Source organism: Rhodomicrobium vannielii ATCC 17100 (assembly GCF_000166055.1).
Taxonomy (GTDB): Bacteria; Pseudomonadota; Alphaproteobacteria; order Rhizobiales; family Rhodomicrobiaceae; genus Rhodomicrobium; species Rhodomicrobium vannielii.
Window position 1 is genome coordinate 630240 of record NC_014664.1, and the last position, 56027, is coordinate 686266.

53 protein-coding genes and 1 tRNA gene (2 of these 54 cut by a window edge) are annotated in these 56027 nt (G+C 62.6%); 24 read left to right on the top strand and 30 right to left on the bottom strand.

Features of this window, described 5'->3' with window-relative positions:
• The 3 genes from RVAN_RS02755 to RVAN_RS02765 all read left to right on the top strand — a co-directional run.
• Window positions 1-305: the 3' portion of a MerR family transcriptional regulator gene (locus RVAN_RS02755; protein ID WP_013418241.1), read on the top strand. It extends 190 nt beyond the left edge of the window; only the last 305 of its 495 coding nucleotides appear in the window; its start codon lies off the left edge, out of view; it ends in the stop codon at window positions 303-305.
• Window positions 306-385: 80 nt separating this feature from the next.
• Window positions 386-1597, top strand: coding sequence for an acetyl-CoA C-acetyltransferase (locus RVAN_RS02760; RefSeq protein ID WP_013418242.1), 1212 nt, complete (start codon window positions 386-388; stop codon window positions 1595-1597).
• 33 nt (window positions 1598-1630) lie between these two features.
• The gene (locus tag RVAN_RS02765; protein ID WP_013418243.1) at window positions 1631-3805 is read left to right on the top strand and encodes a 3-hydroxyacyl-CoA dehydrogenase NAD-binding domain-containing protein; all 2175 of its coding nucleotides are present in this window, start codon (window positions 1631-1633) and stop codon (window positions 3803-3805) included.
• Window positions 3806-3997: 192 nt separating this feature from the next.
• Here RVAN_RS02765 and RVAN_RS02770 read toward each other — a convergent pair whose 3' ends face one another.
• A complete protein-coding gene (locus tag RVAN_RS02770) occupies window positions 3998-4996 on the bottom strand; it encodes an amino acid ABC transporter substrate-binding protein (protein WP_041787243.1) in 999 nt (332 codons plus the stop codon).
• A gap of 655 nt (window positions 4997-5651) precedes the next feature.
• Between RVAN_RS02770 and RVAN_RS02775 the strand changes: the two genes are divergently transcribed.
• Window positions 5652-6383 carry an OmpW/AlkL family protein gene (locus RVAN_RS02775; RefSeq protein WP_013418245.1) on the top strand — a complete coding sequence of 244 codons (732 nt, stop codon included), beginning with the start codon at window positions 5652-5654 and terminating at the stop codon, window positions 6381-6383.
• A gap of 97 nt (window positions 6384-6480) precedes the next feature.
• Here the strand turns inward: RVAN_RS02775 and cysE are convergent, their stop codons facing one another.
• On the bottom strand, window positions 6481-7332 hold the full coding sequence (gene cysE, locus RVAN_RS02780; protein WP_049779581.1) for a serine O-acetyltransferase: 852 nt from the start codon (window positions 7330-7332) through the stop codon (window positions 6481-6483).
• Window positions 7333-7846: 514 nt separating this feature from the next.
• Here cysE and RVAN_RS02785 point away from each other — a divergent pair.
• On the top strand, window positions 7847-8203 hold the full coding sequence (locus RVAN_RS02785) for a zinc ribbon domain-containing protein YjdM (protein ID WP_013418247.1): 357 nt from the start codon (window positions 7847-7849) through the stop codon (window positions 8201-8203).
• 50 nt (window positions 8204-8253) lie between these two features.
• Window positions 8254-8964, top strand: a complete 711-nt coding sequence (locus RVAN_RS02790) for a hypothetical protein (protein WP_013418248.1) — start codon at window positions 8254-8256, stop codon at window positions 8962-8964.
• 193 nt (window positions 8965-9157) lie between these two features.
• Here RVAN_RS02790 and RVAN_RS02795 read toward each other — a convergent pair.
• Both RVAN_RS02795 and rpmE read right to left on the bottom strand, forming a co-directional pair.
• Window positions 9158-9234 (bottom strand) — tRNA-Asp (locus tag RVAN_RS02795).
• Between the two features lie 151 nt (window positions 9235-9385).
• On the bottom strand, window positions 9386-9607 hold the full coding sequence (gene rpmE, locus RVAN_RS02800; RefSeq protein WP_013418249.1) for a 50S ribosomal protein L31: 222 nt from the start codon (window positions 9605-9607) through the stop codon (window positions 9386-9388).
• A 158-nt stretch (window positions 9608-9765) separates the two neighbouring features.
• Between rpmE and RVAN_RS02805 the strand changes: the two genes are divergently transcribed.
• Both RVAN_RS02805 and ftsH read left to right on the top strand, forming a co-directional pair.
• The gene (locus RVAN_RS02805) at window positions 9766-11628 is read left to right on the top strand and encodes an ABC transporter transmembrane domain-containing protein (RefSeq protein WP_013418250.1); all 1863 of its coding nucleotides are present in this window, start codon (window positions 9766-9768) and stop codon (window positions 11626-11628) included.
• 343 nt (window positions 11629-11971) lie between these two features.
• A complete protein-coding gene (gene ftsH, locus RVAN_RS02810; RefSeq protein ID WP_013418251.1) occupies window positions 11972-13852 on the top strand; it encodes an ATP-dependent zinc metalloprotease FtsH in 1881 nt (626 codons plus the stop codon).
• 50 nt (window positions 13853-13902) lie between these two features.
• Here ftsH and RVAN_RS02815 read toward each other — a convergent pair whose 3' ends face one another.
• From RVAN_RS02815 to RVAN_RS02835, 5 genes are all read right to left on the bottom strand, one after another.
• The gene (locus RVAN_RS02815; RefSeq protein ID WP_013418252.1) at window positions 13903-17019 is read right to left on the bottom strand and encodes an efflux RND transporter permease subunit; all 3117 of its coding nucleotides are present in this window, start codon (window positions 17017-17019) and stop codon (window positions 13903-13905) included.
• Complete coding sequence (locus RVAN_RS02820) at window positions 17016-20528, bottom strand: efflux RND transporter permease subunit (protein ID WP_013418253.1); 3513 nt, start codon at window positions 20526-20528, stop codon at window positions 17016-17018. Before RVAN_RS02820 ends, RVAN_RS02815 begins: the two co-directional genes overlap by 4 nt.
• Window positions 20525-21784 carry an efflux RND transporter periplasmic adaptor subunit gene (locus tag RVAN_RS02825; protein WP_013418254.1) on the bottom strand — a complete coding sequence of 420 codons (1260 nt, stop codon included), beginning with the start codon at window positions 21782-21784 and terminating at the stop codon, window positions 20525-20527. The genes RVAN_RS02820 and RVAN_RS02825 overlap by 4 nt, the downstream gene beginning before the upstream one ends.
• Complete coding sequence (locus RVAN_RS02830) at window positions 21781-23265, bottom strand: efflux transporter outer membrane subunit (protein WP_155942332.1); 1485 nt, start codon at window positions 23263-23265, stop codon at window positions 21781-21783. The genes RVAN_RS02825 and RVAN_RS02830 overlap by 4 nt, the downstream gene beginning before the upstream one ends.
• 224 nt (window positions 23266-23489) lie before the next feature.
• Window positions 23490-24146, bottom strand: a complete 657-nt coding sequence (locus RVAN_RS02835; RefSeq protein WP_169309507.1) for a peptidoglycan-binding domain-containing protein — start codon at window positions 24144-24146, stop codon at window positions 23490-23492.
• Between the two features lie 229 nt (window positions 24147-24375).
• Between RVAN_RS02835 and RVAN_RS02840 the strand changes: the two genes are divergently transcribed.
• Both RVAN_RS02840 and RVAN_RS02845 read left to right on the top strand, forming a co-directional pair.
• On the top strand, window positions 24376-24792 hold the full coding sequence (locus RVAN_RS02840; protein ID WP_013418256.1) for a DUF5330 domain-containing protein: 417 nt from the start codon (window positions 24376-24378) through the stop codon (window positions 24790-24792).
• Between the two features lie 136 nt (window positions 24793-24928).
• Window positions 24929-25429: a hypothetical protein gene (locus RVAN_RS02845; protein WP_013418257.1), complete on the top strand. Its 501-nt coding sequence runs from the start codon at window positions 24929-24931 to the stop codon at window positions 25427-25429.
• Window positions 25430-25448: 19 nt separating this feature from the next.
• Here RVAN_RS02845 and RVAN_RS02850 read toward each other — a convergent pair whose 3' ends face one another.
• Entirely contained in the window at window positions 25449-26111 is a 663-nt protein-coding gene (locus tag RVAN_RS02850) for a DUF1007 family protein (RefSeq protein WP_041788119.1), read from the bottom strand.
• A 196-nt stretch (window positions 26112-26307) separates the two neighbouring features.
• Here RVAN_RS02850 and RVAN_RS02855 point away from each other — a divergent pair, with 196 nt between their 5' ends.
• From RVAN_RS02855 to RVAN_RS02870, 4 genes are read left to right on the top strand one after another with little or no spacing between them, the layout of a single operon-like run.
• Window positions 26308-26910, top strand: a complete 603-nt coding sequence (locus RVAN_RS02855) for a DUF2796 domain-containing protein (RefSeq protein ID WP_013418259.1) — start codon at window positions 26308-26310, stop codon at window positions 26908-26910.
• Window positions 26907-27665, top strand: coding sequence for an ABC transporter ATP-binding protein (locus tag RVAN_RS02860; protein ID WP_013418260.1), 759 nt, complete (start codon window positions 26907-26909; stop codon window positions 27663-27665). Before RVAN_RS02855 ends, RVAN_RS02860 begins: the two co-directional genes overlap by 4 nt.
• The gene (locus tag RVAN_RS02865; RefSeq protein ID WP_013418261.1) at window positions 27665-28924 is read left to right on the top strand and encodes an ABC transporter permease; all 1260 of its coding nucleotides are present in this window, start codon (window positions 27665-27667) and stop codon (window positions 28922-28924) included. The genes RVAN_RS02860 and RVAN_RS02865 overlap by 1 nt, the downstream gene beginning before the upstream one ends.
• Before the next feature lie 19 nt (window positions 28925-28943).
• Window positions 28944-29519, top strand: a complete 576-nt coding sequence (locus tag RVAN_RS02870) for a DUF3299 domain-containing protein (RefSeq protein WP_013418262.1) — start codon at window positions 28944-28946, stop codon at window positions 29517-29519.
• A 20-nt stretch (window positions 29520-29539) separates the two neighbouring features.
• On the opposite strand, the gene RVAN_RS02875 is transcribed toward RVAN_RS02870, so the two are convergent.
• The 3 genes from RVAN_RS02875 to RVAN_RS02885 all read right to left on the bottom strand — a co-directional run bounded on the left by RVAN_RS02875 (window position 29540) and on the right by RVAN_RS02885 (window position 32110).
• Window positions 29540-30787 (bottom strand): NnrS family protein, encoded by a 1248-nt coding sequence (locus RVAN_RS02875; RefSeq protein WP_013418263.1) that lies wholly within the window; start codon window positions 30785-30787, stop codon window positions 29540-29542.
• Window positions 30788-30930: 143 nt separating this feature from the next.
• Entirely contained in the window at window positions 30931-31578 is a 648-nt protein-coding gene (locus tag RVAN_RS02880; RefSeq protein WP_155942535.1) for a Crp/Fnr family transcriptional regulator, read from the bottom strand.
• 127 nt (window positions 31579-31705) lie between these two features.
• Complete coding sequence (locus tag RVAN_RS02885; RefSeq protein ID WP_013418265.1) at window positions 31706-32110, bottom strand: ArsR/SmtB family transcription factor; 405 nt, start codon at window positions 32108-32110, stop codon at window positions 31706-31708.
• A gap of 431 nt (window positions 32111-32541) precedes the next feature.
• Here RVAN_RS02885 and RVAN_RS02890 point away from each other — a divergent pair, with 431 nt between their 5' ends.
• Window positions 32542-33333: a sulfite exporter TauE/SafE family protein gene (locus RVAN_RS02890; RefSeq protein ID WP_013418266.1), complete on the top strand. Its 792-nt coding sequence runs from the start codon at window positions 32542-32544 to the stop codon at window positions 33331-33333.
• Between the two features lie 21 nt (window positions 33334-33354).
• Here RVAN_RS02890 and RVAN_RS02895 read toward each other — a convergent pair whose 3' ends face one another.
• Window positions 33355-33702, bottom strand: coding sequence for a hypothetical protein (locus RVAN_RS02895; RefSeq protein WP_013418267.1), 348 nt, complete (start codon window positions 33700-33702; stop codon window positions 33355-33357).
• A 273-nt stretch (window positions 33703-33975) separates the two neighbouring features.
• The gene (locus RVAN_RS19465) at window positions 33976-34383 is read right to left on the bottom strand and encodes a NifB/NifX family molybdenum-iron cluster-binding protein (RefSeq protein ID WP_013418268.1); all 408 of its coding nucleotides are present in this window, start codon (window positions 34381-34383) and stop codon (window positions 33976-33978) included.
• Here RVAN_RS19465 and RVAN_RS02905 point away from each other — a divergent pair.
• Window positions 34367-35266 carry a Crp/Fnr family transcriptional regulator gene (locus tag RVAN_RS02905; RefSeq protein ID WP_210160451.1) on the top strand — a complete coding sequence of 300 codons (900 nt, stop codon included), beginning with the start codon at window positions 34367-34369 and terminating at the stop codon, window positions 35264-35266. The genes RVAN_RS19465 and RVAN_RS02905 overlap by 17 nt on opposite strands.
• A 29-nt stretch (window positions 35267-35295) precedes the next feature.
• Here RVAN_RS02905 and RVAN_RS02910 read toward each other — a convergent pair whose 3' ends face one another.
• The 14 genes from RVAN_RS02910 to dsrA form a co-directional block, all read right to left on the bottom strand.
• Window positions 35296-35643, bottom strand: a complete 348-nt coding sequence (locus tag RVAN_RS02910; protein ID WP_013418270.1) for a hypothetical protein — start codon at window positions 35641-35643, stop codon at window positions 35296-35298.
• A gap of 53 nt (window positions 35644-35696) precedes the next feature.
• Window positions 35697-37127, bottom strand: coding sequence for a cobyrinate a,c-diamide synthase (locus RVAN_RS02915; RefSeq protein WP_013418271.1), 1431 nt, complete (start codon window positions 37125-37127; stop codon window positions 35697-35699).
• A complete protein-coding gene (nrfD, locus tag RVAN_RS02920) occupies window positions 37127-38323 on the bottom strand; it encodes an NrfD/PsrC family molybdoenzyme membrane anchor subunit (RefSeq protein ID WP_013418272.1) in 1197 nt (398 codons plus the stop codon). Before nrfD ends, RVAN_RS02915 begins: the two co-directional genes overlap by 1 nt.
• Before the next feature lie 39 nt (window positions 38324-38362).
• The gene (gene dsrO, locus RVAN_RS20755; protein WP_013418273.1) at window positions 38363-39112 is read right to left on the bottom strand and encodes a sulfate reduction electron transfer complex DsrMKJOP subunit DsrO; all 750 of its coding nucleotides are present in this window, start codon (window positions 39110-39112) and stop codon (window positions 38363-38365) included.
• A complete protein-coding gene (locus RVAN_RS02930) occupies window positions 39109-39561 on the bottom strand; it encodes a hypothetical protein (protein ID WP_013418274.1) in 453 nt (150 codons plus the stop codon). The genes dsrO and RVAN_RS02930 overlap by 4 nt, the downstream gene beginning before the upstream one ends.
• A 4-nt stretch (window positions 39562-39565) precedes the next feature.
• Window positions 39566-41521 (bottom strand): NAD(P)-binding protein, encoded by a 1956-nt coding sequence (locus RVAN_RS02935; RefSeq protein WP_013418275.1) that lies wholly within the window; start codon window positions 41519-41521, stop codon window positions 39566-39568.
• Complete coding sequence (gene dsrK / locus RVAN_RS02940) at window positions 41521-43140, bottom strand: sulfate reduction electron transfer complex DsrMKJOP subunit DsrK (RefSeq protein WP_013418276.1); 1620 nt, start codon at window positions 43138-43140, stop codon at window positions 41521-41523. The genes RVAN_RS02935 and dsrK overlap by 1 nt, the downstream gene beginning before the upstream one ends.
• Window positions 43141-43150: 10 nt before the next feature.
• The gene (locus tag RVAN_RS02945; protein ID WP_013418277.1) at window positions 43151-43867 is read right to left on the bottom strand and encodes a respiratory nitrate reductase subunit gamma; all 717 of its coding nucleotides are present in this window, start codon (window positions 43865-43867) and stop codon (window positions 43151-43153) included.
• A 63-nt stretch (window positions 43868-43930) separates the two neighbouring features.
• Window positions 43931-44269 (bottom strand): TusE/DsrC/DsvC family sulfur relay protein, encoded by a 339-nt coding sequence (locus RVAN_RS02950; protein ID WP_013418278.1) that lies wholly within the window; start codon window positions 44267-44269, stop codon window positions 43931-43933.
• A 41-nt stretch (window positions 44270-44310) separates the two neighbouring features.
• Window positions 44311-44619, bottom strand: a complete 309-nt coding sequence (gene tusB, locus RVAN_RS02955) for a sulfurtransferase complex subunit TusB (protein WP_013418279.1) — start codon at window positions 44617-44619, stop codon at window positions 44311-44313.
• Between the two features lie 19 nt (window positions 44620-44638).
• Window positions 44639-45046, bottom strand: coding sequence for a sulfurtransferase complex subunit TusC (tusC, locus tag RVAN_RS02960; RefSeq protein ID WP_013418280.1), 408 nt, complete (start codon window positions 45044-45046; stop codon window positions 44639-44641).
• A 9-nt stretch (window positions 45047-45055) separates the two neighbouring features.
• Entirely contained in the window at window positions 45056-45448 is a 393-nt protein-coding gene (gene tusD, locus RVAN_RS02965) for a sulfurtransferase complex subunit TusD (protein ID WP_013418281.1), read from the bottom strand.
• A gap of 13 nt (window positions 45449-45461) precedes the next feature.
• Window positions 45462-46541, bottom strand: a complete 1080-nt coding sequence (gene dsrB / locus RVAN_RS02970; RefSeq protein ID WP_013418282.1) for a dissimilatory-type sulfite reductase subunit beta — start codon at window positions 46539-46541, stop codon at window positions 45462-45464.
• A 76-nt stretch (window positions 46542-46617) separates the two neighbouring features.
• Window positions 46618-47913, bottom strand: coding sequence for a dissimilatory-type sulfite reductase subunit alpha (gene dsrA / locus RVAN_RS02975; protein ID WP_013418283.1), 1296 nt, complete (start codon window positions 47911-47913; stop codon window positions 46618-46620).
• 225 nt (window positions 47914-48138) lie between these two features.
• Here dsrA and RVAN_RS02980 point away from each other — a divergent pair, with 225 nt between their 5' ends.
• The 7 genes from RVAN_RS02980 to cqsA all read left to right on the top strand — a co-directional run bounded on the left by RVAN_RS02980 (window position 48139) and on the right by cqsA (window position 53977).
• Window positions 48139-48339, top strand: a complete 201-nt coding sequence (locus RVAN_RS02980; protein WP_013418284.1) for a hypothetical protein — start codon at window positions 48139-48141, stop codon at window positions 48337-48339.
• Between the two features lie 2 nt (window positions 48340-48341).
• Window positions 48342-48569: a DUF6967 family protein gene (locus RVAN_RS02985; RefSeq protein ID WP_013418285.1), complete on the top strand. Its 228-nt coding sequence runs from the start codon at window positions 48342-48344 to the stop codon at window positions 48567-48569.
• A 3-nt stretch (window positions 48570-48572) separates the two neighbouring features.
• Window positions 48573-50024 (top strand): siroheme synthase CysG, encoded by a 1452-nt coding sequence (gene cysG, locus RVAN_RS02990; RefSeq protein ID WP_013418286.1) that lies wholly within the window; start codon window positions 48573-48575, stop codon window positions 50022-50024.
• 151 nt (window positions 50025-50175) lie between these two features.
• Window positions 50176-51453, top strand: coding sequence for an NAD(P)/FAD-dependent oxidoreductase (locus RVAN_RS02995; protein ID WP_013418287.1), 1278 nt, complete (start codon window positions 50176-50178; stop codon window positions 51451-51453).
• Window positions 51454-51559: 106 nt separating this feature from the next.
• Window positions 51560-52078: a sulfur carrier protein DsrE2 gene (gene dsrE2, locus RVAN_RS03000; RefSeq protein ID WP_013418288.1), complete on the top strand. Its 519-nt coding sequence runs from the start codon at window positions 51560-51562 to the stop codon at window positions 52076-52078.
• Between the two features lie 46 nt (window positions 52079-52124).
• Window positions 52125-52352 carry a sulfurtransferase TusA family protein gene (locus RVAN_RS03005; RefSeq protein WP_013418289.1) on the top strand — a complete coding sequence of 76 codons (228 nt, stop codon included), beginning with the start codon at window positions 52125-52127 and terminating at the stop codon, window positions 52350-52352.
• Between the two features lie 356 nt (window positions 52353-52708).
• Window positions 52709-53977 (top strand): alpha-hydroxyketone-type quorum-sensing autoinducer synthase, encoded by a 1269-nt coding sequence (gene cqsA / locus RVAN_RS03010; RefSeq protein WP_013418290.1) that lies wholly within the window; start codon window positions 52709-52711, stop codon window positions 53975-53977.
• Here the strand turns inward: cqsA and RVAN_RS03015 are convergent.
• Window positions 53949-55004, bottom strand: coding sequence for a sensor histidine kinase (locus tag RVAN_RS03015; protein ID WP_041787249.1), 1056 nt, complete (start codon window positions 55002-55004; stop codon window positions 53949-53951). The two genes, cqsA and RVAN_RS03015, sit on opposite strands and share 29 nt — an antisense overlap.
• A gap of 476 nt (window positions 55005-55480) precedes the next feature.
• Here RVAN_RS03015 and RVAN_RS03020 point away from each other — a divergent pair, with 476 nt between their 5' ends.
• Window positions 55481-56027, top strand: the 5' portion of a protein-coding gene (locus tag RVAN_RS03020) for a response regulator (RefSeq protein WP_169309508.1). The gene runs 467 nt beyond the window's last position; the window shows 547 of its 1014 coding nt (coding positions 1-547); the start codon lies at window positions 55481-55483; its stop codon lies off the right edge, out of view.

A 56027-nucleotide genomic window follows, 5' to 3' on the forward strand; every position in this document is an offset into this window, starting at 1 on the left:
AGCTCATCCTGCGCGCGAAGTCCATCGGCTTCTCGCTCGCGGAGGTGCAGCAGTTTCTCGAACTCTACGGAAGCCGGGGCGAGGGGCGTCCGCTGCAGGTGTCGTTCCTCGCCGACCGCTCGGCCGCGATGATCGCGGAACTGGAGCAAAAGCAGGCGGATATCGTCAAGACGCTCGAAGAGCTTCGCGATATTCACGCGCAGTGTCTGCGCTTTCTCGCCGAAGATGGCACGCCCTGCAAGACTGCGGGCGATGGCGAGGCCGCCGACGCGCCGCATAAAAAGAGCCGCCGCACCGCCGGGTGACGGGGCAACAATGAAATCATAACGGACGTCGCCGGGCTGCGCGAATGCGCCCGCGCGCGCATAGTCAGGGAGGACGAACCATGGTCGATGCCTATGTTTTCGACGCCGTGCGCACCCCGCGCGGCAAGGGCAAGAAAGACGGCGCACTGCATGAGGTGACGCCCGTCAAGCTTGCCGCGCAGATGCTCGACGCCGTGCAGGAGCGCAATCCCGGCCTCGACACGAGGGATGTGGAAGACGTGATCCTCGGCTGCGTCTCGCCGGTCGGCGAGCAGGGCGCGGACATCGCGCGCTCCGCCTCGCTGATCTCGGGCTTCGACGAAAGCGTGCCCGGCGTGCAGGTGAACCGCTTCTGTGCATCCGGCCTCGAAGCGATCAACATGGCGGCGGCGAAGGTCATGTCGGGCCAGTCGCCCTTCATCGTCGGCGGGGGCGTGGAAAGCATGAGCCGCGTGCCCATGGCGTCCGACGGCGGCGCGTGGCCCATCGATCCGGCGGTTGCGTTCTCCACCTACTTCGTGCCGCAGGGCATCAGCGCCGACCTCATCGCGACGAAGTGGGGCTACAGCCGCGACGATTTGGACGCCTACTCGGTCGAGAGCCACAAGCGCGCGACGCAATCCTGGGCGGAAGGCCGGTTCGCGAAGTCCATCGTGCCGGTGAAGGACATCCTTGGCATCACGCTCCTCGACAAGGATGAGATGATCCGCCCCGACGCGTCCATGCAGTCGCTGGGCGCGCTGAAGCCGTCCTTCGCGGACATGGGCAAAAACTACGGCTTTGACGGCGTGGCGCTCCAGAAATACCCCGAAATCGAGCGCATCGACCACGTGCATACGCCCGGCAACTCGTCCGGCATCGTGGACGGCGCGGCCGTAGCGCTCATCGGATCGAAAGAGGCGGGCGAAAAGGCGGGCATCAAGCCCCGCGCGCGCATCCGCAGCTTCGCGTCCATCGGCTCGGAACCGACCATCATGCTCACGGGGCCGAGCTTCGCCGCCGAGCGCGCGCTGGCGAAGGCTGGCATGACGAAGGCCGACATCGACCTTTGGGAACTCAATGAGGCGTTCGCGTCGGTGGTGCTTCGCTTTCGCGACTTGCTCGACATCGCCGACGACAAGCTCAACGTGAACGGCGGCGCCATCGCGATGGGCCATCCGCTCGGCGCGACCGGTGCCATGGTGCTCGGCACGCTCCTCGACGAGATGGAGCGGCGCGGCGCGGCCACGGGCCTTGTCACGCTGTGCATCGGCGCGGGCATGGGCACCGCCACCATCCTCGAACTCGTTTAATTCGGCCGCGCAAGAGCAAAACAGGAAACGACCATGAGCAGCATCTCCTATCAAGTCGACGCGGACGGCATCGCCACGCTCACCATCGACCAGCCGGGCAAGTCGATGAACGTCATCAGCCCTGAATTCACCGAGGAACTCAGCGAGGCCATCGAGCGCGCCGCCGCCGATTCGAGCGTGAAGGGCATCGTCATCACCTCCGGCAAGTCGAGCTTCGTCGCAGGCGCGGACCTTATCGGCATGTCGGGCATGATCGAGCACGCGCGCAATGCTCCGGCCGCGGAGGCGCTGAAGGTCTCGTCGCGTCTCACCGAAGTGCTGCGCCGCCTCGAAACCATCGGCAAGCCGGTCGCGACCGCGATCAACGGCACGGCGCTCGGCGGCGGCTTCGAGATCGCGCTAGCCACGCATTACCGCGTCGCGGCGGATGACGAGTCCATCAAGATCGGCCAGCCCGAGGTGCAGGTCGGCCTGCTGCCGGGCGCGGGCGGCACGCAGCGCATTCCTCGCCTCATCGGCATCATGGCGTCCGCGCCGCTGCTGCTCGAAGGCAAGCACCTGTCTCCTCAGCAAGCGAAGTCGTCCGGTCTCATCCACGATGTCGTGCCCGCGGCTGAGCTTCTCGCAAAGGCGAAGGCGTGGCTTCTGTCCCCGCAGGCGAAATCAGTCCAGCCGTGGGACGAGCGCGGCTTCAAGGTGCCGGGCGGCGCGGGCGGCATGCATCCCGCTGCGGCGCAGCTTTTCATGGCCGCCAACGCCATGACGCGCGACAAGACGCTCGGCAATTATCCGGCCGCGCAGGCGATCCTCTCGGCGGTTTATGAAGGCACGCAGGTGCCGATCGACCTCGGCCTCAAGATCGAGGCGAAATATTTCCTCTCGCTGCTGCGCGGCCCCGTCGCGCCCGCGATGATCCGCACGCTGTTCGTCAACAAGGGCCGGGCGGACAAGCTCGTGCGCCGTCCGCAGGGCGTGCCGAAGGCGAAGTTCAAGAAGATCGGCATGCTGGGCGCAGGCATGATGGGCGCGGCCATCGCCTATGTCGCGGCGTCGAACGGTATCGAGGTGGTGCTTCTCGATCGCGACGTGGAAGCGGCCGAGCGGGGCAAGGGCTACGCGCGGAAGCTCGTGGAGAAGGCCGTTTCGCGCCGCAAGACGACGGAGGCGGACGGGCAGGGGTTGCTGGCTCGCATCCACGCCACGGCCGATTACGCCGACCTCGCTGATGTCGATTACATCATCGAGGCCGTTTTCGAGGATCGCGCCATCAAGGCCGACGTGACGAAAAAGGTCGAAGCCGTGATCCGGCCCGACGTGATCTTCGGCTCGAACACGTCCACCATCCCGATCACCAGCCTCGCGGAAGCGAGCGAGCGGCCTGAGAAGTTCATCGGCATCCACTTCTTTTCGCCCGCCGAGAAGATGCCGCTTGTCGAGATCATCCGCGGCAAGAAAACAAGCGACGAGGCGCTGGCGGTCACGCTGGACTTTGTGCAGGCGATCAGGAAGACGCCCATCGTCGTCAATGACGGGCGCGGCTTCTTCACCTCGCGCTTCTGCATGAACTACATCGGCGAGGGCGAGATCATGCTGACGGAAGGCATTCCGGCGGCGCTGGTCGAGAATGCGGGCAAGCTTGCGGGCATGCCGGTCGGGCCGCTCGCGCTCGCGGACGAGACGGCCATCGACCTCGGCTGGAAGATCCACAAGGCGGCCGAAACCGACCTCGGCGACGCCTATACGCCGAGCGCCGCCATCGGCGTGATGGAAGCCATGTACGTCAAGAACGGGCGCGCGGGCCGCAAGAATGGCAAGGGCTTCTACGAGTATCCCGAGGGCGGGCCGAAGACGCTTTGGGCGGGTCTCGCGGACCTTTTCCCGGTGAAGCCCGAAAGCGAGTGGCCGAGCATCGACGACCTCAAGAAGCGGCTCCTCTTCGCGCAGGCGCTCGACGCGGTGCGGACCATGGAAGACGGCGTGCTCACCGACCCGGAAGACGGCGATGTGGGCGGCATCTTCGGCCTCGGCTTCGCGCCCTACACCGGCGGGCCGCTGTCGATGCTCGACGGTATCGGCATCGCGAATGCCGTCGCGGAGTGCGAGCGGCTCGCCGCGAGATATGGCGAGCGGTTCTCGCCGCCGAAGCTGTTGCGCGACATGGCGGCGGAAGGGCGGACGTTCTACCCGGCGGCGAAGGCTGCTGCTTAGAGCAGCCTGCGTTAAATCGGACCCGCTTGGACGCAGACAAGCGGATCGACAACAGACACTTACAGCGTCGTGCCGAGTCTGATTTACGGCACGACGCTTTAGCGCACGATCCGCAAAAGTGGGCGCCGGTTTCGCGACCGCGCTCAAGGACTGGGGCGTGACCTGAGCCTCGTGGGAGGCCCGTCCCGCCGCCTATTCCGTCGCTGCCGCCGGGTCTTTCACGAACTGCCTCAGCCGCTCGGTCATGGGATAGGCGAGGGTGACGTTCTTCGGCGGAATCGGGTTCTCGAACCACTTCGCGTAAAGCTTCTCATATTCGCCGGACTTCACCGCGTCGCGGATGGCTGCGTCGGCGAGATCCTTCAGCGGCTCATCCTTCGGCAGGACAAGCGCGTAATCGGCGCCCGGCTTCCCGGTGCCGAGAAGCAGGAAGGCATCCGGCGACTTAGCTCCCGCCTTCAGGCCGATGAGTACCGCGTCATCATCGAGATAGGCGGCCGCCGCGCCCGTCTCGACCAGCTTGAACGCCTCGGCGGGGGTCTTCGCGTACGCGACGGAGATGCCGAGATAGCGCTCGACGCTCTGGCCCAGCACATAGGGCAGGCCGGGCGAACCTTGCAGCAGCACGACGGTTTTGCCTTTCAGGTCATCGATGGCGGCGGGCGTCTTGAAGTCGGCGCGGCGGCGGCGGAAGCCCTCCGCCTCGGGGCGCAGCTTCGAGGGCACGACAAAGCGGAGTTCGGACGCGTACACGGGTGCCGAAAACTCCGCCGCGTCGTCAAGGGTGGCTTTGTCGGGCGTGGCCGCGCAGTCGATGTCGATGTCGCGTTTCGAGGCGAGCGCGGCGCGATCCGCGTCGGTTGTCGCGCGCCATACGACTTTCAGTTCGGGAAGCGCGAGCTTTTCCTTCACCTTGTCGGCGACAAGGCCGCACAAATCGACGGCGAAGCCGGCGGCGTTCTGGTCCGCCGCGTATGAAAAAGGCGCGGCCGCCTCGCGGTAGCCGAGCGTGATCGCGCCAGCCGCCTTGATCTTTCCGAGAACGCCCCCTTCGGCGGTGGCGACGGCGAGCGATCCGGGGTTTTCGGCCTTGGCGGGAGGCGTTTCGGGAGCTTGGGCCTGGGCCGCGACGGAACCAGGTTCTTTGGCGGCATCAGGGGCGGCTCCGGCGTCCTGGGCCCTTACGCTCATTCCCGCGGCGCCCGCCAGACACAGGGCAGCTAAGATGAGGTGAGGTTTCGTCATTGTTTGCCCTCCCGAAGACCCGGACATTCTTTTTTGAACTGGGCTGGACTTTGGCAGGAAAGGGCAAATTTTTTGTTTCCCGCACGCGAAGATTGAGAACAACCGACGCATCGCGCTGCCGGTGCTGGTACCGGGCGCGGACGGCAGACTGCGGCAAAGCGGCTCGTTCGGTACGTCACCAGCGCATCGCCGCTTCGGAACAGGCGCGAGTTGCAAAGCTTCCCGTTTGCGACATACCAGATTTTGCGAATTATCAAGCCCGCCCTTGAACATTTGAGATTTGTCAAGGAAGCCATGGGGCGGAACGGGCAAGTTTAAAAACTGCGATTAATGGGAACAAAACGTGCGCGGTTCGATAAAAATCAGAATTACATCTTAGCGGTGCGGCCATAGACGCCAATTCTATGCGAAACGGGGAGTCCATAACATGGATATGCGCGCTCTAAACATAGTTTAGACCGCTGTTGTATGGATGCCACTTCTGTTCGGATATTGCGGAATACTGGAATGCATATAATTGACTTGTCGTCCCCGAAGGCCTTTTGCTGTGAGTGTGTCGGCGGGGTGCCGACTCTCAAGAAACTGGGTACGGGGGTTAATAATGAAACGTTTTGCTTACGCCGCTATTGCGGGCGTAATGGCGATGGGTGGCGCCAATGCCGCCGATCTGTACGGCGCGGGCGGCGGCTACAAGGATGCGCCGGTCGTTGTCGAGTCCTGGACAAACCCGGGCGACATCTTCGTGCGTGCGCGCGGCCTTGCCGTGATCCCGAACGAGAAGACGAAGGACTGGACGGTAAACGGAAGTTCCAGCGGCACGGCCGGTTTCGGAGCCACTATCTCGACGTCCGGCATTCCGGAGTTGGACGTCACCTACTTCTTGACGAAGAACATCGCCGTGGAAGCGATCGCGGGCGTTACCCCGCATACTGTCGATTCCAACTCCGTAATCGGCGCGGGCAAGATCGCCGATGTGTGGCTGCTGCCTCCCACGGTAACGTTGCAGTATCACCTCGATACCGGCACGGCATTCAAGCCGTACATCGGCGCGGGCGTGAACTATACCGTGTTCTTTGGCGTCGACGAAGGTTCTGCCTTCAAAAAGGTTAAATTCGACAACAACTGGGGCTTCGCGCTTCAGGCCGGCTTCGATTACAAGCTTGCTGGTAACTGGTTCCTTAACTTTGACTTCAAGTATCTCTTCCTCGATACCGATGTGACGGCAACGCTGCAAAATAATGCCGTAGTTCGCACGAAGGCCGACATCGATCCGATCATCGTCGGCGCGGGTATCGGCTACAAGTTCGGCAGCTCCTACGTTCCGCTGAAGTAGTTTCGCCCATCTTGGGAGCCTGGAGAAAAAGCGCGAGCATTGCTTGCGCTTTTTCTTTTTTCGCGCGCGGCGTCTGCATCGGAAGGGCGCGCCCGTGTCAGATCACGTAGGTGAACGACTCGTAGGTGCCGAGCGCAAGGTGCTGGTCCATGCTCTGAGCCGGGTTGGTTGACCCGGCGCCTTCGATGATCCGCGCGGGGACGCCCACCGCCGTGCAGCGCGGGGGCACGCTCTGCGTCACGAACGAGCCCGACGCGATCTTCGAGAAGGCGCCGATTTCGATGTCGCCGAGGATGATCGCGCCCGCGCCGACCAGCACGCCCGTGCGCACCGTCGGGTGGCGATCCGTCTTCTGGTTGCCGGTTCCGCCGAGCGTAACGCCATGAAGGATGGACACATCGTCTTCGATCACCACCGTTTCACCCGCCACGAAGCCGGTCGCATGGTCGAGAAAAAGGCCGCGCCCGAATTCCGCTCCGGGGTGGATGTCGGTTTGAAAAACCTCCGAGGATCGGCTTTGCAGATAGCGGGCTAAATCGGGCCTGCCGTTGGCCCACATCCAATGCGCGAAGCGGTGCGTCTGGATCGCGGCGAAGCCCTTGAAGAACAGAAATGGCTCCAGAAGCCTCCCCGAAGCGGGGTCGCGCTCGACCACGGCTTTGAGGTCCGCGCGTCCCGCCGCGCCGATGGCCGGATCGGCTTCGGCCGCTGTGCGGAATTTCGCGCGAAGCGTCGGGGCGGCAATCGAGTTATGGCCAAGCCGCGCGACGAGCGTATCGATGAGGGCGCTTTCGAACGTGGGCGCGCCGAGAATGCTGTCGTAAAGGGGTGCAAGCGCTGCTTCCCCGCTGCGAGCCTGTTCGGCCTCGGCCTGAAGTACGGTCCACACGGCGTCCTCCGCCGGAAGCGGAGCGCCCGTGCGAAGAAGGACCGAAGCTTTTTCGTCTATTGGAGCGTTCACGAAGCACCTGCGCCTAATTGCGGGTTCATTATAGCCCGCCGTCTCCCTCGCGAAAATATATTTTATAACAACGGCGCTTTTGGCGAAGTATATAGTGAAAATTTGCTGGGATTGGCCAAGTAAGAGTAAAATATACTGGCGGGCGATTTTGATCGAAAAAATTAAGATCGCGTTGGGGCGCCTGATTGGAAAATGGCGCTGCGCAGTCGTCCAACATGGCGGCAGCAATTTCAGCTGGCCTTGCCGCCAGCGAACACACCAGCCTGTTTTTTGTCCCATGATCCTACCTCCGCCCCGTGGTCAATGAGCGCCGAACGATTTTCATTTCGCCAGGAGGCATGCTAGGAAAACGTCGTTCGTGCGCTGCTGCTCGTCGGTGAAATGCATGTGCGGACACCGTTGCGGCGTGCCATATGCGCCTTTTTTTGTAGTTGGAGAGCGGGACGCGGGCAGATCGCCGAAGGCTATGCCCGGAGGCCGCTCAAATCAGGACATTGCTTTTATGACCGCCACCCCTCGTTGCCCGAAGTGCCAGTCCGAAAACGCCTATTTTGACGGAAATCTCTGGGTCTGCCCGGAGTGCTTCCACGAATGGAGCGGGGATGCGGCGGCTGATTCCGCGCCGGCCGAGGAGAACGCAGGCGTGCGCGATTCGAACGGAACCGCGCTCGCGGATGGCGATTCGGTGACGGTCATCAAGGAATTGAAGGTGAAGGGGGCATCTGGCGCGATCAAGGTCGGCACGAAGGTGAAGAACATTCGCCTCATTCCCGACGCGACGGACGGCCACAATATCGCCTGCAAGATCGACGGCATCGGCGCGCTGAACCTGAAGTCGGAATTCGTCCGCAAGGCTTGACCGCCGCAGCTTGAGACGCAGGGGGCGTCTTTCACGAGGAAATCCAGAAGATGTGGTTTCGTCGGATTTTCAGGAAGCCAACGCCGGAAATGGGCGGGGCCGAAGCGCTCCCGAATGTGCTGCCCGCCGCGGCCACAGCGCGTCGCGAGGTCGTGCCGGAAGACGGCCGATATATAGAGGCAGCGATGACCGAACTCGTGAAGGTCGGTTTGCGTCTCGCGCCCGCCGCCAGGGACGATCCCGCTCGCGTGGCGGCAAGCATCGCCTATGATTGTCGCGGAAGTTCCTTCGCAGGCGAGCCCGGACTGGGGCATTGGGCACTTTTTGCGCTGGCTGGCCACGCGGATGGTCCGAGGCCGTTTGAAAACGCGATCCGCGTCGACGACCATTGCTACGATGTCGCTGAAGCGTCCGATTACGCGGCGATGATTTCGAATATTGCCGCGATGGCGGGCGACAAGTGGCCCGTCAAAAGCGTCGAGGCAAGGAACGCCTCCGATCCTCATAAACGGATCGAGTTCGGAAAACCCGTCGCGATTACGATTCATGCGGACCCCGAAATTCCTCCCTTCGAACTTGCTCACGGCAAGGATTTCGATTGGTCCGTCATTTTTCGACTGAACGAGCGGCTTCCGGGAGATGTCGAAGAGCGCTTTGCGATTTTTCTCGACGGCGACGCGACCATCGTTTTCCTCTCGCCGGAGGACATCGGCCGCCTTGATGCTATGACCGGATGGGAATTTTTCTATCTCGATTCGTAGATCGGGGCAGGACACGCTTCTCGTCTCCTCGCCGCATTCGAGCGCGAAGCTACGACGGAGGCGCGAGGCTCCCGGAACGAATTAAATCTTCGCGCTGTTCGGCTATGCGCATGTGCCGTGGATGGCGAAGAACCAGCGCATGATGAAAAACATCAGCAAGCTGTTGATAAAACAACGGCGCTGTTCGGAGAAATGGCGGGAGTGACGGGGCTCGAACCCGCGACCTCCGGCGTGACAGGCCGGCACTCTAACCGACTGAGCTACACCCCCGCATGGGACTGGCGAAGCGCTTCAGCGCGTCGCCGATGACCCCTACATAACAAGCGTTGCCGCGCATCTCAAGCGCTAGTTTTCGCTTTTTGCGATTTATGTGACAGGCTGGCGAGTGCTTCGCCGCGTCACCAACCGCTGGCTGAATGGCCTACTTCAGGAAGCCTTCGAACTTCTTCTTGAACTTCGACACGCGGCCGCCGCGATCCAGAAGCTGCTGGTTGCCGCCGGTCCATGCGGGGTGCGAATTCGGGTCGATGTCCAGGTTGAGCTTCCCGCCTTCCTGGCCGTAGGTGGAAAAAGTTTCGAACGTCTCGCCGTTCGTCATGACGACCGTTATCTTGTGGTAGTCAGGATGAATATCCTTTTTCATGGTCTTTCCTCTTGCGCTTCGATGTGCGCCTTGTATTTGTGCGGTTTGGGTTGCTATACAGGACGAAGTGAGATGGTGACAAGTTTAAGCGTCATCGTGCTGGTTTCATTGAGAAAAATCGGTGACACAGGCGCGCGCTACGCAGAAGAGTGTGCAAAGTGACCCTACATACCCTTGCCGACCGCCGCTCGAACCTACCCGCCCCAGCCGGCGAAAACCGCAAGCCGGGAGAAATTGCCGCACGTGAGGCCCGCTCCCGCGCGAACCTGAAGCCGCTTCAACTGCTGCGCCCTTACGTCCTGAAATATAAAGCCGTCGCGATTGCAGCGCTCATCGCGCTGATCGTCTCCTCCTCCGCAACGCTGATGCTGCCGTTTGCCGTGAGGGAGATGATCGACCGAGGTTTCTCACCAGAAAAGCAGAGCCTGATCAACATTTATTTCGCAGGGTTGTTCGCCGTGGGGGCGCTGCTCGGCATATCGAGCGCGATACGCTTCTATTGCGTGTCCTGGCTCGGCGAGCGCGTCATCGCGGACGTGCGCGCGGACGTGTTCCGCCACCTGTCGAGGCTGAGCGCCGCGTTCTACGAAAAGACGCACTCCGGCGAGATCATGTCTCGCCTCAACGCCGATACGACGCAGATCAAGGCCGCCGTTTCAACGTCGGTCAGCCAGGTGCTGCGCAACGCCGTCATGTTCATCGGCGCGCTCGTGCTGATGGTGTTCACCAGCCTCAAGCTGAGTCTTCTCGTGCTCGTGGTGATTCCCGTCATCATCGTGCCGCTGGTGCTTTATGGCCGCACGGTGCGCCGTTACAGCCGCATCGCGCAGGATGAAGTCGCCGCGTCGTCGTCGTTTGCGAGCGAGAACCTCTCCGCGATTCGCACGATGCAGGCGTTCACGTCCGAGACACTCGTCGCGAACCGATATGCTGCCGCAGTCAGCCGCTCATTCGATGCGGCGGTGTCGCGCACGAAGCGCCGCGCGATCATGACGGCGTCGGCGATCTTCCTCATCTTCGGCGCCATCGTCGGCGTGCTCTGGTATGGCGCGCACGACGTCATGGAAGGCGTCATCACGGGCGGCATTCTCGCTCAGTTCGTGCTTTATGCGGTCATTGCCGCAGCTTGCCTCAGCGAGTTTTCGGAAATCTTCGGCGAGATGCAGCAGGCGGCGGGTGCGGCCGAGCGGCTTTCCGAACTGATGGCGATTCCCGCCGAGATTCGCTCGCCCGCCGATCCGCGCCCCTTCCCCGACCACGCAAAGGGCGAGGTCACATTCGAGGCCGTATCCTTCACCTATCCGCTTCGGCCGGACCATCCCGCGCTTCATAATGTTTCCTTCATCGCGCGACCGGGCGAGCGTGTGGCTATCGTCGGGCCGTCGGGGTCTGGCAAGACCACGATCTTCAATCTCATTCTCCGCTTCTATGACGCGCATCAGGGCCGCATTCTTGTGGACCGCGTGCCGGTCGAGAAGGCGGATCTCACCGAGCTGCGAAAGCGGATTTCGCTCGTGTCGCAGGATACGATCATCTTCGCCGAGACGGTGATCGATAACATCCGCTACGGCTCGCCCGACGCGTCCGACGAGGATGTGCGCGCGGCGGCGAAAGCGGCGCTGGCGAACACCTTCATCGAGCAACTGCCCGAGGGTTACAACACGCTGCTCGGCGAGCGCGGCGTCGTGCTTTCCGGCGGCCAGCGCCAGCGTATCGCCATCGCGCGCGCCATCCTCAAGAATGCGCCGATCCTGCTTCTCGACGAGGCGACGAGCGCGCTCGATCAGGAAAGCGAGAAGCTGGTGCAAACCGCGCTCGAACGCGTGATGCGCGGACGCACGACGCTCGTCATCGCGCATCGGCTGGCGACCGTCATCAACGCCGACCGCATCCTCGTCATCGACGGCGGCGAACTCGTCGAGGAAGGCACGCACGCGCAGCTTCTCGGGGCGGGCGGCGTCTACGCACGGCTGGCCGGGCTTCAGCTTGAGGGCCATCAGGAGGGCGCGCTGGCGTCCTGAGTTGTGTTCGGCGAAAGTGGATGGCGGCCCGGCAAAAGAATCGCCATTGAAATGGCATGACCGAATGCCCGGCCGGTCCGCGTGGCAGCAAGCGGCGGCGTTTGCTTTCATCCTTCCGCGCAAATTTCCGCGAAGGCGTGATCTTGGCGCGTCTATTTAGCTTTTCCGCCTTCCCGGAACGCCATCCAGCACTTACTTGCCTTTAAAGCGAAATGGGGCAGCAACCCGCCTTCCCGGTGAGAATCCATTCACATCGGGGTGGTTTATTGCCGGATGCACAGGGCGACGTGTGAAGCCGCGCGAACCGGCATTTTGCGGCGTGGCGCAATTTTGGGACGGGACGATGGACAAGAAAAACAAACTCAATCTCACCTATATGGCCGTCGCGCTGGGGCTCCTGCTGCTGTTTCAGGTGTACTGGGCGAATTACAATGAAATCGAGCCGGTGCCTTACAGCCGCTACCAGCAGCTTCTGAGAGAGAATCAGCTGACGAACGTCGTCGTCGGGCCGTCTCAGATCCGCGGCGAGTTCAAGACGCCGCAGGACGGCAAGAAATACTTCGCGACCACGCGCGTCGACCCGGCGGTGGCGACCGAACTCGAAAAGCAGGGCATCGAATTTTCGGGCAGCTCGGGGCAGAACATCTTCCGGGACATCGCTTCGTGGGTTCTGCCTATCTTCATCTTCTTCGCGATCTGGGCCTTTTTCATTCGCCGGATGGGTGACAAACAGGGCATCGGCGGGCTGATGAGCGTCGGCAAGTCGCGCGCTAAAATCTACGTCGAGAAGGTGACCGGTGTCGGCTTCGAAGACGTGGCGGGCGCGGACGAGGCGAAGGGCGAGTTGATGGAAATCGTCAACTTCCTGAAGGATCCCGACCATTACGGCCGCCTTGGCGCACGCGTGCCAAAGGGCATCCTGCTCGTCGGCCCTCCCGGCATCGGCAAGACGCTGCTGGCGCGCGCGGTCGCGGGCGAGGCGGGCGTGCCGTTTTTCTCGATCTCCGGCTCCGAATTCGTGGAGATGTTCGTGGGCGTCGGCGCGGCGCGTGTCCGCGACCTGTTCGAGCAGGCGCGCAAGATGAAGCCGTGCATCATCTTCATCGACGAACTCGACAGCCTCGGCCGCAGCCGCGCGGCTGGCATGGCGGGCGGCGGCGGTAACGACGAAAAAGAGCAGACGCTGAACCAGCTTCTCGCCGAACTCGACGGCTTCGACCCGCGTGAGGGAATCGTGCTGCTCGCCGCCACGAACCGGCCGGAAATCCTCGATCCGGCGCTGACGCGCGCGGGCCGCTTCGACCGCCAGATCGCGCTCGACCGCCCGGACAAGAACGCGCGCATCGCGATCCTCGGCGTGCATATCAAGCGCATCAAGGCCGCGAAGGACGTCGACCTTGAACAGGTGGCGGGCATCACGCCGGGCTTTTCGGGCGCGGACCTCGCGAATCTCGTCAACGAGGCGGCGCTCGGTGCAACGCGTCGCGGCGCGGAGCACGTCACCATGGACGACTTCACACGCGCTGTGGAACGGCTGGTCGCGGGCATCGAAAAGCGCTCGCGCGTGCTGTCGAAGAAGGAGCGCGAGGTCGTCGCGCATCATGAGATGGGCCACGCGCTCGTTGCCTCGGCGCTGCCGGGCGTCGATCCGGTGCACAAGGTCTCGATCATCCCTCGCGGTATCGGCGCGCTCGGCTACACCATGCAGCGGCCGACGGAAGACCGCTTCGTGATCCAGCGCGGCGAACTCATAAACCGCATGACCGTGCTCATGGGCGGCCGCGCGGCGGAGGAAATCATCTTCGGTGAGATTTCGACCGGCGCCGCCGACGATATCGACCGCGCGACCGACATCGCCCGCCAGATGGTGACGCGCTTCGGCATGATCGAGGGGCTCGGCCAGCGGGTTTATGAGCCGCAGCGTCAGGCGTTTCTTGGCGAGGGCCTGATCGGCAAGCCGAAGGATTATTCGGACCAGACGAACCGCGAGATCGACCTCGCTGTGAAAAAGCTCGTGGACGATGCTTATGCGAATGCGAAAAAGACGCTCAACGGGCGCCGCAAGGATCTCGACGAGGGCACGGCGTTGCTTCTCGCAAAGGAGACGATCACGCCCGACGACTTTCCGCCGCTCGTGAACATCGCGCCCGGCCAAAAGCTCGACGGCTCGTCGCCCGACGAGGTGCTCGCACCGGAAGCGGAGCATGCGCCGACGCTGTCCTGATCAGCCGTCATATGCCCGGAATTAAAAGCCCGCTGCGAAGCGGGCTTTTTTCATGTCGCCTGAGGTTGTGCAGCGGCTTTTGCTTCCCGCGCCGCGCGCCGCTTCCGCCAACGCAACTTGTCGAGCCAGAGGTAGATCACGGGCGTTGTGTAGATCGTGAGGAGCTGCGAGACGGCGAGGCCGCCCACGATGGTCAGCCCCAGCGGCGTGCGAAGCTCCGAGCCCGGCCCCGAAGCGAAGACGAGCGGCAGCGCGCCGAACATCGCCGCGAGCGTCGTCATTAGGATGGGACGGAAGCGCTCGATGCAGGCGCGGCGGATCGCTTCCTCGCTCGACAGGCCCAGCCTGCGCTCCGCGTCGAGCGCAAAGTCCACCAGCATGATGCCGTTTTTCTTCACGAGGCCGATCAGCAGGATGATGCCGATCAGCGAGATGATCGACAACGTTTCGCCCGCCGCATGCATCACGAGCAGCGCGCCAAAGCCGGCAGACGGCAGCGTTGAAAGGATCGTGAGCGGATGCACGAGGTCTTCGTAGAGGACACCGAGCACGATGTAGACTGTGACGAGCGCCGCCACGATCAGAAGCAGCGTCGACGAACTCTGCTCCTGCTGGGCGAGCGTTTCGCCCGAAAGCTCGAAATGAAGCTGCTCCGGCAAGCCGAGATCGCGCCCTGCCTCAAGGATTTTCGGGATCACGGGACCGAGCGCCACGCCAGGCGAGAGATTGAAGCTGACGGTCGCCGAAGGAAACTGACCGGTGTGGCGCACCGAAAGCGGCGTCTGGGTCATGGCGATGGTTGCGACGGAGGAAAGCGGCACCTGCTGGCTCGCGCTCCCCTTGACATAGATGCTGTCGAGGCCCTGAAGGCTTCGCTGGATGGCGGGGTCCGCTTCGAGAATGACGTTATACTGGGTGCGCAGAGTGTAGACGGTGGAGACGGCGCGCTGCGAGAACGCGTTGTTCAGGGCCGAATTCACGTCCGCGACCGAGACGCCGAACTTCGCCGCCTTCACCCGGTCGATAGTCACCGTGGCCTGCGGGCCGCCCGCCTCCCGATCCGAATTGACGTCGATCACGCCGGGGATGCGTTTCATCGCGGCCTGCGCCTTCGGCAGCCATTCGGCGATTTCCTTGAGGTCGGGGCCCCAGAGCGTCACCTGATATTGCGAGCGCGATTGACGGCCGCCGAACATGATCTCCTGTCCGGGGAACATGAAGATATCGACGCCCTTGATGGCGGCGAATTTTTGCCGCAGGCGCGCGATGACGGCCGCCGCGGAGTCCTTGCGCTCGCCGATTGGTTTCAGCGACACGAAGAAACGCGCCTCGTTGCTCTGGCTCGACCCTGGGCCGCCGCCCGCCGCGATGGACGTCGCCACGCCTTCGACGGCGGGGTCCGCTGTAAGGATTTCGGTCACTCGATTCTGGGTTTCCAGGATCGCCTCGAACGACGTCTCGGCCGACGCCCGCGCGAAGCCCATGATGAGCCCTGTGTCGCCGCTTGGGATGAGGCCCTTCGGGATCACGATGAAAAGCTGGATCGTAAACGCGAGCGAGGCGAACGTCACCACGAGCATCAGCCAGCGATGGCGCAGCCCGTATGTCAGCGAACGGTCGTAACGCGCCAGCAGCCACTCGAAGAACGGCTCAACGCGGCGGTCGAGCCACGTCTCGCGCGGGCGCGGGAGGCGGCGGATGAAGCGCGCGCACACCATCGGCGTCAGCGTGAGCGAGACGATGGCGGATATGAGGATCGCGTAGGTGAGCGTCCAGGCGAATTCGCCGAACAGTCGCCCGATCATGCCGCCCATGAACAGGAGCGGAATGAAGGCCGCGATCAGCGACAGCGAGATCGACACGATGGTGAAGCCGATCTGCCGCGAGCCGACAAGAGCGGCCTGCATCGGCTTCATGCCCGCTTCCATGTTCCGGTAGCAGTTCTCGATCACGACGATGGCGTCGTCGACCACGAAGCCGACCGAGATCGTCAGCGCGAGAAGCGAGATGTTGTCGAGGCTGTAGCCCGAGGCCCACATGAGCGCGAGCGTGCCGGACAGCGAGAGCGGCACCGCCGCGCCAGCCGCGAGCGTCGGCACGATGCGGCGCAGGAACAGCAGCACCACCAGCATCACGAGCACCACGCACACGATCAGCGTATGCTGAATGTCGGCGATGCTCGCGCGGATGGTCTGGGTGCGGTCGTTAAGAACGGTCAGCTTCACGTCGGCGGGCAGCAGCCGCTGCAACTCCGGCAGGAGCGCATAGACGTTGTCGATGGTCTCGATGACATTCGCATCGGACGTCTTGAAGATGATGAGGATCACCGCGTTCTCGCGGTTGAAGAACCCGGCCGAGAGGCGATTGCTTGTGCTGTTCGAAACTTGCGCGACATCCGCGATGCGCACCACATCGCCGTTTCGCACCTTGACGACGAGGGTCTCGTAATCGGCGGCCTTGGTGATCTGCCCGTTCACCGTGACGATGGTGGATTTCTCCGCGCCGTCGAGCACGCCGATGGGCACGAGCGAGTTCGCCTGCGTGATGGCGGTGCGGACATCCTCGGCGGAAAGCCCTCGCGATTTCAGCGCGCCGGGATCGGTCACGACGCGCACGGCGGGCGTCTGCGCGCCGCCGATCATCACCTCAGCGATGCCGTTCACCTGACTGATGCGGGTGGACGCGATGAGGTCGCCGAGGTCGTAGAGGTCTGTCGGCCGCCGGATCGGCGAGGTCATCGCCAGGATCATGACGGGCGCGGCGGCGGCGTTGGCCTTGCGGATCGTCGGACGGCGAGTCAGCGTGGAGGGCAGGTCGGATTGCGCGGCGTTGATGGCGGCCTGCACGTCGCGCGCGGCGTCGTCGGCGTTGCGGGACAGGTCGAACTGGACCTGGATGCTGGTCGAGCCGAGCGAACTCGTCGAGGTGAGTTCCTTTACGCCGGCAATTTCGCCGATGCGGCGTTCCAGCGGCGCGGCGATGGTGGCGGCGACGGTTTCCGGGTCCGCGCCGGGCAGATTGGCACCGACGCGCACGGCGGGCATATCGACATTCGGCAGACTTGCCACCGGCAGCGCCGAATAGGACACGATGCCCGCAAGGAACAGCCCGATCGAAAGAAGGATCGTGCCGATGGGCCGCCGGATGAAAAGCGCGGAAATATTCATGACGCGGGCTTGTCCGGCGGCGGCAGAGCGAGCGGTTCGTTCGGCGACGGGAGGGCCGCGTTGCCTTCGGGCGAAGGCAGGAGAAGCCAATCCGCACGCGGCGGGAGCATCGGAAGCGACGGCGTGCCGAAGATGGGCAACAGGCCAGCCGCTCCGCCGCCGCCCGTTCCGCGCGGCGACCCGCCCCGTGGTCCGGGATCGGGCAAGCCCGGCTCCGGCCGAAGCGCTGGCGGCGGATAATTCGGCTCGTCGATGCCGAAGCGGCGTTCGATCCGACGCTTCAGCCCGTCCATGGCGAGGTAGATAACGGGCGTTGTGTAGAGCGTGAGAAGCTGCGACAGGAGCAGCCCGCCGATGATGGTGACGCCGAGCGGCATGCGAAGCTCCGAGCCGGGGCCGCTTCCGATCACGAGCGGCAACGCGCCGAGCAGCGCCGCGACCGTCGTCATCATGATCGGCCGGAAGCGGAGCAGGCACGCCTCGCGGATCGCGTCGAACGGCGCAAGCCCCCGCGTGCGCTCCGCATCGAGCGCGAAGTCGATCATGATGATCGCGTTCTTCTTCACGATGCCCATCAGCAGGATGATGCCGATGAGCGCGATGAACGAAAATTCCATGCCGAGGATTTCGAGAGCGAGCAGCGCGCCGATACCTGCGGAGGGAAGCGTCGTCAGGATCGTGAACGGGTGGATGAAGCTTTCATAGAGCACGCCGAGGATGATGTAGATCGTGACCACGGCGGCGAGGATGAGCAGCGGCTGGTTCGCGAGCGAGGCGTTGAACTCGGCCGCGGCGCCTGTATAGCTGCCGACGATGGAGGAGGGCAGCGCGATGCGACTCTGCGCGTCCGTAACGGCCTGCACGGCGGCGTCGAGCGAGAAGCCCGGTGCGACGTCGAAGCTGATGGTCGCCGCCGGATATTGCTGCACGTGGTTGACCGACAGCGGCGCCGTGGCGCGCTCGATCACGGAGAACGACGACAGCGGCACCTGCGAGCCGACGCCGGTACCGCTTGCGGAGGTGGCGGTGATGGAAGAGTTCGTCGCGCCGCTCGCGGTTGCGTTGCCGGTCGAGGCGTTGCCCGAGGTCGAGTTCGAAATCGCCGTGCCCGGCACATAGATCGAACCGAGTGCGGCGGTGTCGGTCTGGAACGCCGGGGCGACTTCGAGCACGACGCGATACTGGTTCGACTGCCCGTAGATCGTCGAAATCTGCCGCTGACCGAAGGCGTCGTAGAGCGTGTCGTTCAGCGCCTGCATGGTGACGCCGAGGCGGCCTGCGATGACGCGGTCGGTCTTGATGAGCACCGCGTTGCCGTCTTCCTGAAGGTCGGAGGCGACATGGATCAGGCGGCGGTCGCGGCTCAGCTCTGCTTCGAGCTTCTGCGCCCAACCGGAGAAGCCCTCGCGGTCGAGCCCCACGATCACATATTGATATTGCGTGCGGCTGCGCGCGGTGCCGATCTGGATGTCCTGCACGATCTGGAACGTGGTGCGAAGGCCGGGAAAATCGGCGGTCGCCTCCGTCAGTCGCTGGAGAATTTCCGTCGCGGTCGCCTTGCGCTCGGTCTTGGGCTTCAGCGTCAGCGCGAGATGTGCGGCGTTCGGCGTGGCGTTCGTGGTGCCGACGCCGATCACCGAAACCACGCCCAGCACGTCGGGATCGCGGCGGATGATCCGTTCCACCTCGGCCTGAAGCGCGTTGATGCGCTCGAACGAGACGCCCGGCGCGGCCTCCGTCTCGGCGGTGAGGAAGCCCGTGTCCTGATCCGGCAGGAAGCCTTTCGGGATCGCGATATAGAGAACGACGGTCAGCACGAAGGTTGCGGCCGCCACGAGCAGCATGAAGCGCCGCGCGTTCAACGCCCAGTCGAGCGTCACGCGGTAGACCGACAACAGCGCGTTGAACGGTGCCTCGAAAGCGCGGGAATACCACGGCGCGGTCTCGCCGTGGCGCGGCGCGCGCAGGAGCCGGGCCGCCATCATCGGCGTGAGCGTCAGCGCCACGATCATGGATGTGACGACAGCGGCGGTGAGCGTCAGCGCGAACTCGCGAAACAGGCGGCCGACGATGCCTTCCATGAACAGCAGCGGAATGAACACCGCGATGAGCGACAGCGTCAGCGAAACGATGGTGAAGCCGATCTCGCCAGCGCCCTTGTAGGCCGCCACGAGCGGTTTCTCGCCCTTCTCGATGTAGCGCATGACGTTCTCGATCATGACGATGGCGTCGTCCACCACGAAGCCGGTCGCGATGGTCAGCGCCATGAGCGAGAGGTTGTTCAGCGAGAAGCCCGCGTAATACATCACGCCGAACGCCGCCATCAGCGACAGCGGCAGCGTGATGCCTGCGACGATGGTGGCGGACAGGGTGCGCAGGAACAGCAGCACCACCATGATGACGAGCGCGACGGAGAGCACGAGCGTGAACTGCACTTCCTCGACGGACGCGCGGATCGTGCCCGTGCGGTCGGCGACGATGTCGAGTTTCACGCCCGCCGGGAGCGCATCGACGAGCTTCGGCAGGATCTTCTTCAACTCATCGACGGTGCCGACGATGTTGGCGCTCGGCTGGCGCTGCACGTCGATGACGACGGCCGGCGTGCCGTTGTAGCGCGCGGCGACGCGTTCGTTTTCGAGGCCGGCGACGACGGTCGCCACGTCGCGCAGCAGAACGGGAGCCTTGTTGCGATACGCAACGACTACGTCCTCATAGGCGCCCGCGGTCTCAAGCTGATCGTTCGCGCCGACGATGTAGGATTTTTCGGGGCCGCTGATGAGGCCCTTGGAGCCTGTCACGTTGGCGTTCGCGATGGCGGAGCGGACGGTTTCGAGCGCGATGCCGAGGGACGCGAGTTGCAGCGGGTTCGCCTGAATGCGGATCGCTGGCCGGATGTTGCCCTGCACCGTAACGCGGCCGACCCCCGCCACCTGCGACAGCCTTGGCGCGAGCAGTGTGTCGGCGAAGTCGGACAGGCGTTCGAGCGAGACGCTTTGCGAGGTGAGCGCGATCGTCACGATGGGCGGGTCGGACGGGTTCACCTTGGCGTAGACGGGTGGGTAGGGGAGGTTCTGTGGCAGCGATCCGCCCGCCGCGCTGATGGCGGACTGCACGTCCTGCCCGGCCGCGTTGATATCGCGGCTCAACATGAAGCGCAGCGTGATCTGCGACAGCCCCTCGGAACTCGTCGAACTCATGTTTTCGAGCGAGGGAATTTGTCCGAGCTGGCGTTCGAGCGGAGCGGTTACGAGCCGCGCCATGGTGTCGGCATTCGCGCCCGGAAGACGCGTCGTCACCTGGACGACGGGGAAATCCACCTGCGGTAGCGACGAGATCGGCAGCAGCGAATAGGCGAGAAGGCTCGCGAGCAGGATCGCAACCGCGAGCAGAGATGTCGCGATGGGCCGCGCGATAAACGGCGCGGAGATGCCGGAATACGTGTCCTCGCCCGCCGCGTCCGCGCCTTGCGCCCCGACCCCGCCAGGCTCTTCCGCCGTTGGCCCGCTCATGGCCGTGCGGCGCCTTCGGGCTTCGCGGCGTCGGCTCCCTTGCCGCGACGCTCGCCATTCTTCCGCTCGCCGCTATTCTGTGCAGGAGCCGTGCCTGACGCTTCGTTGCCTTCGAGCTTGAGCTTCGAGCCGTCCTGAAGGTTCGAGAAGCCGCTCGTCACCACGACGTCGCCCGCCGCGATGCCTTCGCCGATCACCGCATCCTTCTCGCCTTCCTGCACCACCTTCACAGAGACGATGCTCGCGGTTTTCTCTGGCGTGACGCGGTAGACGAAGGCTCCGTTCGCGCCCTGCTGGACGGCAGCAGAGGGAACGACCACGGCATTTTCGAGTGTCTTCAGCCGAAGCTTGACGTTCACGAACTGGCCCGGCCAAAGCCGGTTTTCGTCATTCGGGAAGGTGCCCTTGATTTTCACTGTGCCGGTCGTCTGATCGATCTGGTTATCGATCACGGCCACGCTGCCCTCGCCGAGCACGCGCCCGCCCGCCTGCGCCTGAAGCGGTAGGGCCGCTTTCGCCTGCGCGTCGAGAATGTCGGAGACGGCGCTTTCCGGCAGCGTGAACACAACCGAAATCGGCCGAAGCTGGGTGATGACGACGATGCCGGTGGAATCGCCCGACGTGACGAGGTTGCCCGTGTCGAGCTGGCGGATGCCGGTGCGGCCGTCGATGGGCGCGCGGATGGTGGCGTAATCGAGGTTCGCGCGCGCGGTATCGATGGCGGCCTGATCCTGCTTCACCTGCGCTTCGTATTGCTGAACCTTCGACTTCGCGGCGTCGGTCTCCAGCTGCGACGAGTAGTTCTGGCCGACGAGGCTCGAATAACGGGCCGCATCGCGCCTGGCGTTCGCGAGCAGCGCTTCATCCTGCGCCTTCTTCGCGACCGCCTCGTCATAGGCGGCCTGATAGAGAACGGGGTCGATACGGGCGAGCACGTCGCCTGCCTTCACGTCCTGCCCCTCGTGGTAATTCACCTCAATGAGACGCCCGGACACCTGCGCGCGAACCGTCGCCGTGTTGAAGGCCTGCACCGTGCCGACGCCGGAGAGCCACACGGGCACGTTTTCGAGGCGCGCGGGCTTTGTCTCCGCCGAGACGGCCTGATCGCCGCGACGGAAGCCGCCGGGAGGGCCGCCGCCCATGCCAGCCGCATCGCCGCCTCGCCCGGACGTGCCGAAGATGCGGTCGCTATAGACGAAGATCGCAAGAAACGCGGTGATCAAAATAAAGATCAACCAGGGCAGGAGCCTCTTCATGGCGTGGCCCTTTTTACATCGATGAGGGATGGAACTTCAGCAAGCGTGACGCCCTCGGGCTTGATCCAGCCGCCGCCGAGAGCGCGATAGAGGGAGACGGCGGCTTCGAGACGCGCCTGCCGCACGAGGGCGAGGCTGTTTTCCGCCGAGAACAGTGTCTGCTGAATGGAAAGCAGCGTCGTGATGTCGATGATGCCGCCCTGAAGCTGCGCCTGCGAAATCTCGTAGGCGCGGCGCGCGGCCTGCAACGCTTCGCGCTGGAGACGCTCCTGTTCGGCGGTCTTGCGATAGGCGACGAGCGCGTCTTCCACATCCTGGAATGCGGCGATGATGGTCTTCTTGTACGTCGCGAGCAGTTCGGTATAGACGGCGCGGTTCTGATCGAGCGTCGCCTGCAACTCGACCAGGTTCGTGATCGGCTGGGTCAGGCCCGCCGCCGCATTGTAGAAGGTGCTTTGCGGCTGAAACAGCGAGGCCAGCGCCACGCTCTGGAAGCCGCCCGCGCCGGTAAGCTGGATCGACGGGAACATCGCCGCCCGCGCCTTCGACACGAGGAAGCGCTGCGAGGCAAGCTGCGCCTCGGCGTCGGCGATATCGGGACGGCGGCACAGAAGCTCGGACGGAAGCCCCGCCGGGATCTGCGGCACCGCGATGGCATAGAGGTCGTCGGCGCGCCACGAGAAGAACTCCGGCGCGCGACCTACCAGCACGGCAAGTGCGTGCTTGTATTGCTCAAGCTGGCGCTGAAGCGGCGGGATCGTCACCTTGACATTGGCGACGAGCGTTTCCTGCTGTGCCACGTCGAGGCCGGATGTGGTGCCCGCCTTGTTGCGCGCGACGATGGCGTCGAGCGTCTTTTGCGCGATGGCAAGGTTCGCCTTCGCGATGTCGATCTGCTTCTGCGTCGCGACCGCGTCGAAATAGGTTGTGGCGATGGTCGCGTCGGTCGTGATGGCGACGGTTGCGGCGGCGTAATCGGCGGCCGCTTGCGAGGCCATGGCCGAAGCGACGCCGGAACGGTTCTTGCCCCAGAAGTCGAGTTCGTAGCTCGCGCCGAGTTGACCGACGACCGTGTCGCCGCGCACCGCGCGTCCTGTCGCGTGGCTGAAGGAGCGCGTGCCGCTGCCATCGGCCTGAATGGTCGGGATGAGCGCCTGACTTGCGACGCGAACCTGCGCCTCGGCCTGTTCGACGCGGGCGATGGCGGCGGCGATGTCGAGGTTGAAGCCGCGCCCGGCCACGATCAGATCGGTGAGCTTTTTCGAGCGGAACGCCGCGAAATCGTAGGGGCTGCCCGCAGGGTGCTGCGAAGGCCGCGCGCTCTTTCCCTTGTAGGCGTCCGGTACGGCAATTTGCGGCGACGCCACGTTAGGATCAAGGCCGGCGCAGCCTGCCGCCGATAGCGCAGCGACAAGCACGGCTGCCGCCCCGCCTCGCAGTAAGCGTGTTTTTCCGCCTGTCGGCGCGTGGTCGCGTCGCATGGTGCCCAACAAGTTGCCCGGTTCCAGACTTTCTCTGCCCCCAGAGATTCGCCAGCCTGGAACAATTTCAATTTTGACTGTTACGAGGTCACGCGAGAAAGGCTACATTAATTATGTATCGAAACGCTTCATATGCAACTTACTGAAATACCGTGACTTTTTCGCATCTCACGCCGTGGTCGGAGAAAAAGGCACGAACGCAACCGTAAGGCGAACGGATGATGTCAGCCCGCTGCCGGAAGCATCGGCTGGCCCGAAAATGCGATAAGTTCGAGAAGCGTCTGGTCGGTCAGGCGCCCCGTAACCGGGAGGCCGCGATGACGCTCGAAATCCTTGATGGCGTTCGACGTCCAGACATCGAGGCGGCCCGAGAACGTACCCCTGAAGAAGCCGAGGCCGAGCAGCGCCTTCTGCGTCTCGATGACGAGCTTGGCGTTCAACTCGGCGCGGTCGGCGAACGCACCGTGCGGCCCCTGATTCGGGTCGAACAGCACGCGCTTCAAAAGCTCATTGGTCGGTTCGCCGGTCAGTGGCATGGCGTTGTCGAACTGGTAAGCCAGCACCGCGAGCCGAAGCCCGTTATCGCCCTGCCGCAACTGCTCTGAATACCCCCGTTGCCCAAGCTCGCGATAAAGAGCGACGTGCATGCGCGGCCCCTTCGCGGCGGGGAGCGAAACCTGCTGGATGCCTCCGCCGGAGACGGCTGGAGCGATCGGCGACGTCTTGTCATGCGGGAATTGCGTCACCGAAACGGACGTGCTGGGCAACCCGTTCGGATCGAACAGGCGCGCGCGTTCCTGCATGAACAGCGCGTTGCTCGCTGTCGCAAGGAAGATCGCCATCATGGCGAAAAGGGCCAGACGTGCTCGAAACCTGATCATGGCCGTGATAATTGCACAAAACCCAATTTGAAGAAAGATTGTTTGTGAGCGGAAGGCCATCCGAAACTAAGAAGTGACCGTCACCGAGACGTTAACGCCGCGTCCGCAATTGCAGTTGAATATATCTTCGCTAAAAATTTATTAAATTACAGGATCGGCGCTTTCGCGTTCTTTCGCTGGAGAGACTTACGATGGGTCTCACCTGGAAGAGCGATGCGGGTGGCGGGTCATGTTTTTTATGTTGCGTCTCGTTTTCTGGCTGGCGCTTGTTTGCCTGCTGCTGCCCGGCGTCGGAGGCGATGCCGGACGGCATATTTCTTCGGTCGAGCAGACGGCGACCGACGTCAAGGGCTTCTGCCAGCGGAACGCGGCCGTGTGCGAGGACGCGCGCGCGACGATGACGCTGGTTCTCGCCAAGCTCAAGAGCGGCGCGCAGGCGGCGCAAGCCTGGCTTGACGAGCAGAAGCGGCAGAACCCCGGGCTTCAGGGGCCGGTGCGCGAGGCGAAGATCCCGTCGATGGACCAGTCTCTCCCGGCGGATGCTCCGAGACCCGTCGTGAAATGGCATGACAATCTTCGCGCGGCGGACCGGGACATTCCCTGGCAGGAGCCGCAAAGCGCCTCGCCCGGCCCGCGCAGGCTTTGAGACACAACACCTGTTGGAAGTGCGACAATCTGGCGGAAAGCCTTCCACTCATGTCTGGCGAAAGGCGCGCAAAGCCGGGTGTTTCGCTCATGGCACGCGCCTTGCTCAACCGGAAGGACAAGCCGGAGCGAGTAGCATGTCCGACGCCAAGATAATATCCATTGCGCGCGAAGACCTTATAAGCTTCGGCGATGTCCCCGACGCAACAAACGCATTATTGCAGCGCGGAGTGCTCGCTTACCGGAAAGACCCGGAGGCGGCCGAAGTGCTTTTTCAGGAAGCGCTGGCGCTCGATCCCGCGCAGTTGCCGGTCTACTACTGCCTTTACAAGATTTACGCCTATCGGGGCCTTCTCGACAACGCGCTGGCGGTCGCAACGGTTGGCCTGAACGAAGCCGCGCGGCAGGCAGGCTGGAGCGACGACTTCCGCGCGTGGGAGCGAGCGGCCGTTTCATCCGGCGGGCCGGATCACTTCGCGCTTTATACGCTGAAGGCGCTGGCGTTTATTCACCTACGGCGCGGCGAAACATCCGCCGCGCAAGCCTGCCTCGACAAGCTCGCTGAACTTGCGCCGAATCGCGAGGTTGATTTCACGGTCGTTGCGGCGCTTGCCGAGAAGGTGGCCGGGGGCGCGTGAACCCTCCGCCCGGTATTCGTCATGGTGTGCAGCGGAACGTGACGCGCTCCGCGAACTGCGAGCCGAGGTTGCTCGCCGGATCGATGTTTTCGCCAAGCTGCGAGAGCTTCTTCTCCTGTCCCACGGCGCGGTCGCCAACATGCGGCGTGCAGGGCGACGGTGTGGCACCGGCGGGGGCGGCAAGCTTCACCGGATCGTCCTTCGAGAAGGTAAGCGAGACATACATGCCCGGATCGTAGATCGAGAAATTGAAGTCTTTCAGCTCATCGCGCGGCACAGGCTTTTCCAGCGGCAGCGTAAAATAAAGCGTCAGCAGGTCGTCCTTGTATTCGAGCCGGTAATCGGTCGTCGGCTCCTTCAGCGCGGCCTTTGTCTTGCCGACAAACGCGTAAGTGAAATATTCGAACTCCTTCAACGCCTCGACATTCGTCTGCGCGAGCGGCTTCAACTCCTCCTCGCTGTAGACGCCGTCGCCGTTCGTATCCATGCCCTCGACCGCGAAGGACGTGTAGAACTGGTCGAACGTCCATTTGTGCCGCAAGGCGACGACCTCGCCGTTCTGGCCGAGCTGAACTTCCGTGTGCATCGTGACCCACACATGCGGATGCGCGCGGCCAAGCGCTGTCTGGGCGGCAAGTGCGCACAGGATGAGGCCGAGGCAGGAAAACCAGCGCTGTATCATGGTCTTGCTTTCAAATGCGAGTGCCTGTGGAACAGCACGGAATTCCGGCTTTTTGAGGTATTCCAACTCCCGATATGCGTCGTCGATCCACAATGGCGTCACAAATGTAATACTATAACGTTACGTCAAAGGTCGGCCGCGCGGCTTCACCCGCGCGTCGGCATGCTATCCGGCAAAACTCTCGCGAGACCTTCCCATGAAAATTCTGACAACGATCCCTCTGGCCGCGCTCATCTCGGCCTGCGCCCTCACGGCATCCCAGGCCGAAGAGCACCGCCAGCTCGGCGCGCATGTGCACGGGCACGGCAAGCTCAACATCGCACTCGAAAAGAATATCCTTTCGATCGAACTCGAAGCGCCCGGCGCGGATATTGCGGGCTTCGAGCATGAAGCCGCGACGAAGGAAGACAAGGCAAAGCTCGAAAAGGCGAAGGCAACGCTCGCAAAAGGGCTTGAGCTGTTCACGCCCGCTTCGGCGGCCGGGTGCAAGCAGACGAGCGCGAAGGTTGCCCTCGAAGCCGAGCATGAGCATGAAGGCGAAGGCAAGGAAGAGCATGAGCACGCCGCCGAGGCGAAAGATCACGACCACGAGAAGGGCGAGCATCATCACTCGGAATTCCATGTCGAGTATGCGTTCGAGTGCGCTGCGCCGGAAAAGATCGCGAGCCTGAGCTTCGGCTACTTCAAGGCGTTCCCGAATGCGCAGGAGCTTGACGTGACTGTCATCACGCCGAAGGGTCAATCGAGCTATGAGGTGACGAAGGACAAGCCGAAGCTCGAACTCAAGGGCGTGATGTGATCGCTTCACCGTTACCTTCCACCGAGGACAAGCCGCGCCGCCACGAAGGTGGCGCGGACATCGTTCGCATCGGTGGCGTGCAGTTCACATGGCCCGGCCGCAATCCTTTCACGCTCGCCATCGACGGCTTTTCGCTGGCGAAAGGTGAGCGGCTGTTGCTGATCGGCCCGTCCGGCAGCGGCAAGTCGACGTTCCTGAGCCTGCTCGCCGGGATCGCGAAGCCCGACGCGGGCAAGATCGACGTGCTGGGTTGCGATATCGCGCGGCTCGACGGCGCGGCCCGCGACCGCTTCCGCGCCGAGCATTACGGGATCATCTTCCAGATGTTCAACCTCCTGCCTTACGCTTCGGTGATCGACAATGTGTTGCTGCCGTTGAGCTTCTCGCCGTCGCGGAAAAAGCGGGCCGAGGCGCGCGGGGGAGGGCGCACCGAAGCCGCGCGGCTCCTCGGCAACCTCGGCATCGAGCCGTCGCTGATCGAAAGCGGTAGCGCGGCGAGCCTCAGCGTCGGCCAGCAGCAGCGCGTAGCGGCGGCCCGCGCGCTGATCGGCTCGCCCGAAATCGTCATCGCCGACGAGCCGACATCGTCGCTCGACCGCAACCGACAGCAGGCTTTTCTCGATCTCCTGTTCGCTGAGGTTGAAGCGGCGGGCGCGACGCTCATCATGGTGAGCCACGACGAAAGCCTGGCCGGGCGCTTCTCCCGCGTCGCCGACCTCGCCGAAATCGCGCAAGCCTCGCGCGGAGGCCGCTGATGATTATCGTCCGCCTCGCGCTGCAATCGCTTGCCAACCGATGGCTGACCGCGTGCCTCACGATCCTGTCCATCGCGCTCAGCGTGATGCTTCTGCTCGGCGTCGAGAAGGTGCGTACCGGCGCGCGCCAGAGCTTCGCCGACACCATTTCCGGCACGGATCTCATCGTCGGCGCGCGCTCAGGCAATTTGAACCTGCTGCTCTATTCCGTCTTCCGCATCGGCAACGCGACCAACAACATCACCTGGAAAACCTATCAGGACATCCGGCAAAGCCCGGACATCGCGTGGATCGTGCCGATCTCGCTCGGCGACAGCCATCGCGGCTTCCGCGTCATGGGCACGGTGCCGGAGTATTTCACGCATTATCATTATCGGCGCGGGCAGCCGCTCACCTTCGCAGCGGGTGCGCCCTTCAGCGACCTGTTCGACGCGGTGATCGGTGCCGACGTCGCCGCGCAACTCGGCTACAGGGTGGGCGACAAGATCGTCGTCGCGCATGGCGCGGGCGCGGTTTCGTTCCTTGAGCACGACGACAAGCCGTTCCGCGTGTCGGGCATCCTCGCGAAGACCGGCACGCCCGTCGACCGCACAGTGCATGTGAGCCTCGGGGCAATCGAGGCGATCCATGTCGACTGGCAGAGCGGCGCGCGCGATCCGACAAAGGCCGTCTCTGCCGACGACGTGCGCCAGATGGACCTGACGCCCAAGGCGATCACGGCGGCCTTCGTGGGGCTGAAGTCGCGGCTCGCCGCCTTCCGCGTCCAGCGCGAGATCAACAATTACCGGCAGGAGCCGTTGTCCGCGATCCTGCCCGGCGCGACGCTGCAAGAGCTTTGGGGCCTCGTCGGCACGGCGGAAACCGCGCTTTCGGCCGTCTCGGGGATGGTGGTCATCACGGCGCTGCTCGGCATGGTGACGATGATCCTCACGACACTCAATGAGCGTCGCCGCGAAATGGCGATCCTGCGTTCGGTCGGCGCGCGGCCGTCCACGATCCTCTCGCTGCTCGTCGTCGAAGCGGGCGTGCTGACTTTTCTGGGGGTTCTCGCCGGAACGCTGTTGCTCTATGGCGCATTGATGGGGCTTCAGCCCTATATTGACCGCACTTACGGGCTTCATGTCGCGGTCGATCCACCAAGCGCGGATCAATTGAAGATCCTCGGCGGCATCGTGGCGGCGGGCTTTCTTGCGGGTTTGTTGCCGGCGCTTCGCGCCTATCGCCTCTCGCTCGCCGACGGCATGACGGTCCGCACCTGACGGAGACGGAGAAGGACAGATGAAGAGACTGGCGGCGGCGTGCGTGGCCCTTCTGTTGACGACCGGTTTCGCGCCGATCGAGAACGAGCCGCCGATGGAAATCGGGTGGGGCAGGCTGGTCCCGCCCGCGCCGGTCACTCCGCCGAACGTGAAGTCGAAAAGCTTCCTGTCGGGCGCGACGCCGTCGCCAGCGCTCGGCGGTAGCGAGCCGCCACCGCCGCTGCTACCGCCGGGCGAAGACCGTCCGTGGCTTTCCGAGCGGCGCAATCAGCCGGGCGCAGGCGCGCCGGTCCCGGTGGTGCAGGAGTTGGACGGCAAGCGCGTGAAGATCGGCGGCTATGTCGTGCCGCTCGATTTCGACGCGACGAATGTGAAGGAATTCCTGCTGGTGCCGTTCATCGGCGCGTGCATCCACGTGCCGCCGCCGCCGCCGAACCAGATCATCTATGTGAAGGTTGAGAACGGGTTCGACGTGGCGGGCTCGTTCGATCCGGTGTGGGTGACGGGGCGGATTGCGGTCGCCTCGCAATTCACGGGGCTTGCCGAGACGGGCTACACCATCGACGCGGATACGGTCGATACGCGGAAGGAGTAGCGCGCCTCGACCTTTCGGCGTTAACGGCGTGCCCCGACGAGGATCGGCGCATATTGGATCAGGAACAGGCCGAACGCCGCGAGCCACAGCACGCCCGACGCCGAATAGAAAAACATCGCATGTTCGGGGAAGAACCCGGCGAGCGGACGCGACAACGCGGCCAGCAGAAGCGCGGCATAGCTCGCCTGCGTGATGCGCGACGCCGACAGCGCTCGGCCCGTATGCGCGAGGCTCGCCCGCGTCATCACGGCGACGATCATGGTTGAGATGACGCCGACCGTCAGGATGTGCAGCACCGACCACGTCGGGACGAGGTCGAGGGCTGCGGCGGCGATGGCGGCGAACGCCAGCGGCACGAACGCGTAGGCCAGATGCAAGATGAGGAGTAGCGGATCGCTCGCCGTTTTCCAGCCGCGCCAGCGATAGAGGCGATAGCTCTGCATCGCGAAGGCGAGCGTCGCCGGGATCGCGGTCAACGGGTTCGATGGCGCGGCGGTGTAGAAGCCGAGCGCGACCGCGCCAACCACGATAGCGGCGATGTCGTAGCGGCCGAAAGGCATCGGCAACGGCTTTTTTCCAAAGCGGTTGAGCCAATTATGCGTGAAGCTCGGAATGATCCGCCCGCCGACGAGCATAACCATCACGGTGAAAGCCGAGACGCCAAGCCGCGCCGGGATGGTCTCGTCGCCGCCGGTCAGCACCGCCGCATGGAACCAGACATTCGCACCCGTGAGGAACAGCACGGCGGCGAGGATTTTCATATCGCCCCATTTCTTCCCCGCGATGAGTTCGCGCGCCACGATGAACGCGAGCGCGGGCAGGAACAGTGCGTCGATGGCGGCGGATGCGGTAAGGCCGAGCACGTCCGGCGCGAGCATGGCGGCGCGCCCCGCGCACCAGATCGCGAAAAGCCCAGCGAGCGGCCAGCCGGAGACGGGTAGCCGCCCGGTCCAGTTGGGCACGGCCGTGAGCAGGAAGCCCGCGAGCGCGGCGGTGGAGAAGCCGAACAGCAATTCATGCGCATGCCAGTAGGTTGCGCCGTAGCTGCCGCCGATGGGCAGGTGTCCGGCGAGCGCGGCGATCCAGAGCGCCATCGAGGCGAAGGCCCATAGCCCTGCGCCGAGGAAAAACGGCCGGAAGCCGTAGGAGAAGAGGATGGGGCCGGTGCGCGCGAGGCCGCGCGGTATGCCGCCGCGCGGGGAGGCGGTTTCCGGCTGGCGGGGGGAGGTCGCGGTGTTGGGGTCGGTTCCGGTCATTGCGGCTGTCATGGGCGAAATCCTTTGTTCGCCACATCTTAGCGAACGGCGACGCGCGCCTGTTTGTTGCGGCGCAACTTCAAACGCGGTTCGCGCGGGCCGGTGCGTGCTGTCAGTCGGCAAATGCATTGCGTTTATAGTCAGAGGCTGCGCGCTCAGTCGCGCGGCGCTTCGGCCAGTTTCGCGAGCTTCGCGGCGTCGCGCACGACGAGCTTCCGGCGGCCGCCTTCGACAAGGCCCTGCGCCTCCCACGCGCTCAGGATGCGCGACACGGTGTGAAGCGTCGTGCCGGTCATCTCGGCGATGTCGCGCCGACTGATCGGGAAGTCCACACGCGTGCCGCCAGCGTCCGCCTTGCCCGCCTGATCGACGAGCCGCAGCACGGTATGCGCCACGCGCCGCTCGACCTCCTGCGTCGACATTTCACGAATGCGCGTGTGAGCCTCGTCGAGCCGCTGCCCGATGGTGCGGATCGCGTTCATTGCGAGATGTGGGTTGGCCTCGACGAAAGCATTCCAGTTGGTGGAGGGCCATGCCGCGACGACGCTGTCGACGGCGGCCGTCGCGGTGCCGGGATAGTCCGGGCGGGAGAGCGCGCAGGCGAAGCCCAGAAGGTCGCCCGGATTGACGATGCGGACGATGATCTGCTGGCCGTCAGCCGTGATCTGGCGAACCTTGAGGCGACCGTCGAGCAGCAGATAAAACGATGTGGCTGGCTCACCCTGTTCGAAGACCGCCGAGCCCTCGGCGACGCGTCTTGCCGTGGCGCGCGACGCGAGCAAATCGACTTGCGCATCCGTCATCGACGCGAACAGCGCAAATCCCTTCAACACGCCCTTGTCCAACGCCACGATGTCAGCCTTTCTCTTCCGCTACGATATGCGTCTCGTCGCGGAAAAGGCAACGGCAGCGATCGACTTGGTTCGCCCCCTATTCGCGCCAGTCTCGCGGGCTTTTGCGCTCCTGTCCGGGGCCTTTGCAAAAGATCTCATAAAGAAGGGCGATCACGCGTTTTATGTCCTCGTCCGCGATGCGGTAATAAACGGTCTTGCCGTCCCGCCTCGTACTCACCAGACCGTCCAGCCTGAGACGCGCAAGCTGCTGCGAGATGGTGGGTTGTCGGAGCGAGAGCGTATTCTCGAGGTCTGTCACCGAGCGCTCCCCTTCCGAGAGGAGGCAAAGAAGAAGCAGCCTCGTTTCGTGGGAGAGAGCCTTCAGAAAATCGGTCGCGAGACGCGCGTTTCGCATCATGTCGTCGAGCTTCGGCGGACAGTCGGCGGCCTCCTGCAATGTGTCCCCCACATCGACCGGGAGTGTAGCATCTTCGCTTGTCATGGAATGTCGTCCGCGCTCAATTTCATCTGTCATATCTAGCCTGACATAGTTATATATGAATATGATGTGCGGGTAAGCAAGGCTGCCGTCCTTTTTTGGACGCGACCTGTGACCGAAAAAGCAAAGGCGCCATCCAATGGAGCGATTTCAGGGTCCGCGCCGCCCATGGGCTTGCGCTTCACGCACCTGCTTTTCTTGAGAGCATACAGCAAGGTGGATCAAACCTATGCGCGAGGCAGGTATAGGCCCGACCCGAAGGCAGATGGCAAGAGCTTCCTGAAAATACCAGAGAAATTTGAATAAGGCGGCGGCGCAAAAGGCGACAAGAACAAGTTCAGGGATGAGACAGCCATGAAGACGCAAATGCCCGAGGCCGGGAGATCTCCGCCGGTGACGATGCTCGCAGCCAGCTGTCCGCCGAAGTCTGCATCATGATTTCTGACATTCTGGCCTTCGGGTCGGGCGCGCTGGTCGGCTTCGTCCTCGGGCTGATCGGCGGCGGCGGCTCCGTGCTGGCTGTGCCGCTGCTCGTCTATGTCGTCGGCGTGAAATCGCCCCATATCGCCATCGGAACGAGTGCAATTGCGGTTGCGTTAAGCGCCCTCTTCAACCTCGTCCAGCATGCCCGCGCGCGGAACGTGAAATGGCAATGCGCGAGCGTTTTCGCCATCGCCGGGGTCGCCGGTGCATTTCTCGGCTCAAGCATCGGCAAAGCCTTCGACGGTCAGAAGCTGCTTCTGCTTTTCGGCATCGTGATGATTGTGATCGCCGTTTTCATGGCCACCAAGAAAGGGACCATGGGAAGCCCCAACGTGAAACTCACGAGCGCTTCGGCACAAAGACTGCTCCCCCGGCTCTCATCTTATGGTTTCGGCGTTGGAACTCTCTCTGGCTTTTTCGGCATAGGCGGCGGCTTTCTGGTTGTGCCGGGCATCATGGCGGCCACCGATATGCCGATGCTGGCGGCCGTTGGCTCTTCGCTCGTGTCGGTGACGGCATTCGGCCTCACGACGGCGGCCAACTACGCGGTCTCGGGCCTGATCGATTGGGCGCTCGCAGCGGTGTTCATCGGCGGCGGGGTTGCCGGGGGCTTCTTCGGACGTCGTGCGGCCGAACGCCTTTCGGGGGAAAAGCAAAAATTGAGGCTCGTCTTCGCGGCCATCGTTGCCAGCGTCGGCGTTTACGTCGCCGTGCGTGGAGCCATGACCATCGCCGGGACATGAGGCCATCGGCGGGCGACCCGATTAGTACGTCGGCCGCATCGATCCGATAATTCGCATCGCGAAGCCGGGCAAAAGGAAGGCGAGCCCCACCATCCAGAACGGCCTGCTTTTGAATTCGAGCAGCGAGGCCTCCTCGGTAATGCGGGGCTCCAGACCTACAACCATCCACAGCACCTGACAAATGAGGAAAAACGCGCCGAGGACGAGAAGAAGGCGGCCGGAAAAGCGCAACAGGCGCGTCCCCCAGCCTTTGAAAATCCAGATTACCAGACCCAGACCGCCAATGAGAAGCAAAACGCCTCCCACATAGCCGAGCGGCAACAGGAATGGCGTCACATATGACACCGCATCAAGCATGGCTTGCTTCAAAGGCGTTTCCTCCGCATTTTTTTGCTATGGTGCCCAGTGTAATTGCGGGGTGGCAACTCTTCTTTCGTTCCACGCGGTGTCGGTGGCGAAGGCTTCGGCAGACGCGTTGAGCTGGTGCGCCGATCTTTCGGATCGCCACCGCGCGGGCCAACCGAGGCTTGAGCGCGCATGCGGGCCCATATACGCCTCACAGCCACGCCCAACGGCGCTCAAACCGCGCGTGGGGCGTGGGGGCAGGTCACTGGAAATTCCGATTTTGCGCGCCGGGAAGACTTAACCCGCTGCCGGGTTCGTGCCCGAACAATGACATCCGCAAGCTTCGTGATCGTTATCGTGATCGTGGTCATCGGCGGCGGGAGCCGGAAGGGCCGCACCCGACAGCAGAGCTGTGACGGCGGTCATCGGATCTGTTTCGCTGGTCAAAATAACCCTGACGCCGCGCTCGGCGAGTCTCTTGGCGAAGCCGCCGCCACAACTGGCGGTTATCAGAGCGTCGATGCCGTCCAGGGGGTGCGCGGCCTCAGCGGGATGCTCGTGAATGCTCATTTCCATCGGCAGATCGAGTGTTCCCGTCAGCACGATCCAGTTGTCCGAGGCAGCCTCGAAGACCATGAAGCGCCGCGCTTTTCCAGCATGTCCTGTGATGGTTCGGAAATTCTGGCTCGTGACGCCAATCTTCATGTCGATCTCCTGGCGCAGGCCGTTTCAGCCCTGGCGCGCGTTTCGTTTGTTGACTGCAAAACCGGTAGTGCGATTATCGTCCGCCAGCATTGCGAATGCGCAATCCGGCGGCGGCAAGCGGCATCGGAGCCGCTGCAAAGGATCGACTTGTGACGCTCGTGGGTTTGACTTGAACCGAATTACATCCGCGGAGGCGTGGACAGGCGTTGCCGATTGCCTGAACTGCAACATCCGGCAGTCCGTGCTCTTTGCGGGCCTTGAGGAAGCCGATTTCCGCGACCTTCACCGACCAATCGACCAACTCCAATTTGCGGCAGGAGAAACCGTCTACCGCGCAGGCGATGATGGTGTGTCGCTTTTTACCATCCGAACGGGGCTTGTTAAGCTGACGCACTACCTGCCGGACGGCAGCCAGCGCATCGTTCGCCTCCTGAGCAAAACCGATGTCATCGGGTTGGAATGCATGCTCGGCAATGTCTACCAGCATTCCGCCATCGCCTTGCAGGCCACCGAAGTTTGCAGGTTGCCGGTCAGTAGCGTGAAACGGCTTTCGCTCGGCAACTCACGGCTTTTTCATACCGTCATGGCGCAGTGGTATCGCGCCCTCAGCGACGCCGACCGCTGGATTACAGAGCTTTCAACCGGAACGGCGCGCGACCGCGTGATACGGCTTCTGCTTTGGCTGTCGGAACGTGAAACCGGCAATTCGTGCAGTTTGTTCAGCAGGGAAGACCTCGGCGCAGTGCTGGGGCTTACCACCGAAACGGCGAGCCGATCGATGGCGGAACTGAAGCGCCAGGGTCTGATCCGCGAACATAGCCTCAACCAGTTTTCATTCGATATCGTCGCGCTGCGCCGTATCGTTGAAACGCGAGTGGGGTAGCTCTATCAACCGCTCACGCGCGGCCTCCGTCAGTGGGTCGGCCGAAGCGCTCCGACGATCCGCATCACGAAGCCAAGAAAGAACAAGACAAGGCCGATCAACCAGAACGGCTTGCTGTTGATCTCGAACCAGGCTTCCCGGAAATCGACGCTGGGGTCCAGTCCAAGAGCCATTGCCGCAATTTGAGATACCAGGAAGAACACACCAAGCAGGATCAGCAAACGCCCCGTGAGGCGTAACAACCCCGTTCCCCTGTGGGTGACAACCCAGATCAGGAAGGCGAGGAATCCGACGAAAAGCAGGACGCCGCCCACATAGGCAACCGGCGTCATGTATTGAGTTACCTGTTCCGCCACATCGATCATCGTTTGTTTCATTGCATTTCCTCCCGCGTTTTTTTTGTAAGCTAGGTTTTTATCTAGGTTTGAAGTCAGGGATGAATTGGCATCGTTTCCAGCGCATAGTCTGGTTCCGAGCGAAGCGCTGGTTCGAGCCGGGATCTTGCGAACGCCACGAACCTCTTGACCCACGGGTTGCTCGGGCTCGATCGCAGATGACTGAAGCTCGCGAGAAGGTTTCCGATCACGATCCCGTCGCGGCCGCCGCCGATGCCCTCGCCCCTGGAGACTCGATAGGCGAACCGTTGTCCGCTGCTCATGTTTTCGAGGGCGGCGTAATGGAACTCATGGCCCGGAATGTTCGCGCACGGTGAGGCTCCCGGCGGTGTCCAGGGCGCCTCGCGGGTTTCATGCAGGATTACAAGGCCGCGCCCTTGAGGACGGTCATACATGACGGCGTCGGCCGGGATGAGGCCCACCATCTCATGCGAGACGCCCTTCCATCGGATGGATCGCGCCAGATACATCAGGCCGCCGCATTCGGCGTAGGTTGGAAGGCCCGCACGAATGCGGCGCGCGATGTCGGCGCGAAGCTCGACATTGGCTTCGAGCGCGGCCGCCTGTGTCTCGGGAAAGCCGCCGCCGATGAAAAGGGCGTCCGCCTCCGGGAGACGACTGTCCGAAAGCGTGTCGAAGAAGCAGAGCCTTGCGCCTTCGCGCTCAAATGCTTCGAGATCGTCGGCATAGTAGAAGCCAAAAGCGCTGTCCCTCGCGATGGCGATGCGCAGAGGGCGCCCGGCGCTCCTGCTCCGCGACGCAGGAAAGCACCCGGACAGGGGCGGCGCTGCCCTTCCGATGGCAAGGAGCCGGCTCACATCCACGCCGCCCCCAACGGCGGTTCTCAGCCTCACGATGACGCCGCGAAGTTCCGGCGTTTCGGACGGCGTCATCAACCCGAGATGGCGCTCGGTGATGGAGAAGTCCTTGTCCCGCGGCACAGCGCCCAACACAGGAATGTCGGTGTAGCGCTCAAGCGCCTGGCATATCTTGTCCTGCTGCCGTGCGGTCCCGACCTTGTTGATGATGATGCCCGCGATGTTCGTTTCCCGGTCGAACGCTTGATAACCCAGGACGAGAGGAGCGATGCCCCGCGTCATGCCGAGCGCATCGATCACGAGGATGACGGGAGCCGCGAGCAGCTTCGCGAGCGCCGCACCTGAATCCCGCCCATCAAGGTCGACACCGTCATGGAGCCCCTTGTTGGTCTCGATCAGCGCGATATCGGAGGCGGACTCGCGGGCTGCGGCGGAGCTGACGATCTCGGCGGTCGAATGCGTATTGAAGTCGAGATTGTAGCAGGGTCTGCCGCTGGCGTGCGAAAGCCACATGGGATCGATATAGTCGGGGCCTTTCTTGAAAGTCTGGACCTTGAGGCCGCGCGCGGCCAACGCGGCGGCAAGCCCGACCGAAAGGGTCGTCTTGCCCGACGACTTATGCGCCGCCGCTATGAGAACCCGCGCCATCAGACGCTCGCCTGGCGCGGGAGAAACGGCAGAAGCTTCAGCGCAACGCCGGTCAGAAGCATGGCGAGCGAGACCCCGCTCACCCCGAGCAGCACTTCCGGCAGAGACGGCCAATATTGGGCGATAGCGCCATCGTGGAAGGAACTCGAAACCTGCATGCCGGGAAAAAGCCGCAGCGGATAAGCCTGCCCGCCGATGATGGTGAAGTACATCTGAGCCACGCCGCCGATGAGAAAGAGCGGCGCGGCAATTGCGACGGCGTGCCAGGCATGTCGCCCGCTCCCTCGCAAGACGAGAATGGCGAGGGGCAGCAGGAGGCCGATCCCGATCTGTCCGCCCCAGAACGCAAGCGTGTAGATACCGCCGTCGCGGAGCAGGAAGGTTTCCACCTCGCGATAATCGGGCGCGTAGAGTTTCGTCAGGTGGAAGACAGCCGTGATGTAGAGAACCGCAAGCGCAAAAAGAATGAACAAGCCGCGAAACTTGCCGAGCATGTCCTCGCTGATGAGCTCGTGCCGCGTTTCCCGGCTCATGGTCAGCAAGACAAGCACGGTGAAGGCGAGCCCGTAGAGAAACGACGCGGCAATGAACAACACTGCCATGATCGCCGAAGAATAGGCATCGCGCGCGATGAGAAAGCCGAAGATGGAGCCGGTGCCGGTTGTCAGTGCGAAGCGCCAGAAGAATGCGAAACCGCCCACGATCCTTGTTGGCGTCTCCGAGCGGGACACCCGCCTGTCCATCATCACATAAAGGTAGAGGCCGACCACGGCGATGAAACCGACATACAGGTAGATATTCCAGGCGAAGATGGACCGGAAATTATAGGTGGTCATCGCCACGATCAGGCGATCCGGCCGCCCAAGGTCCAGCACCAGGATCGCAAGCCCGCCCATCAGCAAGGCGATGGCGAGGACTCCCGACAACCGCGCATAGGGTTTGTAGGCGAGCTTGTTGAAGACCGACGAGAAGGAAGCCACGTTCAGCGCCCCGGAGGCGGCGACGATCAGAAAGACCGCGAAGACATGCGGCGCGCCCCAGACGATCTGGTTCGACATGCCAGTGACGACGTGGCCGTGATGTTCCATGTAAAGCGCCGCGCCAAGCCCGGCAGCGATGACGAGCACATGGAAGCCGAGCAATCCCCAGAAGAAGCTGCTGTGATCGGTAAGCTTCTGATATGCGATCTTTGCCATGGCCAACCTTGCATCGCCTGAACCGGCAGCGGTTCCTCGCTAGATATTCGTGTAGTAGACCGCCGCATCGCAGCCGAGGTCAGCGCGGATGCGCGTCGAGCGATAAGTTGCGATGCGTTTCGCGATGTCGCTCGATGGGTCGTTCAGATCGCCGAAAACAATTGCCCCGTGGCCCTTGGTCTTGCAGGCCTCGACGCAATGCGGCACGCCGCCCGCATCGATGCGACTGGCGCAGAGCGTGCAACTCTCCACCGTGCCCTTGCCTCGCGGCGCGTCCGGCTTCTGATCCGCCACCGGCTCATGCACGAAGGACCGCGCCTTGTAAGGGCACGCCATCATGCAATAGCGGCAACCGATGCAGATGTGCCGGTCGACGAGAACGATGCCATCGGCGCGCTTGAACGACGCTCCCGTGGGGCAAACGTCGACGCAGGGTGCATTCGCGCAATGCTGGCACATGACGGGGGCCGAAAATCCCGCGCCGGTCTTCGGGTCAGTTGCCGTGATCTTGCGGACCCACTGCGGGTCTGTCTCGGGGTGGCCCGTGCTTTGCCAGCCGTGAGCCCTGGAGCAGGCGTCGATGCAGGCGGAGCAGCCATCCCCGCATTTGGCGGCGTCGATCAGGAGGCCCCAGCGGACTTTCGCAGAGGCGGGCGCGGTTTCAGCGGCGGCTGCGTCGCCGCCCAGCGCGTATAGCGTGACGCCCGGCGCGAGAAAGGTTGTGGCGACGGCCACGCTGCTTATGAGAAAACCGCGCCGACCTTCATCGACGGACTTATCTTCGGTCATTGGCTGCCCCCTTGAAAGTAAGCGGCCACAGCAGCCAGTGCAGTCGAGCCGATCCCTTGCGCGGCGTGCGGCTTTTCGGAGCCCGGCCGCGATGCGTGACACTGGAAGCAGTCGATGGAGACCGCTGCATAGTCGTGGCAGCTTCGGCAGAAATGCCGGGAATCGGCGTAGCTCACGGGCTGGCCGTCCGAGCCCTTGACGGCATGACAGTCGACACATCCCGTCAGGCTGAACGCCTTGCCGCGAACGCCCTCACGGACGGTCTCATCGCGCTGGTGCTTCATCAGCTTCATGTGATTGCGCCGCATGATATCGGTGGCCGCCACGCAATGCTCGCCCCGACCCTTCGGCGGATGGGGTACGAGCTTGCTCTCCTCGCCAACCGCAAGCGTGATCTGGCTTGCGATCAGGAGGGCAATGAGCAAAGCGTTGCGTGCGCCCCGGATCATCGCGTTACTCCCCGAGGCCCATCTGGATGTAGCCCGTGGGGCAAACGTCCTGGCAAATGTGGCAGCCGACGCATTTCTTGTAGTCGGTAGTGACGTAGCGCCCGATCGCCCGCTCTTTTTTCGGCACGCGGTCGATTGCTTTCTGCGGGCAGAAGATCAGGCAGGCGTCGCATTCGAAGCAAAGCCCGCAACTCATGCAGCGCTCGCCCTCGGCCTTCGCCTGCGCCTCGGTAAAGGCAACGATGCGCTCCTCGAAATCCCCCATGACCGCGTCGGCGTCGACGTGGCGTTCGCTGCGCTTGTTGCGTGGCGAATAAGGAAAGTGCCCTTTGAAAAGGGCGGTGTGCGGAATGACCTGTGTCGCCGAGCGGTCTTCGTAATTGTGGAGCGCGAATTCGCCATCGCACGTCCCACGGACCGGCCCGTGATCGTAAGGCTGCGGATCGAGGCCGCGCGCGTGCAGCTCCTCCGGAAGGTCGAAGCGATGCACGTCGACCTTGGGCCGCTTGTCCTGAGGACAGCCCGCAAGGAAGTACGTGATCGTTTCCGACGCAATTCGCGCATGCCCGATGGCTGTCGTGAGGAGGTTAGGACGCACGACGTCGCCGCCAGCGAAGTGCTTATCCGTTCCCTTCACCTTGTAAACGGCGTCGATGGCGATGGCGTTTTTTCCGCCGTCCAGCCTCTCCAGACCCTCGGCCAGATCCGCCATCTGACCGATGGCCGAGATCACCATATCGCAAGCGACCTCGAGCTCCGTACCCGCGACCGGGATGGGCGTCGTGCCTTTCATCGTGCATTGGCACATCTTGATGGCCGTCGCGCGTCCCGCCGCGTCCACCACGATTTCGAGCGGCATGACGCCGCCGCGAATGTCGATGCCTTCGCGCAATGCGTCCTCGCGCTCCCGAATGGCGGCAGTCATCTGGTCGAGCGGGAATAGCGACGTGAGCACGGCTTGCACACCCTCGCGCCGGATCGTACCAGCGACGTCGTGGGCCGTATGTCCGAGGGTCGGCGCCCCGGAAATATCATGCCAGGCGTGTTGGGTAATGTGCCCCAGTCGCCGCGCGACAGACGCCACGTCGATGGACGTGTCGCCGCCGCCGATGACGACGATGCGCTTTGCCGTTGAGAAAACCCAGCCACGGTTGAATGCGTCGAGGAACTCCACGCCGGAGAGGCAATTCTCCGCCCCCCAACCCGGCACCGGAAGCCCGCGCCCCTTCTGCGCGCCGATGGCCCAGAAGATAGCGTCGAAGCCGGCTTCAAGGTCTTCGATGCTCACGTCGAGACCGACTTTCGTCTTGAGCCTGACTTCGATGCCCAGATCGACAATGCGGCCGATCTCCGCTGCGAGCTTGTCGCGGGGCGTACGGTAGCCGGGGATGCCATAGCGCATCATGCCGCCAAGCTGATCGTTGGCCTCGAACAGCGTGACCGCATGGCCGCTGCGCCGTAGAAAATAAGCCGCCGAAAGACCTCCGGGCCCGCCGCCGATCACGGCCACTTTCTTGCCGGTGTCGGGGCCCGGTGCCGGTGCTTTAAGACCATGCTCGATAGCCCAGTCGCCGACATATTGCTCGACGCCGTTGATGCCGACGTAGTCATCCACCTCGTTGCGATTGCAACCGTCCTCGCACGGTGCAGGGCAAACGCGGCCCATGACGGACGGAAACGGGTTGGCCTCCATCATCCGCTGGAACGCGTATTCCTGCCACGGCATACCCGCGACCGGCGGCTTGTCCTGGCCTCGCGCGATGGCGAGCCAGCCGCGGATGTCGTGGCCGGACGGGCAACTGCCTTGGCATGGCGGCGTTCGATGCACATAGGTCGGGCACTTGTAGGAGCGGTCGGCCTGAAAGATTTTCTGCGACAGATCCGGCCAGTCCCACATGCTTTCGCCGGTCTTGAAACGGCGGAACGTCTGCTGTTCCGGGGCTCCATTTCCTCGATCCATCACGCTTCCTCCTGCGCATTTGCTGCTTGTGCCGGTTCGGCGGTTTCCGCTTGAGCAGCGACCGCCGGGACCGGCCCGGCTTGTTCATCCGCCTCGTTGGCTTCTTCGTCCTGCTTCGAGCCGGTCAGCACGATGGCGTTCGAAACCATCTGGTGCACGCTGACGATCGCCTCCATGTCGAAGCCGAACTTCGGGAGCACCTTGGAAAACTGCGCTTTGCAGATCGCGCAAATGGCGGCCATGTGCGTAACGCCGTGCTCGTCGGCGACCTCGCGCAGCGCCTTCATGCGAGGCGACGCGCCTTTTGTGCGCAGGTCCATAAGCTCGTCGGTCAACAGCCCGCCACCACCGCCGCAGCAGAGCGTCGCCTCGCGTATCGTGTCGGGGTCCATGTCGTAATAGTGATTGCAGCACGCCCTCAGGATGGCGCGTGGAATCTCGAACTGCCCGCCCGGCATGTCGCCCATGCGCGAGGCGCGCGCGACGTTGCAGCTATCGTGAAAAGTCAGCCTGATATGGTCGTTCTTCGACTTGTCGAGGCGCAGCTTGCCCTGCTGAATCAGATCGTAGGTGAACTCGCAGATGTGCTGAGGAACCGGATAGCGCCGGTCGAGGAAATCGAACGGGCCCGCGAGCGTATCGAGAAAGTTGTAGCCGACGCGCCAGGCGTGCCCGCATTCGCCGAAAACGATCCGCTTCACCTTGAGGTCGCGGGCGGCGTCGGCGATGCGCTGCGCAACCTTCTGCATGTTCTCGCGGGAGCCAATGAACATGCCGAAATTGGCGGCCTCCGATGCGTGCGAACTGAACGTCCACGAGACGCCGGACTCGTGCAGCACCTTTGCGTAGCCGATCAGCCCTTCCATGTGCGGCGAGGCGAAAAAGTCCGCACTCGGCGTCACGAGAAGGATGTCGGCGCCCTCCTCATCGAGCGGCAGCCGCACGGGGACGCCGGTCTCTTCTTCAATCTCCTCCTCAAGGCCCGCGAGCGTCGCTTTCAGCGCCTTGGGCGGCAAGCCCAGATTGTTGCCGATCTTGAAGACCTTGCCGATGATCTCGTTGCAGTATTTCTGTCCCATCCCGATGTGGTCCATGATCTCGCGGGCGGCCATCGAGATTTCCGCGGTGTCGATCCCGAACGGGCAATAGACCGAGCAGCGGCGGCATTGGGAACACTGGTGGAAGTAGGTGTACCACTCGTCGAGGACTTCTCGCGTGAGATCTTCCGCGCCGACGAGCGATGGGGCGATCCGGCCCGAAAGCGTGAAGTAACGACGGTAGACCTTGCGCATCAGGTTCTGGCGCGCGACGGGCATGTTGTTCGGATCGCCGGTGCCGAGAAAATAGTGGCACTTGTCGGTGCACGCGCCGCAGCGGACGCAGCCATCGAGATAGAAACGCAGCGCGCGGTTGTTCGCGACGAGTTCGCCGAGCTTCGCGACCGCCTTTTCCTGCCAGTTGTCGACCAGTTCACCCGGAAAGCCGAGCGCTGCCTGATGCGCCGCCGACGCCGGATAAGGCTTGCTCTTTGCCATCGCGCCATATGCCAGCGCCGGGATCTCCAGCGGGTCTGGATATAGTGGGCTCTCGTCCCGGTCTTGGGTTTCGATCCGTTCCATTCGCGCCTCCCTATGCCTTCGCCAGAGGACGGGGCGCGTAACGCCGTTCGCGGGCATCGTCCGCCTGATTGCGCGATGGGCTGAAGAAGACGCCGGGCGCGTGCAACAGCTTCGTGAACGGGAAGACGACCATCAGCAGCGCCACCAGCGCGAGATGCGAAAGCAGAAGCGGATCGGCTGGGAGCGGCTGCCAGTTGAACGCCATCAGCCCGAGGAAGAAGCCTTTCAGCGCAACGATGTCGGTCGGAGCGATGAAGGTCATGCCGAGCCCGGTCGCGCCGATGGCAAGCAGCAGGAGCAGGATCAAATGATCGAAAGCGTCGCTGATATAGCGCATGCGCGAGATTGCGACGCGCCGGACCCAAAGCACGAACAGCGCGCCGACCATGGCGAACCCGGCATAGATGCCGAGAGGTTGCGCCAGCGCGACGGGCGTCCAGACGGGCTGCGTGAAGTAGCGCAGATGGCGAACGAGAACGAGAGCGAGCGCGATATGGAAGATCCAGCCGAACAGCCAGATCCACTTGTTGGATTTGAACAGGCTCTCGAAAACGGTCACCTCACGCAGGACGCGGAAGGTTGCCCCCGCCCGCGTGATGGGCGCGGGCGTCGTCGGGATCTTGAGAGGAACGGGCGTTCTGGCGTATTGCCACACGCGCAGACCGAGGCCTCCTGCGAAGATCGCCGCCGCGACGTAAAACATGACCGCGTAGAGTGTGGTTTGCACGCCATTCCGTCCCTAGTTCCCAGGTCTTGGTGCCTGGTGATGCTCAGGTGATGCTGTGGGCTGTTACACGCAGCCGGTCGGCTTCGGCAGGCCGCCGATCTTGCATGCCTGCTTCGCCGGGCCGTAGGGGAAGAGCTGATACAGATATTTCTGATCGCCCTTTTCGGGGCCGAACTTCTTCTTCATCTCCTTGACGAGGATGCGGATGGCGGGCGCGATCTGGTATTCCTCATAGTATTCGCGCAGAAAATCGACGACCTCCCAGTGCTCAGGCGTCATCTCGATATTTTCGCTCTTGGCGATGAGCAGCGCGAGATCCTTGTTCCAGACGGTAATATCCGTGAGGTAGCCCTCTTCATCGTGCTCAGCGACGATGTCGCCAATTTTATATTGCATGGTCATGATGCTCTACTCCGTCATGTTGGTTGCTTGATCTGCTATTCTCAAAGCCAGGCGACCGTGCGCCGATGCTGCGTGACGAGGTCGACAAAGCCCGCATAATCGACGAGTTGAACGCCTTCGATCAGATCGTCGGGCTTGATACCGCGCGCGGCGCAGTCCGGCGCGAGCGCATAAACGCTGCCGCTTTCCAGCGCAGCCTGTACCGCGGCCAGCGCGGTCGATCCCTTGCGCGCCCCGAGAACAGCGTCCTCAATCATGAGCACGGCGTCGCCCGCCAGAAGATGGCCGGTGCAGCTCGTGAGCGCGTTTCGCTCGAAGGGAGATTTGTTCACCGTATGAAGAGTGGACATGGCTTTCAAATCTCCCGCATCAGAAGCTTAAGACGACGTCTTGTTCTGCGATGATGGCAGCCAGTTCGGCCCGCCCCACGAGATGGATCGAGGGCTTTTCGGCGTAGTCTTCGTTCTCGTCTTCATAGGTGATGGGCATCAGGTCTTCGACCTTGAGCCCGCGCTCGGCCAGCGACTCGCGCTCGACGTAGAACTTGCGCACGTCGTAGTCGCCGAGCGCCTTGAATGTGCGCGAGAAGTTCTTCATTCCGGCGGCGGCCGTGTCCTGCCCGGCCATGAGCTGGAAGACGCCGTCGTCGAGGAAAGCGAGGCTCACGTCTTGCTCGAAGGCGGCGCCGATGAGCACGACCTCAAGCGATTCAAGCGCGTAGATGGTGCCGTGCGGTGCCTTGCGGTTGAGGTAGAGAAATTTCTTTTTCTGGGCCATGGCGTCCCCCTAATCCCCGAAAACGACGAGCCGGTCGGCGTCGATGCCAGCCTCGATCAACTGACCGAGCCCCGAAATGCGAAATCCCGGCGCAATGTTGCTCGCATCCTTGCCGTGGCGACGGGCTTCATCGGCATCGAGAATGCCGCGCCGCTGTGCCGCCGCGATGCAGACCACCAGATCGAGTCCGTGCTTCTCGCCAAGCTCGCTCCAAAGCTTCTGCAAATTCCGGTCGTCCTGCGGCGGCACGGTCAGCCGCGTCCCGTTATTGACACCGTCGTGGTAGAAGAAGACGCGGGTGATCCCGTGGCCCTTCTCCAGCGCCGCTTTCGTGAAATGGTAGGCCGTGTCCGACGCCTGATGCGTGTAGGGGCCTTCGTTGACGACGATTGCAAGCTGCATGTTTTCCTCTCGCCTAGAAGTGCACGTGCGCTGACATGTTCATCGTCTTGCGCGAGCCGGTCCACGTGTCGAGGTGGTGCTTCGTGAAAGCAAAGCCCGTCAGCTCGAAGAAACGTGGCCAGCCGATGCGTTCTATCCACTCGCCCATGCGCTCCCAGTCCTTCGCGTTGTCCTTGTACGCGTAGAGGATCTTGCGAACGACTTCGGCCACCTCGGGCCAGCGAGGTGCATTATTCGGGAGGTTGGCCACGACGAGCTTATGGAAGCTGGGCTTGGAGCGCGCGTTCGAGTGCTTGCCGCCGACCCACACCGCGATTTTGGTGGAGTCCGCGCCATTGATCTGCATGGGCGGGCAGGGTGGATAGCAAGCGCCACAGCACACGCATTTCTGCTCGTCCACTTCGAGCGACGGTTTGCCGTTGACCATGGCCGGGCGGATGGCAGCCACGGGGCAGCGCGCGACTACAGCCGGGCGTTCGCAGATCTTCGAAACCAGATCGTGATTGATCTTCGGCGGCTTCGTATATTGCACGTTGATCGAGATATCGCCCTGACCGCCGCAGTTGATCTGGCAGCACGACGTAGTGATCTTCACGCGGTTCGGCATCTCCTCCTTGATGAACTCGTCATACATCATGTCCATCAGGCTCTTGACGACGCCCGAAGCGTCGGTGCCGGGGATGTCGCAATGCAGCCAGCCCTGCGTGTGCGAGATCATCGAGACAGAATTGCCGGTGCCGCCGACGGGAAAGCCGGCCGACGTCAGCGCGTCGATCAGCGGCTCGACCTTGTCCTGCGTACTCACCATGAACTCGATGTTGCTGCGCGTGGTGAAGCGCACGTAGCCTTCCGCGAAGGTGTCGGCGATCTCGCACAGTTTGCGGACGCTGAACACGTCCATCTGCCGCTGGGTGCCGGCCTTCACCGTCCAGATTTCATCGCCGTTCCGGGCGACGTGGCGCAGTACACCGGGACGCGGGCGGTCGTGCCAGTCCCAGTTGCCGTAGTTCTTCTTCATCAGGGGATGCATGAAGGGAAAGGGATCAGGCACGCCGGATTCGATGGGGCGGCGTGGTTGGGCAGGGGCGTTCATGCGAGAATCTCCGCAATATCGAGTTGTGCCTGAGGGAAGCGGGGCGCTCGCGTGACGCTGCGAGCGCGGCTTCCGCCTAATCGCCTGCGACGGTCAAATCGGCTTCTCTCGCCTTGCGCTCGAAATACTTTTCGGCTTCGGCGGTGAAGTCATCGGTCCGCACGTAGGACGAGGTGCGCGGATGATTGACCATGTTCGGGTCTGGCGCGACGCCAATGGCCTCCAGGAACGCCGGCAGTCCGATGCGGTCCATGCACTCGCCGATGCGCTCGTGTTCCAGTGCGTTTTCCGCGAAGAAGTCGATCAGTTTGCGCGCGAACTCGACCAGCGCGTCGAATTCCTCGTCGGTCTCCAGTTTCATGAACGGGATGATCATTGTGCCCATCAGATCCCCGACCTTGAGCGAGCGCTTGCCGCCCAGGAGGATCGAGACGCCGCGGTCATCGCCCGGATGAAGCGCTTTCGGCATCACGTTCAGGCAATGCATGCAGCGGACGCAGGACTTGTTGTCGACGTCGAGCGTGTCGTCGTCGTTCAGGCTCAACGCCCGCGTGGGACACATCGCGATGACGCTGTCGATGGTGTATTTGCGGCCGTGCGCAACGACGTAGGCCTTCACCTCGTCCTGGTTCACCTTCATGGCGTCGCGCCACGTCCCGAGCACCGCAAAATCGGAGCGGTGGATCGCATTCACGCAATCGTTCGGGCAGCCGGAGAACTTGAACTTGAACTTGTAGGGAAGTGCGGGCCGGTGCATCTCGTCGAGGAAGGAATTGATGACCGTGCGATGCGCCTTGACCTCATCGTAGCAGGACTTTTCGCAGCGCGCGTGCCCCACGCAGCTCATGGAGGTTCTGAGCGCGGGGCCAGCGCCGCCGAGATCGAGGCCCATTTCGTTGAACTCGTCGAAAGCCTTCTGTGTGTTCTCGGTCGAGCAGCCCTGGAACATGATGTCCCCGCTCTGCCCGTGGAAAGCGATGAGGCCGGAACCGTGCTTCTCCCAGACGTCGCACATCTGGCGAAGCAGTTCAGTCGTGTAGTGATAGCCCGCCGGGGGCTGGATGCGGAGCGTGTGAAATTCCTTTGAGGCGGGGAACTGGTCCGCGACTTCCGAGAAGCGAGGAATGACGCCGCCGCCATAGCCGAAGACCGAGACGGTGCCGCCCTTCCAGAAGCCCTTGCGCTCTTCGTAGGAGTGTTCGAGCTGGCCGAGCAGGTCATTCATCATCGGCGCGAACGGTCTGTCCTCAGCGTCGCGGAGCCTCTTGAGACCCGTCACGAAACTCGGCCAAGGCCCCGTCTCCAACTCGTCGAGAAGCGGCGTGGCATGCTTTTGGGATTGCGCTGTCTTCAGCGCATCGTCGCTCGTCATTCATCCTCCCGGTCCAATCGATCAGTGCTCAGCAGCTCAAACTGCCCGCGTCGCCTGCGACTGTTTTTTTGCTTCTGAAACAGCGTTCCAGAGCGATTTTTTTGAAAGCTAACATACTTATGCATTAATGACAATCATTCATATCTGTGAATACGATGATGTGTTCTCATCCTTTAGCCGCCTCGGAGTGGCCCGAAAGGCCAAGCCTGGCGCAGCGAGAAAACCATGATCCAGATCAGCGACATCATCATCGCGCATCCCGAAATCAACTCTTTCAAGGAGCTTGAGAGCCTTGTGCAGGAGGCGGCGCGGCAAGGCGCGATTCATCTCGCATTCGATCTCAAGCCGGAATACCCGGATACCCCGCGCAACTGGCAGGACCGGCTCGAAGCGGCGTTCTTGTCGATCATCGGCAGCGGGAGATAGCGATGCAGGGCGAGACGAAAGAACGGCTCGAAACGCTCGCCGCCCCCTATGGACGCGAGGTTCGCCTTGACGACGTGCGCTTTGAAAGCGGCATGCGTCTGCTACGCGTGACCATCCGCGAAGGGATGCGGATCACAGTTCTCGATCTCGACCCGGCGACTGCCCTTAGTTGGGGAAATGCCATGACGCAATGGGCCGCGCGGGTGACAAGCTCAGAAGAGAAAGCTTAGGCCGTGGAACAACTTCCGATTTTCTTTCAGATCAAGGGCAAACCCGTCGCAGTGGCCGGAGGGGGCACCGTCGCCGCGCGCCGCGCAGAACTGGCGCTGAGGGCGGGCGGGCGCGTCAGCGTCTATAGCGAGACCCTGAGCGACGATTTTTGCGCGATCAGTTTGCATGACGGCTTCAGGCATGTTGCTCGCGCCCCTACGCTTTCCGACATCCAGAACTGCGTTTTGATGTTTTCCGCGACCGGCGACGCCACAGCTGACCGCGAAGCAGGCCAACTGGCCAGACAAGCGGGGGTTCCCGTCAATGTCGCGGACGCGCCGGACCAGTGCGATTTCATCATGCCGTCGGTCGTTGACCGCGACCCTCTGGTGATTGCCATCTCGACGGGCGGCGCTTCGCCCGTTTTTGCCCGCATGATCCGGGCCCGGCTCGAAAGCGTGATCCCCTCCGCCTATGGCCGCCTTGTCTCGCTCGTGGGTGCGTACCGCGAAAGGCTTGGCGCGGCCCTCAAGGAGCCCGCCGAGCGCCGCCGCTTCTGGGAACGCGTGCTCGAAGGCCGCGTGGCCGATCGGTTTCTCGCCGGTCACGAGGCCGAGGCGCGAGTCGAGCTTGAGCGCGCATTGGCAACTGTCGCCGATAGTGCATCAAGCCAGCAAATGGGCGAGGTCTACATCGTGGGTGCCGGACCCGGCGACCCCGACCTCCTCACATTCCGCGCGCTCCGCCTCATGCAACGCGCCGATGTTGTGCTCTACGACCGCCTTCTGCCGCACGGCATCCTCAACCTCGTGCGCCGGGAAGCCGAGCACATCTATGTCGGCAAGCTTCCCGACGATCATATAATTCCTCAGGAACAGATCACGGCCCGGCTCATAGACTTCGCCAGACAGGGCAAGCGCGTGCTGCGCCTGAAAGGTGGCGACCCCTTCATGTTCGGGCGCGGCGGCGAAGAAGTCGAGGTGCTGGTGGCGGCGGGCATCCAGGTTCAGGTCGTGCCGGGCGTAACCGCCGCTACCGGTTGCGCGGCCTATGCCGGAATACCGCTGACCCATCGCGATCACGCCCAGGCCTGCGTTTTCCTCACGGGCCATTCAAAGGGTGACGGCCTCAGCCTCGCTTGGAGCGCGCTCGTCCAACCAAGGCAAACCGTTGTCATTTTCATGGGGTTGGGGAAGCTGGACAGCTTGATGAAGGAGTTCGTGGCGAAGGGGGGCGATCCAAAACTCCCCGTCGCTATCGTCGATAACGGAACGCGGCCCAACCAGAGGGTCGTCACCGGAACCGTCGAAACGATCGCGCGTCTGGCCGCGCAGGCTGAACTGCAAGGCCCCGCTATCATCATCCTCGGCACAGTCGTCACCTTGCGCGACAAGCTTGCCACGGAAACGGCCCCGGGCGCCGCTGGTTCATTTGCGAACAAAGCGGGGCTTTCCTCCATTCAATCGCCAGTTTGACAAGGACTCTGCCCGGCAGCCGAAATTCGGAGATAGCCAATTTGTGGTCTTTCCAAAGTCACTCTTTTAGATCATGATCTATGAATATTACGAAGTGTTCAAAAATAGAGCACGTGAATAAACGACTCAAGGGAAACGACAAAGGATCCAAATGGCACACATCGTCGTGCTGGGCGCCGGGCTCGGCGGCGTCATCATGGCCTATGAAATGCGCGACCGGTTGCGCAGGGGCGACAAACTCACCGTCATCACCAAGGAGCCGAAATACCATTTCGTCCCGTCCAACCCTTGGGTGGCCGTGAATTGGCGGAGCCGCGATGATGTGGAAATCGATCTCACCCGGACATTCGCGAAGCGCAAGATCAACTTCATCCCTGTCGCGGCCAAACGGGTTCACCCCGGCGACAACTGCGTGGAGCTGGAAGACGGCAGGAGCGTCGCTTACGATTTTCTGATCATTGCGACTGGCCCAGAGCTCGCCTTCGACGAGATCGAGGGGCTCGGCCCGAGCGGCCATACGCACTCGATCTGTCACGTTGACCACGCGCAAGCCGCTTCCGAAGCCTTCAAGCAGTTCTGCCAGAACCCTGGACCCATCGTCGTCGGCGCGGTGCAAGGCGCATCCTGTTACGGTCCGGCCTACGAATACACGTTCATTCTGGAGACTGAGCTGCGGCGGCTGAAGATCCGCGATCGCGTCCCCATGACCTTTGTGACCTCGGAGCCGTACATCGGGCATCTCGGCCTCGACGGCGTGGGCAACACGAAGGGCATTCTCGAAGGTGAAATGCGCGATCACCACATCAAGTGGATCACCAACGCGCGTGTTCAGAAGGTCGAGTCGGGCAAGATGACAGTCGAGGAGCTTACCGAGGAAGGTGCGCTCAAGAAGGTCCATGAACTGCCGTTCGCATACTCGATGATGCTTCCCGCTTTTCGCGGCATAGAGGCCGTGCGCGGCGTCGAGGGTCTGGTGAACCCGCGCGGTTTCATCCTGATCGACAAGACCCAGCGCAACCCGACCTTCCGCAATATTTTCTCGGTCGGCGTCTGTGTCGCAATCCCGCCGATAGCACCGACGCCGGTACCCTGCGGCTTGCCAAAGACCGGTTTCATGATCGAGTCCATGGTAACGGCAACCGCGCTCAATATCGGCGAGTTGCTTCGTGGCAAGTCGGCGTTGCATGAGGCGACCTGGAACGCTGTGTGTCTCGCCGATTTCGGCGACTCGGGCGTGGCCTTCGTCGCGCAACCGCAGATCCCGCCGCGTAATGTGAACTGGTCCTACTCCGGCAGGCTGGTGCACCGGGCAAAAATCGCGTTCGAAACCTACTTCCTGCGCAAGATGCGTCGCGGCAAGAGCGAACCCTTTTACGAGAAGGCGGCCCTGCAAGCGATGGGCATTGGCAAGCTGAAGCGCGTCACCTGATTCACAGAGAGCAAGTCAACCGATGAGCAACACGCTCAGCGGTTGACATCGCTTTGTCAAATATAGATATTCGAATATGTACTTCAATCCGAGGAGATAAGTCGGCATGACCGAAGGGAACGGTACCGTCAGCAACGGTGCACCCAATCAGAAGTCGATGACGATCATCGTCACCAAAGGCACGCTTGATTGGGCTTATCCGCCGTTCATTCTCGCGACCACGGCGGCGGCGATGGGCGTCAACACCACGATGTTCTTCACGTTTTACGGCCTTCCGCTGCTGTTGAAGAAGCTCGATCTGAAGATTTCGCCCTTGGGCAATCCAGCGATGAAAATGCCGATGATGGGCATGCACATGGCGATGCCGAACTGGGTCGCCACGATCCCGGGCGTGGACTCGGGCGCAACAGGCATGATGAAGGACATGATCAAGAAGAAGGGCGTCGCCTCCATCGACGAACTGCGCGACATGGCCCTCGAAGCCGAGGTCAAGATGATCGCCTGCCAGATGACGATGGACCTCTTCGAGTACAAGAAAGAGGACATGATCGAAGGAATGACGCTCGGCGGCGCGGCGACATACCTGGAGCAGGCGTTGAAGTCCGACGTGAACCTGTTCGTCTAGCACCGAAAAACAAAACCGACCCGCATTGCTTTCCAACGGAGGAATCATGGCCGACAAGACGCTCGACGCGAAAGGTCTCAACTGTCCGCTGCCGATCTTGAGGACGAAAAAAATGCTGAACGAAGTTCCGGCTGGCGGCACGCTGGAGGTGCTCGCCACCGATCCCGGCTCCGTCGCCGATATGGCTTCCTTCTGCCGGACGACCGGAAACGAGCTTATGGAGTCGACGAAGGATGGCGACGTCTTCCGTTTCCTGATCAAGCACACGGCTTGAGCTTAAAGAGGGCTGGAGCCACTCCGATAAGTTCGGCTCCAGCGCCAGCGTCCCGTAAGGGGCGCCACGGACGAACGAGATCTGGCGCCATCCGTTATTCCTTGCATAGCTATGCCGCGCTACTCGCGTAGCATTCAACTGCCTCATTGCGCGCCACATTTTCTAACGCGCCTGCGGTCTCCAAAAAGACCCAATTATAACTACGACGCGCCCATCGAGTTTTGACTGATCGGTCAAGCAAATCCTGCGCCAACTGATATGTCTCAGGAGGCTACCGGAATCTCATCCACGGGCCGGATTCCTGCCATCGCCGTTACTATCTGTTCCTTGTCTGCAACACAAACAAGGAATACGCTATGAGCGACCAGTTTAATCTTCACCACCAGACGCGGCTTCCGTCCGATCCCAAATTCTTGTTCGACCGTGTCGAGTGCTACTATCGTGAGCGGCTCGATGAGACTTGGAAAGGGCGGCATCCGATGAAGGGCAGGAGCCCTGGATTGTCCGCTATCAAGTTGCGCAGCAACGACTACTTGTGCGTTGCCGCCGACCGGCGCGTGATCGAAGCTGAGGTTCGCGCCTTGCAAGCCAGCGGTCACGGTGACTCGGTGTCCCGAACGTTCGTCCATCACGAGGCGGACGGGCTCAATGCCTTCGAACACCGCGTGGCGCGTCTGATGGGTTCGGAAGCCGCTGTGCTGGCCAACTCAGGCTATTGCGCCAATGTCGGTCTGATCCAGGCGATTTGCCGCCCCGACACGCCTGTGTTCCTCGACATGAAGGCGCATTTGTCGCTGTGGGAAGGCGTGAAGAGCGCGGGCGCCAAGCCCACACCCTTCCGCCACAACGATGCCGAGCATCTCGATCGCTTGATCGGGAAGGTTGGCCCCGGCGTGATCGTGGTCGATGCCCTCTACAGCATCGACGGCAACATCGCCGCGCTGGAGGACTTCGTCGAGGTTGCCGAGCGGCGCGGCTGCGCGCTGGTCGTCGACGAGACGCATTCCTTCGGCACGCACGGCCCCGATGGCGCCGGTCTTGTCGCAGCCCTTGGCCTCAGCCATCGCGTGCACTTCCGCACCGTCGGCCTGTCCAAGGCCGTGGCGAGCCGCGGCGGCCTGGTCATATGCTCGCAGCGCAACGCCGAGTTCCTGCGCTACGAATCGCTGCCCGTGATCTTCAGCACTCAGGTGCTCGCTCATGAGGTCGCGGGGTATAACGCTGCTCTCGATATTTTCGCCAACGAACCGTCGCGGCAGCGTCTCTTGCACAGCAATCATCGTTACCTGACCAATGGCCTCGATGAGCTGGGCTACAATGTCGACTTGTCGAGGTCGCAGATCATCGCCCTTGAGGCGGGCGAGATTCTCGAGACAATCAAGCTGCGCGATGCGCTTGAGAAGCGCGATGTCTTCGGCGCGATCTTCCTGCCGCCGGCGACGCCTGCGAAGCGCTGCATCATCCGCTTCACGGTGAATTGCGGGTTGACCAGGGACGAGCTTGATCGCGTGCTGGCGGTATGCGCGGAGATCAGGGACGAAGTCGGTCTGGCATCGTGGCCGTCGACGCGGCGCCGGGGCCGTCAGGCCCGCGTGGCTAGCCTCCCGACCGCGCTTGCGGCATAGCGGGGCTTGACAAGGCGGACGCGGCGTCAGCCGCGTCCAACCTTTTTGCCTCGACGATGGGGAGCCTGATTTCGAAGCTCGTGCCTTTGCCAAGCTCCGATGAGCAGGAGATGCTGCCGTCGAAACCTTCGACGACGCGCCTGCAAAAAGACAGACCGATGCCGGTGCCGCCGGTTGCTGCGTGGCCTGTCACGAACGGTACGAAGATATAGGGGAGTGTCGCCGCCTCAAGGCCGGGGCCGGTGTCGGTGATCGAGAGTATGTGTCCGGCCGATGTCGTTCTCGCCTCTATGAGGATCTGCCCGTCTCCTCCAGCGACCGCGCGGAGGGCGTTCTTGACGAGGTTGAAAATGACGTGAACCATCAGGATCTCCACGCCCTGATAGATGAAGTTGTCGCAGACGCGAACCTCGATCAACTCGCGTTCGCCGGGGCGGAATTGAAAGCGGCCGACCGCTTCATCGATCGTGCTGGCGATGGCATAAAACTTCATGCGCTCTTGAGAATAGCTCTCATCCCTGAGGTTGGTGAGGAGCATATCGATGACAAGGTTTGCTGCGACAGCGTGCTTATCGACGCGTTGGAGAGCGCCACTCAGCGCAACCATATCGCGATCGCTCAGGGTGTGATCGTAGCCGCGCTCCTGCGCCCACTGGTTGACCGCGCTCAACCGTTCGAGGTGGTCTCTTGTCTTGTTGGCGTCGAGCCGGATACCAAGCAAGGGCGTGCGCATCTCATGCGCGATACTGCTCGCGAGAGCGCGCGCTGCAATGAGCTTGTCACGCGCGATGACGCGCTCGCTGTGCGAGAGGAAAACCACCGCACTCAGGATGAAGCCGTAAACGGGGAGGAGAAGCAAAAATTCGGTCGGGACATCGATCTGCCCGGACAGCAGCCAATAGCCGATAAGCGCGATCAGCACCCCCAATATCGAGACCAGGACGCCGTTGGCCAGATCGTAGAGCAGAAACGTGAACAGGATTATCGCGGTCTCTGACATCAGCCAGACGCTATTCTCCCCGTTCATGAGTAACATCAGCGTAAAAAACACCGGTCCTACGAACAGGAGGGACCAATAACAATAGGGCAAGTAATACGTTATCAGGTGTCTTGGCCAATAGCGCCTAAGCGCCACCGGGATGCAGAGCGCGGTTCCCACAACCCTTAACGTCAAGTTCTCGTAAGGTTGCGGAAAAACGTATGCCCAGATGAAATAATAAAAGGGGAAAGCAATAAGGGCGAGCAGCCCTGTGGCTGGCAGCTTGTATGCTGAGACAGCGTGGTACTCAACATACGCACCGCGAAGACGGCGCACAAGATTGCGCAACCGGGAGAGCAAGGCCCGCCCCATCAGACGTTGGGTCATAATGCCAAGTCGCACGACTACGAACTTTCACTTGCACGATATCATGTGCGGAAATTATAAAGTTTTCGCTTAAGCTGCCCGAAGTGCCTTACGATCGCCTTTGGCGTCCGAGGATCAGGACTGTACTTATGAGCACATTGCTGCCGCTCTACCACCCGACGACATGCCTCGTCATCGACGACGATCGGCTCTATCTCGACAGCTTCGACTACAATTATGCCGATGTCACGCTGTGCGCAACCGAGCATCGCCCGGAGCAAGCCATCCAGCGCCTCCTGAAAGATGCGGAGCGGACCGGCTTGCGGATCGAAGAAGCTAATCGTGCGCCGGTTGATGAAGGGGAGGCGGCCGATCCCGTCATTCGCCTGCCAGCATCGCGCATCGCCGCAATGGCCCGAGATCCCGCCCGTTTTTCGCGCGTTTCGGTGGTCGTGGTCGATTTCGCAATGCCGAGCATGACCGGCGTCGAACTCCTCCAGAAGATCAAGCACCTGCCGGTCAAAAAGGTGCTCCTGACCGGCAAAACGGGGGATTCGACGGCCGTCGCCGCCTTCAACGAGGGCCTGATCAACCTGTTTCTGGTCAAGCAAGACCCAGACCTGCCCGAAAAGCTGAGGCGGATCATACGAGAGTTGCAGGTCGCTTATTTCAGGGACATCACCGCGCCGTTGGAACCCATCGCAA

What these genes read in the sequence shown, in the direction of transcription:
- RVAN_RS02760 (WP_013418242.1), top strand. Translation starts at nt 386, where the DNA reads ATGGTCGATGCCTATGTTTTCGACGCCGTGCGCACCCCGCGCGGCAAG.
- RVAN_RS02765 (WP_013418243.1), top strand. Translation starts at nt 1,631, where the DNA reads ATGAGCAGCATCTCCTATCAAGTCGACGCGGACGGCATCGCCACGCTC.
- RVAN_RS02770 (WP_041787243.1), bottom strand. Translation starts at nt 4,996, where the DNA reads ATGAGCGTAAGGGCCCAGGACGCCGGAGCCGCCCCTGATGCCGCCAAA.
- RVAN_RS02775 (WP_013418245.1), top strand. Translation starts at nt 5,652, where the DNA reads ATGAAACGTTTTGCTTACGCCGCTATTGCGGGCGTAATGGCGATGGGT.
- RVAN_RS02785 (WP_013418247.1), top strand. Translation starts at nt 7,847, where the DNA reads ATGACCGCCACCCCTCGTTGCCCGAAGTGCCAGTCCGAAAACGCCTAT.
- RVAN_RS02790 (WP_013418248.1), top strand. Translation starts at nt 8,254, where the DNA reads ATGTGGTTTCGTCGGATTTTCAGGAAGCCAACGCCGGAAATGGGCGGG.
- rpmE (WP_013418249.1), bottom strand. Translation starts at nt 9,607, where the DNA reads ATGAAAAAGGATATTCATCCTGACTACCACAAGATAACGGTCGTCATG.
- ftsH (WP_013418251.1), top strand. Translation starts at nt 11,972, where the DNA reads ATGGACAAGAAAAACAAACTCAATCTCACCTATATGGCCGTCGCGCTG.
- RVAN_RS02815 (WP_013418252.1), bottom strand. Translation starts at nt 17,019, where the DNA reads ATGAATATTTCCGCGCTTTTCATCCGGCGGCCCATCGGCACGATCCTT.
- RVAN_RS02820 (WP_013418253.1), bottom strand. Translation starts at nt 20,528, where the DNA reads ATGAGCGGGCCAACGGCGGAAGAGCCTGGCGGGGTCGGGGCGCAAGGC.
- RVAN_RS02825 (WP_013418254.1), bottom strand. Translation starts at nt 21,784, where the DNA reads ATGAAGAGGCTCCTGCCCTGGTTGATCTTTATTTTGATCACCGCGTTT.
- RVAN_RS02830 (WP_155942332.1), bottom strand. Translation starts at nt 23,265, where the DNA reads ATGCGACGCGACCACGCGCCGACAGGCGGAAAAACACGCTTACTGCGA.
- RVAN_RS02835 (WP_169309507.1), bottom strand. Translation starts at nt 24,146, where the DNA reads ATGATCAGGTTTCGAGCACGTCTGGCCCTTTTCGCCATGATGGCGATC.
- RVAN_RS02840 (WP_013418256.1), top strand. Translation starts at nt 24,376, where the DNA reads ATGTTTTTTATGTTGCGTCTCGTTTTCTGGCTGGCGCTTGTTTGCCTG.
- RVAN_RS02845 (WP_013418257.1), top strand. Translation starts at nt 24,929, where the DNA reads ATGTCCGACGCCAAGATAATATCCATTGCGCGCGAAGACCTTATAAGC.
- RVAN_RS02850 (WP_041788119.1), bottom strand. Translation starts at nt 26,111, where the DNA reads ATGATACAGCGCTGGTTTTCCTGCCTCGGCCTCATCCTGTGCGCACTT.
- RVAN_RS02855 (WP_013418259.1), top strand. Translation starts at nt 26,308, where the DNA reads ATGAAAATTCTGACAACGATCCCTCTGGCCGCGCTCATCTCGGCCTGC.
- RVAN_RS02865 (WP_013418261.1), top strand. Translation starts at nt 27,665, where the DNA reads ATGATTATCGTCCGCCTCGCGCTGCAATCGCTTGCCAACCGATGGCTG.
- RVAN_RS02870 (WP_013418262.1), top strand. Translation starts at nt 28,944, where the DNA reads ATGAAGAGACTGGCGGCGGCGTGCGTGGCCCTTCTGTTGACGACCGGT.
- RVAN_RS02875 (WP_013418263.1), bottom strand. Translation starts at nt 30,787, where the DNA reads ATGACAGCCGCAATGACCGGAACCGACCCCAACACCGCGACCTCCCCC.
- RVAN_RS02880 (WP_155942535.1), bottom strand. Translation starts at nt 31,578, where the DNA reads ATGACGGATGCGCAAGTCGATTTGCTCGCGTCGCGCGCCACGGCAAGA.
- RVAN_RS02885 (WP_013418265.1), bottom strand. Translation starts at nt 32,110, where the DNA reads ATGACAAGCGAAGATGCTACACTCCCGGTCGATGTGGGGGACACATTG.
- RVAN_RS02890 (WP_013418266.1), top strand. Translation starts at nt 32,542, where the DNA reads ATGATTTCTGACATTCTGGCCTTCGGGTCGGGCGCGCTGGTCGGCTTC.
- RVAN_RS19465 (WP_013418268.1), bottom strand. Translation starts at nt 34,383, where the DNA reads ATGAAGATTGGCGTCACGAGCCAGAATTTCCGAACCATCACAGGACAT.
- RVAN_RS02910 (WP_013418270.1), bottom strand. Translation starts at nt 35,643, where the DNA reads ATGAAACAAACGATGATCGATGTGGCGGAACAGGTAACTCAATACATG.
- RVAN_RS02915 (WP_013418271.1), bottom strand. Translation starts at nt 37,127, where the DNA reads ATGGCGCGGGTTCTCATAGCGGCGGCGCATAAGTCGTCGGGCAAGACG.
- nrfD (WP_013418272.1), bottom strand. Translation starts at nt 38,323, where the DNA reads ATGGCAAAGATCGCATATCAGAAGCTTACCGATCACAGCAGCTTCTTC.
- dsrO (WP_013418273.1), bottom strand. Translation starts at nt 39,112, where the DNA reads ATGACCGAAGATAAGTCCGTCGATGAAGGTCGGCGCGGTTTTCTCATA.
- RVAN_RS02930 (WP_013418274.1), bottom strand. Translation starts at nt 39,561, where the DNA reads ATGATCCGGGGCGCACGCAACGCTTTGCTCATTGCCCTCCTGATCGCA.
- RVAN_RS02935 (WP_013418275.1), bottom strand. Translation starts at nt 41,521, where the DNA reads ATGGATCGAGGAAATGGAGCCCCGGAACAGCAGACGTTCCGCCGTTTC.
- dsrK (WP_013418276.1), bottom strand. Translation starts at nt 43,140, where the DNA reads ATGGAACGGATCGAAACCCAAGACCGGGACGAGAGCCCACTATATCCA.
- RVAN_RS02950 (WP_013418278.1), bottom strand. Translation starts at nt 44,269, where the DNA reads ATGACCATGCAATATAAAATTGGCGACATCGTCGCTGAGCACGATGAA.
- tusB (WP_013418279.1), bottom strand. Translation starts at nt 44,619, where the DNA reads ATGTCCACTCTTCATACGGTGAACAAATCTCCCTTCGAGCGAAACGCG.
- tusC (WP_013418280.1), bottom strand. Translation starts at nt 45,046, where the DNA reads ATGGCCCAGAAAAAGAAATTTCTCTACCTCAACCGCAAGGCACCGCAC.
- tusD (WP_013418281.1), bottom strand. Translation starts at nt 45,448, where the DNA reads ATGCAGCTTGCAATCGTCGTCAACGAAGGCCCCTACACGCATCAGGCG.
- dsrB (WP_013418282.1), bottom strand. Translation starts at nt 46,541, where the DNA reads ATGAACGCCCCTGCCCAACCACGCCGCCCCATCGAATCCGGCGTGCCT.
- dsrA (WP_013418283.1), bottom strand. Translation starts at nt 47,913, where the DNA reads ATGACGAGCGACGATGCGCTGAAGACAGCGCAATCCCAAAAGCATGCC.
- RVAN_RS02980 (WP_013418284.1), top strand. Translation starts at nt 48,139, where the DNA reads ATGATCCAGATCAGCGACATCATCATCGCGCATCCCGAAATCAACTCT.
- RVAN_RS02985 (WP_013418285.1), top strand. Translation starts at nt 48,342, where the DNA reads ATGCAGGGCGAGACGAAAGAACGGCTCGAAACGCTCGCCGCCCCCTAT.
- RVAN_RS02995 (WP_013418287.1), top strand. Translation starts at nt 50,176, where the DNA reads ATGGCACACATCGTCGTGCTGGGCGCCGGGCTCGGCGGCGTCATCATG.
- dsrE2 (WP_013418288.1), top strand. Translation starts at nt 51,560, where the DNA reads ATGACCGAAGGGAACGGTACCGTCAGCAACGGTGCACCCAATCAGAAG.
- RVAN_RS03005 (WP_013418289.1), top strand. Translation starts at nt 52,125, where the DNA reads ATGGCCGACAAGACGCTCGACGCGAAAGGTCTCAACTGTCCGCTGCCG.
- cqsA (WP_013418290.1), top strand. Translation starts at nt 52,709, where the DNA reads ATGAGCGACCAGTTTAATCTTCACCACCAGACGCGGCTTCCGTCCGAT.
- RVAN_RS03015 (WP_041787249.1), bottom strand. Translation starts at nt 55,004, where the DNA reads ATGAACGGGGAGAATAGCGTCTGGCTGATGTCAGAGACCGCGATAATC.